General features: G+C 63.1%; 47 protein-coding genes, 3 tRNA genes and 2 rRNA genes (2 of these 52 cut by a window edge). 29 read left to right on the forward strand and 23 right to left on the reverse strand.

The genetic code is table 11. From position 1 onward, the window contains the following. The 4 genes from RBA95_RS08315 to RBA95_RS08330 all read left to right on the forward strand — a co-directional run. A 23S ribosomal RNA gene (locus RBA95_RS08315) occupies positions 1–1287 on the forward strand (it extends 1500 nt beyond the left edge of the window). 83 nt (positions 1288–1370) lie between these two features. Next, positions 1371–1485: ribosomal RNA gene (gene rrf, locus RBA95_RS08320) — 5S ribosomal RNA — on the forward strand. 121 nt (positions 1486–1606) lie between these two features. Further along, positions 1607–1683 (forward strand) — tRNA-Met (locus RBA95_RS08325). 336 nt (positions 1684–2019) lie between these two features. Then, positions 2020–3357: a DEAD/DEAH box helicase gene (locus tag RBA95_RS08330; RefSeq protein ID WP_306016392.1), complete on the forward strand. Its 1338-nt coding sequence runs from the start codon at positions 2020–2022 to the stop codon at positions 3355–3357. A gap of 32 nt (positions 3358–3389) precedes the next feature. On the opposite strand, the gene RBA95_RS08335 is transcribed toward RBA95_RS08330, so the two are convergent. Together RBA95_RS08335 and RBA95_RS08340 are read right to left on the reverse strand one after the other, a co-directional pair. Next, positions 3390–4331 (reverse strand): pirin family protein, encoded by a 942-nt coding sequence (locus RBA95_RS08335; protein WP_306016393.1) that lies wholly within the window; start codon positions 4329–4331, stop codon positions 3390–3392. 23 nt (positions 4332–4354) lie between these two features. After that, positions 4355–5293, reverse strand: coding sequence for an FkbM family methyltransferase (locus RBA95_RS08340; RefSeq protein WP_306016394.1), 939 nt, complete (start codon positions 5291–5293; stop codon positions 4355–4357). A gap of 105 nt (positions 5294–5398) precedes the next feature. On the opposite strand from RBA95_RS08340, the gene RBA95_RS08345 reads away from it, so the two are divergent. The 3 genes from RBA95_RS08345 (at position 5399) to RBA95_RS08355 (ending at position 8282) form a co-directional block, all read left to right on the forward strand. Further along, complete coding sequence (locus tag RBA95_RS08345) at positions 5399–6844, forward strand: M20/M25/M40 family metallo-hydrolase (RefSeq protein WP_306016395.1); 1446 nt, start codon at positions 5399–5401, stop codon at positions 6842–6844. A 112-nt stretch (positions 6845–6956) separates the two neighbouring features. Next, positions 6957–7571: an FMN-dependent NADH-azoreductase gene (locus tag RBA95_RS08350; protein ID WP_306016396.1), complete on the forward strand. Its 615-nt coding sequence runs from the start codon at positions 6957–6959 to the stop codon at positions 7569–7571. A 99-nt stretch (positions 7572–7670) separates the two neighbouring features. Next, positions 7671–8282 carry an FMN-dependent NADH-azoreductase gene (locus RBA95_RS08355; RefSeq protein ID WP_306016397.1) on the forward strand — a complete coding sequence of 204 codons (612 nt, stop codon included), beginning with the start codon at positions 7671–7673 and terminating at the stop codon, positions 8280–8282. 27 nt (positions 8283–8309) lie between these two features. On the opposite strand, the gene RBA95_RS08360 is transcribed toward RBA95_RS08355, so the two are convergent. Continuing rightward, positions 8310–9098: a hypothetical protein gene (locus RBA95_RS08360; RefSeq protein WP_306016398.1), complete on the reverse strand. Its 789-nt coding sequence runs from the start codon at positions 9096–9098 to the stop codon at positions 8310–8312. A gap of 71 nt (positions 9099–9169) precedes the next feature. Further along, positions 9170–10213 carry a hypothetical protein gene (locus RBA95_RS08365; protein WP_306016399.1) on the reverse strand — a complete coding sequence of 348 codons (1044 nt, stop codon included), beginning with the start codon at positions 10211–10213 and terminating at the stop codon, positions 9170–9172. A gap of 233 nt (positions 10214–10446) precedes the next feature. On the opposite strand from RBA95_RS08365, the gene RBA95_RS08370 reads away from it, so the two are divergent. Beyond that, the gene (locus RBA95_RS08370) at positions 10447–12171 is read left to right on the forward strand and encodes an amidase (RefSeq protein ID WP_306016400.1); all 1725 of its coding nucleotides are present in this window, start codon (positions 10447–10449) and stop codon (positions 12169–12171) included. Positions 12172–12197: 26 nt separating this feature from the next. Further along, positions 12198–12827 carry a glutathione S-transferase family protein gene (locus RBA95_RS08375; RefSeq protein ID WP_306016401.1) on the forward strand — a complete coding sequence of 210 codons (630 nt, stop codon included), beginning with the start codon at positions 12198–12200 and terminating at the stop codon, positions 12825–12827. Here RBA95_RS08375 and RBA95_RS08380 read toward each other — a convergent pair. From RBA95_RS08380 to RBA95_RS08395, 4 genes are all read right to left on the reverse strand, one after another. Then, entirely contained in the window at positions 12818–13456 is a 639-nt protein-coding gene (locus tag RBA95_RS08380) for a class I SAM-dependent methyltransferase (RefSeq protein WP_306016402.1), read from the reverse strand. The genes RBA95_RS08375 and RBA95_RS08380 overlap by 10 nt on opposite strands. Beyond that, complete coding sequence (locus tag RBA95_RS08385; protein ID WP_306016403.1) at positions 13453–15513, reverse strand: S9 family peptidase; 2061 nt, start codon at positions 15511–15513, stop codon at positions 13453–13455. Before RBA95_RS08385 ends, RBA95_RS08380 begins: the two co-directional genes overlap by 4 nt. Positions 15514–15578: 65 nt before the next feature. Beyond that, the gene (locus tag RBA95_RS08390; RefSeq protein ID WP_306016404.1) at positions 15579–16748 is read right to left on the reverse strand and encodes a hypothetical protein; all 1170 of its coding nucleotides are present in this window, start codon (positions 16746–16748) and stop codon (positions 15579–15581) included. 108 nt (positions 16749–16856) lie between these two features. Then, positions 16857–17075: a hypothetical protein gene (locus RBA95_RS08395; RefSeq protein WP_306016405.1), complete on the reverse strand. Its 219-nt coding sequence runs from the start codon at positions 17073–17075 to the stop codon at positions 16857–16859. Between RBA95_RS08395 and RBA95_RS08400 the strand changes: the two genes are divergently transcribed. Together RBA95_RS08400 and RBA95_RS08405 are read left to right on the forward strand one after the other, a co-directional pair. Further along, positions 17074–19626, forward strand: coding sequence for a TonB-dependent receptor (locus RBA95_RS08400; RefSeq protein WP_306016406.1), 2553 nt, complete (start codon positions 17074–17076; stop codon positions 19624–19626). The genes RBA95_RS08395 and RBA95_RS08400 overlap by 2 nt on opposite strands. A 395-nt stretch (positions 19627–20021) precedes the next feature. Next, positions 20022–22568: a TonB-dependent receptor gene (locus RBA95_RS08405; protein WP_306016407.1), complete on the forward strand. Its 2547-nt coding sequence runs from the start codon at positions 20022–20024 to the stop codon at positions 22566–22568. A 151-nt stretch (positions 22569–22719) separates the two neighbouring features. Here the strand turns inward: RBA95_RS08405 and aceB are convergent, their stop codons facing one another. From aceB to aceA, 3 genes are all read right to left on the reverse strand, one after another. Next, positions 22720–24318, reverse strand: coding sequence for a malate synthase A (gene aceB, locus RBA95_RS08410; protein WP_306016408.1), 1599 nt, complete (start codon positions 24316–24318; stop codon positions 22720–22722). A gap of 15 nt (positions 24319–24333) precedes the next feature. After that, positions 24334–24819: a ribonuclease E activity regulator RraA gene (rraA, locus tag RBA95_RS08415; RefSeq protein WP_306016409.1), complete on the reverse strand. Its 486-nt coding sequence runs from the start codon at positions 24817–24819 to the stop codon at positions 24334–24336. Between the two features lie 152 nt (positions 24820–24971). Next, positions 24972–26267 (reverse strand): isocitrate lyase, encoded by a 1296-nt coding sequence (gene aceA, locus RBA95_RS08420; RefSeq protein WP_306016410.1) that lies wholly within the window; start codon positions 26265–26267, stop codon positions 24972–24974. 145 nt (positions 26268–26412) lie between these two features. On the opposite strand from aceA, the gene RBA95_RS08425 reads away from it, so the two are divergent. The 3 genes from RBA95_RS08425 to RBA95_RS08435 all read left to right on the forward strand — a co-directional run bounded on the left by RBA95_RS08425 (position 26413) and on the right by RBA95_RS08435 (position 29594). Beyond that, positions 26413–27816, forward strand: coding sequence for a short-chain fatty acyl-CoA regulator family protein (locus RBA95_RS08425; protein WP_306016411.1), 1404 nt, complete (start codon positions 26413–26415; stop codon positions 27814–27816). Between the two features lie 135 nt (positions 27817–27951). Next, on the forward strand, positions 27952–29034 hold the full coding sequence (locus RBA95_RS08430; RefSeq protein WP_306016412.1) for a hypothetical protein: 1083 nt from the start codon (positions 27952–27954) through the stop codon (positions 29032–29034). After that, entirely contained in the window at positions 29034–29594 is a 561-nt protein-coding gene (locus RBA95_RS08435; protein WP_306016413.1) for a helix-hairpin-helix domain-containing protein, read from the forward strand. The genes RBA95_RS08430 and RBA95_RS08435 overlap by 1 nt, the downstream gene beginning before the upstream one ends. Here RBA95_RS08435 and meaB read toward each other — a convergent pair whose 3' ends face one another. The 8 genes from meaB to RBA95_RS08475 form a co-directional block, all read right to left on the reverse strand. Next, positions 29595–30572 carry a methylmalonyl Co-A mutase-associated GTPase MeaB gene (gene meaB, locus RBA95_RS08440; protein WP_306016414.1) on the reverse strand — a complete coding sequence of 326 codons (978 nt, stop codon included), beginning with the start codon at positions 30570–30572 and terminating at the stop codon, positions 29595–29597. 60 nt (positions 30573–30632) lie between these two features. Continuing rightward, positions 30633–31178: a hypothetical protein gene (locus tag RBA95_RS08445; protein ID WP_306016415.1), complete on the reverse strand. Its 546-nt coding sequence runs from the start codon at positions 31176–31178 to the stop codon at positions 30633–30635. A gap of 41 nt (positions 31179–31219) precedes the next feature. Continuing rightward, positions 31220–31735 (reverse strand): hypothetical protein, encoded by a 516-nt coding sequence (locus tag RBA95_RS08450; protein WP_306016416.1) that lies wholly within the window; start codon positions 31733–31735, stop codon positions 31220–31222. A gap of 135 nt (positions 31736–31870) precedes the next feature. Next, on the reverse strand, positions 31871–32302 hold the full coding sequence (locus RBA95_RS08455) for a peptidase S1 (RefSeq protein WP_306016417.1): 432 nt from the start codon (positions 32300–32302) through the stop codon (positions 31871–31873). Positions 32303–32538: 236 nt separating this feature from the next. Continuing rightward, positions 32539–32823 (reverse strand): GIY-YIG nuclease family protein, encoded by a 285-nt coding sequence (locus tag RBA95_RS08460; protein WP_306016418.1) that lies wholly within the window; start codon positions 32821–32823, stop codon positions 32539–32541. 224 nt (positions 32824–33047) lie between these two features. After that, the gene (locus RBA95_RS08465; protein WP_009800528.1) at positions 33048–33368 is read right to left on the reverse strand and encodes a heavy metal-binding domain-containing protein; all 321 of its coding nucleotides are present in this window, start codon (positions 33366–33368) and stop codon (positions 33048–33050) included. Between the two features lie 523 nt (positions 33369–33891). Beyond that, positions 33892–36021 (reverse strand): methylmalonyl-CoA mutase, encoded by a 2130-nt coding sequence (gene scpA / locus RBA95_RS08470; protein ID WP_306016419.1) that lies wholly within the window; start codon positions 36019–36021, stop codon positions 33892–33894. Continuing rightward, positions 36018–37985, reverse strand: a complete 1968-nt coding sequence (locus RBA95_RS08475) for a methylmalonyl-CoA mutase family protein (protein WP_306016420.1) — start codon at positions 37983–37985, stop codon at positions 36018–36020. Before RBA95_RS08475 ends, scpA begins: the two co-directional genes overlap by 4 nt. A gap of 142 nt (positions 37986–38127) precedes the next feature. Here RBA95_RS08475 and RBA95_RS08480 point away from each other — a divergent pair, with 142 nt between their 5' ends. Next, positions 38128–38949, forward strand: a complete 822-nt coding sequence (locus RBA95_RS08480) for a DUF2793 domain-containing protein (RefSeq protein ID WP_306016421.1) — start codon at positions 38128–38130, stop codon at positions 38947–38949. A gap of 10 nt (positions 38950–38959) precedes the next feature. On the opposite strand, the gene RBA95_RS08485 is transcribed toward RBA95_RS08480, so the two are convergent. Further along, positions 38960–39970 (reverse strand): alpha/beta fold hydrolase, encoded by a 1011-nt coding sequence (locus RBA95_RS08485; protein ID WP_306016422.1) that lies wholly within the window; start codon positions 39968–39970, stop codon positions 38960–38962. A gap of 261 nt (positions 39971–40231) precedes the next feature. On the opposite strand from RBA95_RS08485, the gene RBA95_RS08490 reads away from it, so the two are divergent. Further along, positions 40232–40636, forward strand: a complete 405-nt coding sequence (locus tag RBA95_RS08490; protein WP_306016423.1) for a response regulator — start codon at positions 40232–40234, stop codon at positions 40634–40636. On the opposite strand, the gene RBA95_RS08495 is transcribed toward RBA95_RS08490, so the two are convergent. Both RBA95_RS08495 and RBA95_RS08500 read right to left on the reverse strand, forming a co-directional pair. Next, positions 40633–42018, reverse strand: coding sequence for an ATP-binding protein (locus tag RBA95_RS08495; protein WP_306016424.1), 1386 nt, complete (start codon positions 42016–42018; stop codon positions 40633–40635). The genes RBA95_RS08490 and RBA95_RS08495 overlap by 4 nt on opposite strands. A gap of 136 nt (positions 42019–42154) precedes the next feature. Beyond that, positions 42155–42229: transfer RNA gene (locus RBA95_RS08500), tRNA-Thr, on the reverse strand. Positions 42230–42345: 116 nt separating this feature from the next. On the opposite strand from RBA95_RS08500, the gene RBA95_RS08505 reads away from it, so the two are divergent. The 9 genes from RBA95_RS08505 to RBA95_RS08545 all read left to right on the forward strand — a co-directional run bounded on the left by RBA95_RS08505 (position 42346) and on the right by RBA95_RS08545 (position 47511). Next, complete coding sequence (locus RBA95_RS08505; protein ID WP_306016425.1) at positions 42346–42495, forward strand: hypothetical protein; 150 nt, start codon at positions 42346–42348, stop codon at positions 42493–42495. A 149-nt stretch (positions 42496–42644) separates the two neighbouring features. Next, positions 42645–43922: a UDP-N-acetylglucosamine 1-carboxyvinyltransferase gene (murA, locus tag RBA95_RS08510; protein ID WP_306016426.1), complete on the forward strand. Its 1278-nt coding sequence runs from the start codon at positions 42645–42647 to the stop codon at positions 43920–43922. After that, positions 43923–44369: a DUF2948 family protein gene (locus tag RBA95_RS08515; protein ID WP_306016427.1), complete on the forward strand. Its 447-nt coding sequence runs from the start codon at positions 43923–43925 to the stop codon at positions 44367–44369. Between the two features lie 28 nt (positions 44370–44397). Beyond that, positions 44398–44871: a UPF0262 family protein gene (locus tag RBA95_RS08520; RefSeq protein WP_306016428.1), complete on the forward strand. Its 474-nt coding sequence runs from the start codon at positions 44398–44400 to the stop codon at positions 44869–44871. A 1-nt stretch (position 44872) separates the two neighbouring features. Then, the gene (locus RBA95_RS08525; protein WP_306016429.1) at positions 44873–45295 is read left to right on the forward strand and encodes a low molecular weight phosphatase family protein; all 423 of its coding nucleotides are present in this window, start codon (positions 44873–44875) and stop codon (positions 45293–45295) included. Positions 45296–45451: 156 nt separating this feature from the next. Then, entirely contained in the window at positions 45452–45670 is a 219-nt protein-coding gene (gene infA, locus RBA95_RS08530; RefSeq protein ID WP_009800516.1) for a translation initiation factor IF-1, read from the forward strand. A 7-nt stretch (positions 45671–45677) separates the two neighbouring features. Next, entirely contained in the window at positions 45678–46262 is a 585-nt protein-coding gene (locus tag RBA95_RS08535; protein ID WP_306016430.1) for a nucleoside triphosphate pyrophosphatase, read from the forward strand. Beyond that, positions 46259–47323, forward strand: a complete 1065-nt coding sequence (locus RBA95_RS08540; RefSeq protein ID WP_306016431.1) for a ribonuclease E/G — start codon at positions 46259–46261, stop codon at positions 47321–47323. The genes RBA95_RS08535 and RBA95_RS08540 overlap by 4 nt, the downstream gene beginning before the upstream one ends. Then, positions 47320–47511 (forward strand): DNA gyrase inhibitor YacG, encoded by a 192-nt coding sequence (locus RBA95_RS08545; protein ID WP_306016432.1) that lies wholly within the window; start codon positions 47320–47322, stop codon positions 47509–47511. The genes RBA95_RS08540 and RBA95_RS08545 overlap by 4 nt, the downstream gene beginning before the upstream one ends. A 37-nt stretch (positions 47512–47548) precedes the next feature. Here RBA95_RS08545 and RBA95_RS08550 read toward each other — a convergent pair whose 3' ends face one another. Beyond that, positions 47549–50185 carry a TonB-dependent receptor domain-containing protein gene (locus RBA95_RS08550; RefSeq protein WP_306016433.1) on the reverse strand — a complete coding sequence of 879 codons (2637 nt, stop codon included), beginning with the start codon at positions 50183–50185 and terminating at the stop codon, positions 47549–47551. A 202-nt stretch (positions 50186–50387) separates the two neighbouring features. Here RBA95_RS08550 and RBA95_RS08555 point away from each other — a divergent pair. The 4 genes from RBA95_RS08555 to RBA95_RS08570 form a co-directional block, all read left to right on the forward strand. Next, positions 50388–50463, forward strand: a tRNA-Phe gene (locus RBA95_RS08555). A gap of 207 nt (positions 50464–50670) precedes the next feature. After that, positions 50671–51084 (forward strand): protease inhibitor I9 family protein, encoded by a 414-nt coding sequence (locus RBA95_RS08560; RefSeq protein ID WP_306016434.1) that lies wholly within the window; start codon positions 50671–50673, stop codon positions 51082–51084. Positions 51085–51096: 12 nt separating this feature from the next. Continuing rightward, positions 51097–54723, forward strand: coding sequence for a S8 family serine peptidase (locus tag RBA95_RS08565; protein ID WP_306016435.1), 3627 nt, complete (start codon positions 51097–51099; stop codon positions 54721–54723). A gap of 162 nt (positions 54724–54885) precedes the next feature. Further along, a protein-coding gene (locus tag RBA95_RS08570; RefSeq protein ID WP_306016436.1) for a S8 family serine peptidase crosses the window boundary here: on the forward strand, positions 54886–57671 show its 5' portion. It continues 859 nt past the right edge of the window; only the first 2786 of its 3645 coding nucleotides appear in the window; its start codon is at positions 54886–54888; the stop codon falls past the right edge of the window.

The raw sequence follows: 57671 nt of genomic DNA on the forward strand, positions 1-57671 counted from the left end.
CTGGAAATAGCTCCCGCATTAGACCGTACCCCAAACCGACACAGGTGGACTGGTAGAGCATACCAAGGCGCTTGAGAGAACTCTGTTGAAGGAACTCGGCAAATTACTCCCGTAAGTTCGCGAGAAGGGAGCCTGGCTGCGGGCAACCGTTGTCCAGGGGCACAGACCAGGGGGTGGCGACTGTTTATTAAAAACACAGGGCTCTGCGAAGTCGCAAGACGACGTATAGGGTCTGACGCCTGCCCGGTGCCGGAAGGTTAAAAGGAGGAGTGAGAGCTCCGAATTGAAGCCCCGGTAAACGGCGGCCGTAACTATAACGGTCCTAAGGTAGCGAAATTCCTTGTCGGGTAAGTTCCGACCTGCACGAATGGCGTAACGACTTCCCCACTGTCTCCAACAGAGACTCAGCGAAATTGAATTCTCCGTGAAGATGCGGAGTTCCCGCGGTCAGACGGAAAGACCCCGTGCACCTTTACTACAGCTTCGCAGTGGCGTTAGTGGCGATATGTGTAGGATAGGCGGGAGGCTTTGAAACCGGAGCGCCAGTTCCGGTGGAGCCATCCTTGAAATACCGCCCTTATCCTCATTGACGTCTAACCGCGGTCCATGAACCTGGATCCGGGACCCTGCGTGGCGGGTAGTTTGACTGGGGCGGTCGCCTCCCAAAGAGTAACGGAGGCGCGCGAAGGTTGGCTCAGAGCGGTCGGAAATCGCTCGTTGAGTGCAATGGCATAAGCCAGCCTGACTGTGAGACTGACAGGTCGAACAGAGTCGAAAGACGGCCATAGTGATCCGGTGGTCCCGCGTGGAAGGGCCATCGCTCAACGGATAAAAGGTACGCCGGGGATAACAGGCTGATGATGCCCAAGAGTCCATATCGACGGCATTGTTTGGCACCTCGATGTCGGCTCATCGCATCCTGGGGCTGGAGCAGGTCCCAAGGGTTTGGCTGTTCGCCAATTAAAGCGGTACGTGAGCTGGGTTTAGAACGTCGTGAGACAGTTCGGTCCCTATCTGCCGTGGGTGTTGGATACTTGAGAGGAGCTGTCCCTAGTACGAGAGGACCGGGATGGACGCACCTCTGGTGGACCTGTTGTTGCGCCAGCAGCATAGCAGGGTAGCTAAGTGCGGAAAGGATAACCGCTGAAAGCATCTAAGCGGGAAGCCCCCCTCAAAACCAGGTATCCCTATCAGAGCCGTGGAAGACCACCACGTTGATAGGCTGGAAGTGGAAGCGCAGCAATGCGTGAAGCGGACCAGTACTAATTGCTCGATCGGCTTGATCCAACAATGCTCATGGGCGGCGATCGCTTCGTCCCATGAAGCCCACACAGTCAGCTTGTCTCTACAAAATGCATCGGTCGCGCCGACCGGGTGGTTATAGCGAAGGCTCCACACCCGTTCCCATCCCGAACACGGCCGTTAAGACCTTCTGCGCCAATGGTACTATGTCCTAAGGCATGGGAGAGTAGGTCGCCGCCCGGTCCGCTCGATCGATGCATCATCTTCTCCGTTTATATCGTCAATGAGACTGACGTCGTCAGACACAGCGCGACGTTTGCTTCTGCAGCCAGTTTGTTGTTTAACAAGACTGATGCAGCCCTGATGCGGGGTGGAGCAGCCCGGTAGCTCGTCAGGCTCATAACCTGAAGGTCGTAGGTTCAAATCCTACCCCCGCACCCAATACTAAAAAGCCCCGAGCCATCTGGCCGGGGCTTTTTGCTGTTCGGGATCTGCGCCAAGCGTCGCGCATTCAGTTCCTCTTTGGAATAAACCAAGTCACAGCCGCCCTGTGCGCTTGCCTTTTGGCGCGATTGAGCGCAAGGAAGCGCTACGCATGCACGCGCCCCGAAATCCGGGTTGCGCGGCGACGGATCAGCCGGAGCGAGACCCGCTCCCGTGAACAGGTCCGGGCGTGGGCGATGATCGCCCTTGTACGGCGGCTGAACGATCCAGTTGTCTCATTCTTGACTATGCAAGCGCCCGGAGGTCGTCCGTGAGCGCTCCACTGAGGTTATCTTGACCAAATTTACCGACTTCGGTCTCAACACATCCATTCTGCAAGCCATTACCGAGCAAGGGTATGAAACCCCGACGCCGATCCAGGCGCGCGCGATTCCCGCCGTGCTCAAGGGCGGCGACCTGATCGGACTGGCGCAAACCGGCACCGGCAAGACCGCAGCCTTCGTGCTGCCGCTGGTCCATCAGCTGCTGGCCGAGAACAAGCAGGCGCCGGGCCGGTCCTGCCGGGCGCTCATTCTGGCGCCGACCCGCGAGCTGGCCGCCCAGATCGAAGAGCAGGTGAAGGCCTATACCGTTCACACCAAGCTCACGAGCACCGTGGTGTTCGGCGGCGTGAAGGCCGGACCGCAGATCAAGGCGCTCGCCCGCGGCGTCGATATTCTCGTCGCCACGCCAGGCCGTCTGCTCGACCATCTGGGCGAGCGCAAGGCGCGGCTCGACCTGACCCGGTTCGTGGTGCTTGATGAAGCGGACCAGATGCTCGATCTGGGCTTCATTCCGGCGATCCGGAAATTGCTGCGCCTGGTGGGCAATGAACGTCAGACCCTGATGTTCTCGGCGACCATGGCGCCGCAGATCCGCCAGCTCGCCGATGACTTCCTCAAGCATCCCGAAACCGTGGCCGTGACCCCGCCGTCCAAGCCGGTGGACCGGATCGACCAGAAGGTGCTCTACACCGATCCGGCTGACAAACCGCAAGCGCTGATCGACCTGATGGCGCCCGAAGCGGGCAAGCGCGCCATCATCTTCACTCGTACCAAATATGGCGCGGACCGGGTCGCCAAGCGTCTGGTGAAATATGGCCACAAGGCCAATGCGATCCATGGCGACAAGAGCCAGAACCAGCGCATCCGCGCGCTCGACGCGTTCAAGACTGGCGAAGCGCCTGTGCTGGTGGCGACCGACATCGCCGCGCGCGGGATCGATGTGGACGGCGTGGACCTGGTGGTCAATTACGAGCTGCCGAACGTGGCCGAGAACTATGTGCACCGGATTGGCCGGACGGCCCGTGCGGGCGCCAGCGGCCGGGCCGTGGCGCTGTGTGCGCCGGATGAACGCGTCATGCTCAAGGATATCGAGAAGAAGATGGGGGTCCATATCCCCGGTCTGAATGACGCGCCGCCCATGCCGAAGGCCGAAGCCGCCAAGTCCAAGCGTCGCCGTCGCGGCGGCCGCCGCGGCCAGGGCGAAGGAGGCGGTCAGCCGTCCCAGCCGCGCAACGCCCAGTCTCGCGACGGTCAGACGTCTGGCGGTGACGGCGGCAAGCCGCGTCGCAATCGCCGCAGCGGTGGCGGTCAACGTCGCTCGGGCGGCGCCCCGCGCGCCGCGGAATAGGCCGGCTCATTGGGGTAAACCTGTAAGCCCGCCTAGCTGGTCGGATGATCTTCGGTGCAGGCGGGTGGTTCGCCCGGTTCGGGATCGCCGGGCAGGGGGATGTATTCGTTTTCATCCACGGGCATGTGAAAGGGCGTGTCCTTGAAATCCGCCGCGATTGAGGCGCGCCAGTCCGCCTTGGCCTGCTCGATGCGTTCGCGGCTGGTGGCGACGAAATTCCACTCCATGTAGCGCTGACCGAGCGGCTCGCCGCCCAGCAGCATCAGGCGGGCATCCTCGCTGACGGTGACGCGCCCGGTGGCCTCGCCGGGCGTGTAGATCGCCATGTGACCGCCCGTGATGGTCTCGCCCCCCGTGATGATGGTTCCGCTCACAACGTGGATGGCCAGCTCCGGGTGACCCTCCGGCAAATCGAACGCGGATCCGGCCTTGGCTTCGATATGGGCGTAGACGATGGGGGAATAGACCTTCACCGGTGAGGTATGCCCATAGGCCTCCCCCAGGATCAGTCGGAACTGCGCGCCGCCCTGCTCGAAAGCGGGCAGGGCGGCCTTGCCGTGATGGTGGAACTCGGCGTCGATTTCCTGGCAATCCTCGGGCAGGGCGACCCAGACCTGGATGCCATGCATGAACAGGCCCTTGGCGCGGGCGGCCTCTCCGGTGCGCTCGGAATGGGTGACGCCCTTGCCGGCGGTCATCCAGTTCACATCGCCGGGATAGACGGTCTGGTGCACGCCCAGGCAGTCGCGGTGATCCATCTCGCCATCAAACAGATAGGTGACCGTCGCCAGGCCGATATGCGGGTGCGGACGCACATCAATACCTTCGCCCGGTTCGAACTGCGCCGGTCCCATCTGATCGTAGAAGACGAAGGGGCCGACATGTCGGCGTTGCGCCACCGGCAGAATGCGCGCGACGGAGAACCCGCCCAGATCCCGGCTCTTGCCTTCGAGAATACGTTCCAGCGAGCTCATGGGCGTGTCCTTGTATCGAGCGCTCAGCGCGTCTTGAGATCCAGTATGACATTCATGCGGGTGCTCTGGCGCACCTCATAGCCCTTGCGCATGGCGAGGGCGGCGGCGTCTTGCGTGTTCCGGCCATCGGCCATGTCCGAGCGCTCGAGGATCAGAAGGTCCGGCCAGCGATCCTTGTCCGCTTTGGCGAAGAAATGGGACAGGATGGCGGCTTCGCCCCCTTCCACATCCACCTTCATGGCGTGCGCCTTCTTGAGCTTGAGCTCATCCATCAGGGTCAGAAGCGTGGTGACGCGCACGGCCTCGCCCTGAGACCCGCCCAGCCGCGCCTGGCCGTGATTGCCCGAGATCATGCGCATCACCTCCTCGCCTTCGTAATCGGCGAGGGCGACGCCGGCCATCTCGATCTGGCCCAGCCCGTTCTGCCGGGCGTTGAAGCTGAGACGGCGGCGCATTTCACGCTGGGGTTCAACGGCGATGACGCGAGATTTCTCGCCGCCGGCCTTGGCGGCGACCAGCGAATAGGCGCCCGCATTCGCGCCCACATCCATGAAGGTCTTGCCGGGCCCCATCAGCGCGCGCAGCGCGTCCAGCTCTGCCGGGTCGAAGCATTGCGGCGTCATGAAAAGCCGCTTTTCCGACAGATTGTCCGTGGGGTGCAGACGCAGTTTCAGACCCAGAGCCTCCACATCGGCGACGCCGGCGTTGACGCCGGTCAGCGCCAGCGGGCGCGCAGCGCCGGCCAGGCGCAAGCCTGTGCGTGAGGCGGGCAGGGCCCGGCCAATGGCCAGACCGATCTTGCTGACAAGACCCGGCGCATACGCGCCATAGCCTGGCGCGGGCGGTTCATGGGCGATGGGCCCGCCGCGCGCCCGGGAAAGCCTGTCCGGGCCCGGCGGGATCGACAGGGTTTCGTCAGTTTCAAGCGAAGCTTGGTCGGGTTTGGGAGCCGTCTCAGTCATGAGAGGACTTATAAACGGTTTTGACCGGACCCGCATACCATCACATCAGGTTTCCACTTTTGCGGCGGCGCCTATAAGGTCACGGCAAATCGGAGGAGGAGAGACATGATGTTGCGCACTGTCATGGTTGCAGCACTGGCGTCGACGGCGGGATGGGCACAGGCCCAGACCGACGTGTTTGAAATTGATGCTGAAAGCCGCGAGATCGCCCAGAGCCTGGGGCAGGCCGCCCTGGACAGCGATCTGGCCTATGAGATCACGGAATCACTGACGGTCGAGGTCGGGCCTCGTCTCGCCGGCACGCCTCAGGAAGCGCGGGCGCGCACCTGGGCGGTGGACATGCTCGAGCGCCTCGATTTCGAGAATGTCCGCGTCGAAGAATTCGAACTCGATCTGTGGACCCGGGGCCGGTCCATCTATGAGGAAGTGGCGATCACCGCGCCTTACCCGCAGGAGCTGTACGCCATCTCCCTGGGCGGCGCGGCGGCCACGCCTGAAGGCGGGCTGGAAGCGGAAGTGGTGTTCTTTGACAGCTATGACGCCTTCCTGACCTCTGATGCGTCAGAGACGGCGCTTGAAGGCAAGCTCGTCTTCATCAATGACCGCATGGTCGCCAGCCGCACCGGTGAAGGGTATGGCTGGGCCAATCGCAAGCGGCGTGACGGCTGGGTGCTGGCCGAGGACCGGGGCGCCTCCGGTCTGCTGATCCGCTCTGTGGGCACCAGCACGAACCGGTTCGCCCATACCGGCATGATGAGCTTCCCCGATGGCCGACAGCCGGAAATCCCTGTGCTGGCGGTTTCGGCGCCGGATGCCGACCAGATCGAGCGTCTGCATGAAATGGACGAGACGATCCGCATCGGCATGCGCACCTATGCCGGCTGGCGCGGCCAGTCGATGAGCGGCAATGTCATTGCGGAGATCGAAGGCTCGGAAGCCCCCGACGAGATCGTCATCATCGGCGCGCACCTGGATAGCTGGGATACGGCGACCGGAGCGCTCGACGACGGCGCCGGGGTGGGCATCGTCACCGCGGCGGCCAAGCTGATCGCTGATAGCGGGCATCGCCCGCGCCGCACCATCCGGGTGGTGTTGTTCGGCGCCGAGGAAGTCGGGCTTGTCGGCGCGCGCGCCTATGCCAATGCCCGCATGGAAGACGGCACGATCGGCGATCACATCATCGGCTCTGAATCCGATTTCGGCGCGCGGGAAGTCTGGCGCATGCGCTCGAATGTGGGCGAGCATGCGCTGCCGGAGATCGCCGCGATTCACCGCGAGCTTCAGGCGCTGGGCATTGTGCCGGGCGACAATCAAGGCGGCGGCGGCCCCGACATGATCCCGCTGGCCTATATGGGCGTGCCCATGGTGCGGCTGGAGCAGAATGGCGAAGACTATTTCGAGTTCCACCACACCCCCAATGACACGTTCGACAAGATCGTGCCCGAGGAAATGGCGCAGAACGTGGCGGCCTGGACGATGATGGTCTGGCTGCTGGCGGACAGCGAGACGGATTTCCGTCCGCAGCCGCAGCAATCGGAAGCCAGCCAGTAGTTTCCGTTCCGGAAGCAATAAGCTTCCAGAACGCCGTCTACACACAGAAACCGGGCGTAGGCATATCTCCTGACAGATCACGCGGCGACGCCGCAGAATGATGGAGATGAACATGTCTGCGCCCAATATCCTTCGCATCAATTCCAGTGCCCGGACGGACGGGTCGGTCAGCCGCGAATTGTCGGATCTGCTGACCCAGGCTCTGGCGGGCGACAGCGGTCAGGTGGTGGTGCGCGATCTGGCTGCGCAACCCGTGCCGCAGGTGAACGTGGACTGGGTCGGCGCCAATTTCACCGACCCGGCTGAACGCTCTGACGGCCAGCGCGAAACCCTGAAGGGCTCTGATGAGCTGATCGCCGAGCTGCATGCCGCCGATCACATCGTCATCGGGGTGGCGATGTACAATTTCTCCATCCCGTCCTCGCTCAAGGCCTGGATCGACAATGTCGCCCGGGCGCGGGAAACCTTCAAATACACCGAAGACGGTCCCGAGGGCCTGCTCACCGGAAAGACGGTCTGGCTGGTCATGGCTTCGGGGGGCGCGCGTCTGGATTCCGACGCCGACTTCGCCACGCCGTATCTGCGCTTCATCCTGGGCTTTCTGGGAATCACCGATGTGCGCGTGATCAACGGCATGGGCTGGCCCTTCCTGGAAGACGCCGACAAGGATGCGGTGCGCGACATGGCCCGGACCGCGACGACGGACACCCTGCTGGCGGCGGAATAGCCCGGTCGCTCACACAAATGTGGTGAGCGTTTGATTGGCGCTTGCGAGGCGCGGATCGCATCTCTGGTTGACCATTTCCGGACAGCCTTTGGAGATTTCATGACCGCGCCTCGCATCCTGACCCTGTATTCCAGTGGTCGCACCACCCAGTCCGCCAGCCGCGAGCTGGCGGACCGTTTGTCTCACGCCCTGGCGGGCGAGGCGGGCGCCGTCCTCACACGGGATCTGGTGGCGAAGCCGTTGCCGTTCGTGGACGAAACCTTTGTGGATGCGGCCTTCACGCCGCCCGCGTCTCGCACTCAGGCGCAGGTGGATGCCTTGCGCATCTCAACCGAGGTGATGGACGAGCTGATGGGCGTGGATCACGTCGTCATCGCGTCTCCCATGTACAATTACTCCATCCCGGCCGCGCTCAAGGCCTGGATCGACATGGCGGCTCGCGCGAACGAGACCTTTCGATATGTCTTTGATGACGGCGATCCTTATGTGGAAGGCCTGGTGAAGAACAAGACCGTCTGGATCGTCATGCCCACGGGCGGAACGGCGCTGGGGTCCGACATCGATTTCGCCACCGACTATCTCAAATATGTGCTGGGCTTCATGGGTATGAAGGATGTGCGCTTCATCGACGCCGCCGGCTGGCGCGAGTTTGACGAGGCGCGCAAGAACCAGTTGCGTGATGACGTTTCCGCACTGGCCGCCAGCGCCTGACGCTGATGAAGAGACGGGGCGGGCGGTCTAGAGCGCCCGCCATTCCTCTCGCACGCCGAGCTGGCGAAAGACTTCCGACCAATAAGCCTGAAGGATGTCTCGTTGCTCGGCGCTCCAGCCCCGGCGCTCGATCAGGTAGATCTCGATCCGCACCCCCGCGAGCACATCGCCATATTCCTGTTCCACCAATGCCGCGACGCGCGCGGGCGGGGGCAGTCGGTTCGCCAGATCCGATCGCGCCCGGCCATAAACGCTGAACAGGCGTGAGTTCTGCAACATGTCGGAGACCATCACGACGGTGCGGCGCGGCGTGGTCGGATCGAAATCCTCTTCCAGCGCCAGGTCCGCCAAAGCCTCGATGATGGGGCTCGCCGGGCTTTCCTTGGGTTCTACAAGGTCGGCGAGGGCGCTTTGCAGGGGGCCTTCAAAGAGCGCCTGATAGCGCGCTTCGACGCGGGCGGGATTACGGTAGAGCGGATTGATCTGGTCGCCGCGGCCCGGATTGCACAGCGAGAAGCTGTTGGTGTTGATCAGCTCGCCGCGCGCATCAAGCTCGTATAGCGACAGGCGCTCGCCAATATCGAGCCGGTCGCGACTGTCCAGCACCAGGGTTTCGATGCGCTGGGCCTGTTCGGGGGAGTACAGATCGGTCTTGTCGATCACCAGCGCCATGTGAGCGGGTTGCTCTCCGCTCAGACACAGCGTGTTGGGATCGTATTCGGGCGGTTGCAGCACTAGCGCGGCGTAGCTGATGGCGCCGAGCACACCGGCGACGATCAGAATATTGATGATGCCAAGAACATCCTTGCTGCGCATATGTCTGACGCCCCCTCTGCCAGCCGCTCGCGGATCGCATCATGGGGCGCCGCCCGGCTTATGGCTAGACGTTATCGGCCCGGAAAGGGCGGTTTGTCTGCGCCGGCTTCGTCACTGTTTTCTGACAGATCGGTGTCCGGCGCTTGCTCATACAGCTGGATGGAGCGTGAATTGTCCGCTGCGAAGAACTTGTCGATCTTGCGCTTGAGCGCAATCGCTTCACGCCGTGTCGGCGCGCTCAGGCTGGCCTCGATATCATCGGGATCCTGGGCGTGTTCGCGGTGGGTGTGCGGCAATTGCTTGAGCACCGCGGACAGGTGCGCGGCCGCATTGATGGCGCGGCGCTGGGCGGTGCCATAGCCGATCAGGCGGTCGTCAAACGTCGCGCCCTTGAAGGCGGCGATGGCGGCGAAAGTAATGCCCAGGCCGAACAACAGCAGGCCTTCCAGCGTCTGGATGCCGGTAAGGCTGAGCGCCGAGCTGACCGGCGCCAGGATCGCGCCAGTGGGTTCGGCCAGATCGCCGAGCGCCAGGGTCGCCGCGTTCAGCTCCAGCAGGTCGCGATAAAGCGCGGCGGTGTAGTTCAGGAATACGATGAAGCCGACCGCGACGGGCGTGCCGAGAATGGCCGCGGCAAACGAGAAGGGCCGGTCAGGGTTCTGCAACAGGCGCAAACCCAGAAAGCCGATCAGGAAGAAGGCGGTGATCACATTGGTGAACGCCACGGTGATGGCCTGGATCCAGCCGCCCAGAAGCCCGAGATCGGAGCTTTTGGAGAAGAAGTAGGCGTTGATCAGCCCCTCTACCAAAACCATGCCGGCCAGGATGGAGAAGTGCATGATGTGGCTGTCGGGATAGGTGGCGGACCGGTTGATCCACTTGTCGCGCGGCAGGGCCTCTTCAAACATGCGGCCGCGGGTCTGGCGGAAATGCAGATAGGCGTCAAACGAGGCCGAGGCGCGGTAATACGCATCCGTCAGACGATCAAACATCTGATGGGTCTTGCGGTCGATTTCCGTATCCATGATGTCGTCCGAATCCTCTGAACGCCCCCGGTTCAGTCCGAGGAGGTTGTTCGAGATCGGCCGATCTTGGGTCTCTATCGCATCACGCATGGTCCGGCCCCTTGGTTTGGAATTCACAACGCCCAAGCATTAACCATGTTCCGATAATCGAGCGTAAGTTAGGCGAAATCAATTGAAACGAGGCGAAAGCAAGGCGAATTGAGGCTTTTTCAAGCGTGCGCTTCGGCCTAGTTTCTCGCTCGAACGAGTCAGGCGCTCAGTGCGCCGTTAACATACATGAACAATCCGGCGCTGAACCGGAGCTGAACGTTCGAGGGGAAATCATGTCCGGATCTCGCAATACACGCCGCACCGTGCTCGGGCTTCTGGCCGGGGCGGGAGTGGGCGGCATTGCCGCCTCCGCTGCCGGAGCCCGTCAGCAGACGCCGGTCACCTCCGACACGCTGACCGGCGCCGAGCGCCTGGCCGGGGTCAGCTATACGCCGTCCGAGCGCGAGCAGATGCTGAACGGCATTGATGCCTGGCTCTCACGCGCGGAGCGTTTGCGCGCCGTTGAGAAACCCAATGAGCTGGCGCCTGCGCTGACCTTCGATCCGCGCCTGCCGGGCCAGACCTATCGTGCGCAAGACAATTTCGTCTCTGGGCTCCCCATTAATGCGGGGCCCAAACCCTCCGATCCGGCGGACATCGCCTATGCGGCGAGCTGGAAGCAGTCCGCCTGGATGGCGCAGGGTGCGCTGACCAGCGTCGAACTGACCGAGATCTATCTTGATCGCATTGCCCGTCATGGTGATGCATTGGAGTGCTATGTCACTGTCACCGCCGATCTGGCGCGGCGTCAGGCGCGTCAGATGGACGCCGAACGCGCTCGTGGTCAGGTGCGCGGCCCGCTTCACGGCATTCCGTATGCGCTCAAGGACATCATTGATGTCGCCGATATCCGGGCCACCTGGGGCGCGGCAATCTATCAGGACCGCGTGGCCGAACAGACCGCCGTGGTCGCCCAGCGTCTTGAAGAGGCGGGCGCCGTGCTTCTGGGCAAGGCGACCTCAGGCGCGCTGGCGTATGGCGATATCTGGTTTGACGGCGTGACCCGCAATCCGTTCAACCCCAATGAGGGCAGCTCTGGCAGCTCCGCCGGTCCCGCGTCGGCCACCGCGGCGGCGCTGTGCAGCTTCTCCATCGGCACTGAAACGCTGGGCTCCATCGTTTCACCGTCGCATCGCTGCGGTACGACCGGCTTGCGGCCGACCTTCGGCCGCGTGGCGCGCACCGGCGCCATGGCGCTATGCTGGTCGCTCGACAAGATCGGGCCCATTGTCCGCTCCACGCCTGACGCGGCTCTGGTGCTCGGCGTGATCAATGGCGGGGATGCGGGGGATGCGTCTTCGTTCGATCACGGTTTCGAAGCGGATTTCTCCCGCGATCTGTCCGGTCTGCGCTTGGGCTACAACCCGGCCTGGTTCGAAGAGGCGGCCGATCCTGATCGCGCGGCGCTCGACGCCGCCCGCGCGCTGGGGGTGGAGCTGGTGCCTGTGGAGTTTGACGAGCAGCCCTGGGACGCCATGCTGATCCAGCTGGAATGCGAGGCGGCCGCGGCGTTCGAGACCATGACGCTCGAGGATCTCGATGATCAGTTGCGCTGGCAGGTGGATGCCGCCTGGCCGAACACCTTCCGCCGGGCCCGCTTCGCCAGCGCGATCGACATGGTCAATGCCGACCGTCTGCGTCGCAAGGCCATGACCATGATGGCGGAGACCTTTGAGGGCATCGACGCCATGATCGGTCCGAACTTCGCCGGCGGCATGCTGCTGATCACCAACTATACCGGTCATCCCCAGCTCGCCTTCCGCTCGGGCTTTGTCGATCAGCCCACGCGGACGATCTTCGGCGCGCCGGCGGATGAGAGCGGGGATACCTTCTCTGTGCCCTATGCAACCTCGCTCTGGGCGCCCTTGTTTGACGAAGGCGTGATCCTGGCGCTGGGGGCGCAGATTGAAGCGCGCCTGGGCGTGGCTGATACTCGTCCGCAAGCGTTCGCCGAGTAACGCCTCATCCATCGGGAGGACCGTCCATGAAATTCTATGATTGCGCCACTGCGCCCAGCCCGCGCCGCGCCCGCATGGTGATTGCGGAAAAGCGGATCGATGTGGAGACCATCGAGGTCGATCTGCGATCGGGCCAGCAGTTCAGCGAGGACTTCATGGCGGTCAATCCGGGCTGCACCGTGCCGGTGCTGGTCACCGATGACGGGGACAGCCTGTGCGAGAACGCCTCCATCGTGCGCTATCTCGAAGCGCTCTATCCCGATCCGCCGCTTCTGGGGACACGCCCGATTGACCAGGCGCGCGTCGCCGAATGGGTATGGCGGGCCGAGTTTGAAGGTCTGATCAGCGTCATGGAGGTGTTGCGCAATACCTCAAAGGCCATGAAGGACCGGGCGCTGCCTGGTCCCGACCCGGTGCCGCAGATCCCGGAACTGGCCGAGCGCGGCATGGCGCGCGGTCAGCGTTTCTTCAAGACGATGGACAAGCGGCTCAAGGACACGCCTTGGCTGGCGGGGGATGCGTTCAGCTTCGCCGATATCAGTGCGTTCGTCTTCGTCGAATTTGCGGCCTGGGTGAAGATGGTTCCGGGCGAGCAGCTGGAAGCGCTGGCGAAATGGCGAGACGCCTGCAAGGCGCGGCCCAGCGGTCAGGTCTGACGTTTTCGGGTCAGCCAGATACCGGCGCCGCCACACGTCTCATCATTGAAGCGGCGCTCGACAAGTTCGAGCCCGGCCCCGTCCAGCGCGGTTTCAAAGTGCGCCGGGGCGAGGCTGGCGTGAAACAATCGGTCGCCGAACATGTCGCCCCAGGCGACGCCGTCGCCATCCCCGCTGGTGAACATGAAGGGTGCGCCAGGCGCCAACGCAGGTCCGATGCGCGCGATGAGTTGCGCCTGATCAAGGCCAGGCAAATGAAAACTCGAATGCCAGGCGATGGCGCCGCCATAGGGGCCGGAAAGCGCCAGGGTGCGCATGTCGCCGACGCGCCAGGTCTGATCCGGCCATTGCGCCCGGCACAGGGCGATCATGGCTTCGGCGATATCCACGCCCTCCACCTGTCGCCCTTGTTCGATCAGGTGGGCGGCGATGGGATAGCCCGATCCGCAGCCCAGATCGAGAATCCGTCCGTCCGGCTTCGCCAAAGCAAGAAAGCGGGCCATCCAGCCCGCTTCCATGAAGGTCTTCGCCGAGCGTCTGCGGGCGTCAAAGGACGTAGCATGACGCTCATAAATGTCCGCGATGGCGGCGGCGCCGCGCGCCTCCGCCTCGGGGTTGCGATCGGTCATTCCGCCTCCGCATTCGCCGGATCGTATTGCTCGAACCAGGCGAGGACATGACCGGCTTTCTGTAACAGCCGCGAGGGCCGGCTGTCGGCGATGCCGTGATAGGCGCCCGGAATGCGCACCAGGCGGCTTTCAATGCCGCGGATCTGCAGGGCGTTGTAATACTGCTCGGCCTCGAACACCGGCGTACGGCGGTCTTCACCGCCCACAAAGACCAGCGACGGGGTTTCCACATTGCCCACCAGCGAGAGCGGGCTGCGACGCCAGTATTCTTCAGGCGCGTCCCAGGGCGTTTCACCGAACCAGTAGCGATAGATGCTCGGGCCGATATCGGCAGCCAGGGTGAAGCTGGTCCAGTTGATCACCGGCTTGCCCACCGCCGCAGCGGCGAAGCGGTCGGTCACGCCAATCAGCTGGGCGGTCAGAACGCCGCCACCGGAGCCGCCGGTGACGAACAGGCGCTCTTCGTCCACGAAGCCGCGCGCCACAAGGGCGTCCACGCCGGACAGGAGGTCATCCACATCCTCCCCGGGATAGTTCTTGTCGATCTCGTTGGAGAACGCTTCGCCATAAGAGGTCGAGCCGCGCGGATTGGTGTAGAGCACGACATAGCCGGCGGCGGCGTAAAGCTGGACCTCGCCGGAGAATTGCGGGCCATAGGCCGTGTGCGGACCGCCATGGATTTCAAGGATCATCGGATAGGACCGGTTCGGATCAAAACCGGGCGGATAGGCGATCCAGCCCTCGATTTCCTGGCCATCCGCCGAGCTCTCCCAGGTGAAGCGCTCCACTTCAGCGAGCTCGCGCAGGCCCAGCACATCGGCGTTCACATCGGTCAGTTGGCGCGCCAGCCCCCGGCGTGAGCCCACGCCCACATTGGCGAGATCCTGGGCGCTGGCGACAGTCGCCGCCCAACGGTCATTGCCTGATACCGAGAAGGAGCCCGAGGTATAGGGGCGGCCAAAGGTCGTTCCGCCCAGATCGTCATTGATGCGGTCCAGCCCACCATTGAGGCCGGCATAGCCCAGAACGGTGTGGCCGCGATCATCAAAGCTGACAAACAGGCCGCGTCCGCGCTCGTCCCAGAACGCCTGGTTGATGCCGCGATCGAGATCGGCGAGCAGTTCGCGCGGCTCGCCGCCTGACAACGCCACGACCTTGAGATCCGTGTCCACATTGGAGTCTTCACGGCGCGGGGTGGACAGATAGGCCAGCATTTCGCCATCAGGCGACAGGCGCGGGCTGGATTCGCCCCCCGGATAATCGGTGATCTGCACCGGCTCGGACGCGTCCAGCGCAATGGCGTAGATGTCCGCCTCACGGAAGTCGAACCCGTCCGCTTCCCGGCCGCCCAGTGAATAATACAGACGCTGGGAACCCGGCCCCCAGCTCAGCCCGGAAATGGAGCCGTCTGTCACCTGGGTCAGCTGGCGAGGCGCGCCGCCATCCGCCGGGGCGACAAACACCTGGGTGAAGCCCGCAGGCAATTCGCCAGCGCCGTCAAATTCATAGCGCGTGGTTTCATCCACCAGCGCCGGTTCCGCCCAGTCCGCGCCGCGCGGTTTCGCCGGCATGCCGATATCGACCTGCGGCTCGGCGGAGGGCATGAACATGGTGAAAGCGATCCAGCGACCGTCCGGAGACCAGCTCAGATTGCCGGCGCCCCCGGGCAATTGCGCCAGAGTGGCGCTGCGTCCGCTATCGACCCAGACCTTGCGCAGCTGGCTTTCGCCATTCTCATTGGCCACGAACACAATCTGACTGGAATCCGGCGACCATCGCGGCGAGGAGTAGTCGCCAGCGCCCGTCACCAGGGGCCGGTTCGCCCCGCCATCATAGGGCACGGTCCAGATGGCGGACCGGGTCTGGTCGGTCATGATGTCATTGGAGCGGCGCTGATAGGCGACCCATCGCCCGTCCGGGCTGATCTGCGGGTCATTCGCCATTTCGAGGCTGAAGATGTCGACCGCCTGCAAGGGGCCGCCTTCGGCCTGTGTGGAGGCGAGGGCGCTGGGGCTGGCCAGCGCCACGGCGAGCGAAGCTAAAAGGGTCCGGTTCATCAATTACGCTCCAAGTCTCTGATCCGGCAGCGTAGGACTCTGAACGGCTTAAGGGCAAGGCCGGTTTAGCGCGCGTTGTTGAGAAGTCGCGCCCGGGACAGCCTGTAGGGCGGCGCAGGATGGGGAAGCTGGCCCACCACGCGACCGGCGATCAGGTTGGCCTGTGTCTGGGAGGCGGAGCGGAAGCTTTCCCAGGTTTCGACGCGATTGAAATAGACCCGGCTGCCCGCGCGTTGGGCGCTGGCCATGAAACGGGCGATATCCTGCCGATCCGTTTCTGTCAGGCGCGCCGGAAAATCGGCCCCAATGGCGTCGACGCCGGAATGCTCGTATCGGCTCCAGTATGGCCAGTCGGTCCGCACATGCACAAAGAGCTTGCCGGTCTGGGCGTGCAGAATGCGCAAGGTCTCATCGAGCACCATCGAGGGCGCGTCCGCCGGGGCGTCCTTGATCTGCACCCAGATGAGCTGACGCAGCTTGGCGGGAAGCGCGGCGAGCGCCGTGACATAGCGCGAGCGTGTCCGTGGGTTGCTGAGCGAGGTATATCCGGCCGGCACGATCAGTGCGCACCGTATGCCCGTACGCACCAGTTCATCGAGCGTGTCCGATGCATCCTCCAGGACCGCCAGGTCCACCGCGCACCGAGCGTCGGGCTTGAGGTCGTTGAGCATCAGATCGGTATTGCGCGACTGGAAGGGCTGATCGATCTCGGCGCTGACAACGCGGACGAAATAGCTCGCCACGGCTTCGCGTTTCTGGTCCCAAACCGGCTGATAGAACAGCGAAAACGCCTTCTTTTCATCTGCTTCGGTCTGGACCGTGCGTGCTTCGCGTGGTTCATCCACGTCCGCCGAGGCGAGGGTGGCGGCGAATTCCTCCACGCTCAATTGCTCGGAAGTCGCTTCAACACCCAGCTGGTTGATGAAGTCCTCGCCGAGAAAGAACTCCTCCAGCTCCGCCCGCACCGTGTTCGTGAGGCGCTGAGCCTGAAGGCCTGACAAGGCCTTGAAGATAACCAGATAGCCGCTTTCGCACTGGATGATCAGATCGTCCTCGGCGATATGGCGTTCCATGATCGAGCGCGAGGCGATGAAGGCCCGCTCGCGCAGCTCGGGCCAGCGATGGCCCGCGGCCTCACGCACGCGATCCATGTTCACGAACTGATAGCGGCTGACATCAATCTGCTCTGCGCTCGCCAGATGGCGCTTGAGCTGGATCATCACGTCGTCATTCACGCGGGCATCTCTCTTTCCGATCTGGCGTGAGCATAGTCGGCAAGGCGTTGTCAGAGCGTAACCTTAATCGCGATTGCTGCGGTTTCGAATGTCGCGCTTCAGATCTCTTCAAAAGGGCGTGACTTGCTGCGCTGTGTTGCTGCGCCGCACCGGTAATAAAATATTCAAATAAAATGATCTTTTTATTCCATTCTCCTTTGAATATCGCGTATGCAGCATCTTTATATTGCGTCGCAAATCGGTCATGGTCCGCGCCTTCGGCCATGCGCTGAACGACAGATACAAGCAGCCTGAAACAAGGTTGCGCCATTCAGGGAGAGTTTTCATGGCATCATCCTTCAAGCGGATCGCCTTGCTTGCCGCCGCGTCCAGTCTGACGCTCGGCGCAGCATCTCAAGCACAAGTCTTCGAACAGGTCGGCGGCGGCGAACGCCGCACGGTCGATGTGATCACCGTGACCGCGCAGCAGCGCGAAGAGAGCGCGCAGGACGTGCCGATCTCCATCGGCGCTTATGACACCCAGGCGCTGCAGAACGCCGGCGTGCGCGACATCAAGGACCTGCAGGCGATTGCGCCGGGCCTGGTCGTCACCTCGACCCAGTCCGAGACCATCACCACCGCGCGTATTCGCGGCATCGGCACCGTGGGCGACAATTTCGGTCTGGAAAGCTCGGTCGGCATCTACATCGACGGTGTGTTCCGTGCGCGCAACGGTGTGGGCTTCAATGATCTGGGCGAGCTGGAGCGCATTGAAGTGCTGCGTGGCCCGCAGGGCACCCTGTTTGGCAAGAACACCTCCGCTGGCGTTCTGAACATCGTCACCGTTGGCCCTGAGTTCGAACCGGGCGGCGCTGTTGAAGCCACGTTCGGCGATTACGGCTATTCGCGCGTCAGCGGTCATCTGACCGGTCCGATTGTCGAAGATGTTCTGGCTGGCCGCATTTTCGCGGTTGAGGGACATCGCAACGGCTACTCGGATCTGTATGTCGAGGACGACAATGGTCAATTGAACAAGGTTGATTCCGAGACCCAGGACTATTGGTCTGTGCGCGGTCAGCTGGAGTGGACCCCGAGCGCGACGGTGTCGGGGCGCCTGATCGCCGATTACACCGAACGCGACGAGTTGTGCTGCTCCGCCACGGCCTGGAACTACACCCCGGCCGGTGTCGGCCTGGTCAATTCTGTCGGCGGGCAGGTGCTGTTCCCGGAAGATCCGGATCTGCGCGTCGCTTTCTCGAACCGTGAATATGACCAGCTGGTCCAGGACTGGGGCTTGTCCGCAGAGTTCGATATCGAAATGCCGATCGGCACTCTGACGACGGTCACCTCCTATCGCACATGGGCGAATGAGCGCAGCCAGGATATCGACTACACCAGCGCTGATCTCGCTTATCGCGACAAGGCGAACAATTATACCGACATCGAGCGTCTGTCCCAGGAAGTGCGTCTGAACGGCCAATGGGGCGATCTGGACTGGCTCGTCGGCGCCTTTTACTCGCACGAGGACCTGGTGCTGGGCGACGGCATCCGCGTCGGCGAAGACTGGGAAGCCTTCCTCGGTCGCTCCCTGACGGCTGGCAGCGTGCCGCCGCTGGGAACCCCGGCCGGCGTCAGCGTCGTGCTGTCCCAGCTGACGGGCGGTCTGATCAACATTCCGCCGGGCATGGCCTATCTGGATGGCCAGGGTGTGAACCAGGACGTCTATAATCAGACCGCGGACAGCTGGGCCGTGTTCACCCACAACTCCTATCAGATCACCGACAATCTCGCCGTGACTGCAGGCCTGCGCTACACCCGCGAGAACAAGGACGTGTACGCTACCTTCGACACCAATCAGCCGCTGGCTTGTGCGGCGGTCGAGCAGGCGTTCGGCTTTGATCCGATCAATGGCTTCATCGCGGCGGCGTCGGCCCAGGGCCTGCCGGCTGCAACGATCTCCAGCGGCGCGACGGCGATCGGCAGCATCTGCTTGCCCTATCACCGCTCTGGTCTGGATGCGAACGGCTATGATAACGAGCGCACCGACGAGGAAGTGTCCGGCACGATCCGTCTGACCTATGATCTGACCGACGACGCCATGATCTATGGCGGTTACTCGCGCGGCTTCAAGGCCGGCGGTTTCAACCTGGATCGCCAGCTGAACGGCCCGATCGGTCCGGATGGCTACACCAATTCGGACAACTCCTTCGCGCCGGAAACGGTCGATTCCTACGAGGTCGGCTTCAAGTCCCAGCTGTTCGGCAATGTCGTGCAGCTGAACGGTTCGGCCTTCTACCAGCAGGTGGGGGACTTCCAGCTCAACACCTTCAACGGCATCGCCTTCGTGGTGGAGAGCATTGAAGAGGCGGAAACCTATGGCGTGGAACTGGATTTCTACTACGCCACGCCCATTGATGGTCTCGATGTGACTGCCGGTTACGCCTACACCAACACCGAGTACACCGAGGTGAACACGGGCGATCCGCTGGTGGACGCGCTGCAGGGGCAGGACTTCTCGCTGGTGCCGGATCAGACCTTCACCACCCAGCTGATCTACACCCGTCCGGTGTTTGACAATCTGGTGGCGAACGCCAGCCTCGATGCGCGCTGGGCGTCCGAATACAACACCGGTTCCGATCTTGACCCGGAGAAAGTCCAGGACGCCTTCACCACAGTGAATGCTCGCATTGGCCTGGGCCGCGAAGATGGCCTGTGGTCGGTTGAGCTGTGGGGCCGCAACCTGACTGACGAAACTTATGCCCAGGTCGCGATCGACGCCTTTGCTCAGGGTCGCCGCGGCGGTGCTGGCACGTCGCTCGATCCGCGCGGCACCGCCAGCTATGCCGCCTTCCTGGGCGCGCCGCGCACCTGGGGCGTGACGCTGCGCACCGAGTGGTAAGTCTGAACTTTTCAGCTTAGCTGCACTTGCGAAAGGCCGCTTCCTCCGGGAGGCGGCCTTTTCTTTTAGGGCTTTATCCGATTCTCAATCGTGAATTTACGAGGGCGCGTTAGCGAGTGCAGCGCGTCTTTTCTTGGAATCGCGAAATTCCATTGTGCGTTTGCAGCATAGATTGACGTGCGCGTAATCGTGACAGCTTCGCAACAGTTGTATATCAAAATTCAGGAAAACAGCGGTTTTGGGCATTCTGAGAATGCTTAAGCGCTATTGGGTGCTTTACGCGCTCGCAAAATAAGTCACCTTTGTATGGACATTAGTCAGCGATGCATGGGGCGGTGCCCCGACAATGGTCACCGGGAAAATCCGGGAACGCTGAGTAGGGAGGAGACTAGTTCATGATGTCGACATTCACGCGCACCGCTTTTCTGGCGGCTGCATCCACGCTCGCAATTGGCGCTGCGGCTCAGGCCCAGGTGTTTGAACAGGTCGGAGGCGGAGATCGCCGTACGGTCGATACGATCACCGTGACGGCCCAGCAGCGTGAGGAAAGCTCGCAGGATGTGCCGCTTTCGATTGGCGCCTATGACACGGACGCGCTGGAAAATGCTGGCGTGTCCGATATCAAGGACCTGATCTCCATCGCGCCGGGCCTCATGGTGACCTCGACCCAGTCCGAGACCATCACCACCGCGCGTATTCGCGGCATCGGCACCGTGGGTGACAACTTCGGTCTGGAAAGTTCGGTCGGCGTGTATATCGACGGCGTCTTCCGCTCCCGGAACGGTGTTGGCTTCGGTGATCTTGGTGAAATCGATCGCATCGAGGTCCTGCGCGGTCCGCAAGGCACGCTGTTTGGCAAGAACACCTCCGCCGGCGTTCTCAATGTCGTGACGGCGTCTCCCGAATTTGAATATGGCGGAGCGCTTGAAGCCACTGTGGGCGATTACGGCTATAACCGGTTTACCGGCTCGCTCACCGGACCGCTGATCGAAGACGTGCTTGCCTTCCGCCTGTTCGCCGCCAAGGGCGAGCGTGACGGCTTCCAGCAGCTGATTCTGGATGACGGAAACGGTCCGGCTGAGGTGACCGAATCCGAGACGCAGGACTATTACACCATCCGCGCTCAGGCGCTCTGGACGCCCAGCGAAACGGTCGAAGGGCGTGTAATCATGGATTACTCGACCCGTGAGGAGTTGTGCTGCTCTGCTGTGCAATGGGATTATGCGGCCACTCCGGCGGCGTTCGTCAACGCCGTTGGCGGTCAGGTCCTGCAACCGGCCAATCCGGAAGCTCGCGTCGCCTACGCCAACCGTGAATACGAACAGAATATCGATGATCGCGGCATTTCCGCAGAATTCGACATCGAAATGCCGATCGGCACGCTGACCAGCGTGACCGCCTGGCGTGAGTGGAGCAACAGCCGCACCCAGGACATCGACTATTCCACCGCTGACATTGCTTATCGTGCAGACGGCAACTTTACCGACCTGACCCGTTTCTCCCAGGAAGTCCGCCTGACGGGCATCTGGGGCGATCTGGACTGGCTGGTCGGCGGCTTCCTGTCTCACGAAGAGCTCGAGCTGGGTGACGCCATCCGCTATGGCGATGATTGGGAAGGGTATCTGGGACGCCTTCTGACGGCGGGCTCCGTGCCGCCGCTGGGCACGCCGGCCGGCGTGACCGCCGTCCTGTCACAGATCGCACCTTTGGCCCCGGTTGCTGCGGCCATCGGGGTTCCGGGCGCGCAGGGCTTCATGCCCGTTCCGCCGCCGGGCGCAGCGATTCCCGCAGGCACCGGCACGGCTCAGGACCTGTATGACCAGACTGCCGAGAGCTGGGCGATCTTCACCCACAACACCTATCGCCTGACCGACAATCTCGCGCTTACGGCGGGTCTGCGTTACACGCACGAGACCAAGAACGTGTTCGCCACGTTCGACACCAACAGCCCGGCGGCTTGCGGTGCGCTGGAAACGGCGTTTGGTCCTGATCCGGTATCGGGTCTTGTGGCGGCCGCATCGGCGGCTGGTCTGCCCGCCAGCTCGATTTCGGGCCTGGCGACTGCAGCGGGCAATATCTGTCTGCCCTATGGACGGACGGCGCTCGACCAGACCGGCTATGACCGCGAACGCACCGACGAGCAGATCTCGGGCACCATCCGCCTGACCTATGATTTCAACGACGATATCATGGGCTATGCCGGCTATTCGCGTGGCTTCAAGGCGGGCGGTTTCAACCTTGACCGCTCGTTCAACGGTCCGCTGGATGGCGCGCTGGGTTACACCGATGTGGACTCCGGCTTCGCCCCTGAAATCATTGACGCCTATGAAATCGGCTTCAAATCCCAGCTGTTCGGCAATGTCCTGCAGCTGAATGCGAACGCCTTCTATCAGGAAGTCGAGGATTTCCAGCTCAACACCTTCACCGGCATCTCCTTCGTGGTGAACTCCATCGAGAGTGTTGAAAGCTATGGCGTCGAGATCGACTTCGCTTACGCCACGCCGATTGATGGTCTCGATATCACCGGTGGTTATGCGTATGTGAACGCCGAATATGGCAACGAGGCCTCAACCGCGCCGAACCTGCGCGGCAAGCAGATCTCGCTGTCCCCGGAAAACTTCCTGACCGCTCAGGTCATCTATGAGCGTCCGCTCTTTGGTGAAGTCTGGGGTCTGGCGAGCCTCGATGCCCGCTATGTCAGCGATTACAACACCGGCTCGGATCTGGATCCGGAGAAGCTGCAGGAATCCTTCACGCTTCTCAACGCGCGCGTCGGCCTGAACCATGCCGATGGCCGCTGGTCCATCGAGGCCTGGGGCCGCAACCTGACTGACGAGGCCTATGCCCAAGTGGCGTTCGACCAGTTCGCTCAGTCCGGTGGTTTCGGCGCCTTCATGGGCGCTCCGAGAACCTGGGGTGTTACTTTGCGCACCGAGTGGTAATATACAAAAAACTGATTGGCGAACGGACCAGTCAGGGAGGACGGCAAGGGCCGGAGCATTTGCTCCGGCCCTTGTCTTTTCAGGGTGTTGTCATCCGCGCGAACAAAAAGGGCGGCCCGAAGGCCGCCCTTTTCATCAGAATCGCCTGCGCCTAGCGCGACTGGATCTTGCCGTAGGCGGGCAGGGTGAGGAATTCCTCGAAGGTCTCGCTCAGCGCCAGTTCGGTCAGGATGTCGGCGGCTTCGGAGAAGCGTCCGCCGGCCCAGGCGTTATCGCCCACTTCCGCCTTGATCGCGTCCGCAGCCTTGGTGATGACGGCCTTCACGCGGTCCGCATCGATCAGCTGGCCATCCTCGGTCTTTGCGCCATGGGTGCGCCATTGCCAAAGCTGGGCGCGGGAGATTTCGGCGGTGGCTGCGTCTTCCATCAGATTGTGGATCGGCGCCGCGCCGCGGCCCTGAAGCCAGCTGGCGATATAGCGGATGGCCACATCGGCATTGCCGTAAAGGCCCGCCTCGGTGATCGTGCCGTCATTGGCCGAGGTCAGGATGTCCCGGTCTTCCTTGGGCTCGGGTGTCTTGTCGAGCTGGTTGGGGCCTGGCATGACCTTGTCGAAGGCCTCGATGGCCACGGGCACCAGCGCGGGGTGCGCGACCCAGGCGCCGTCATGGCCGATGCTGGCTTCGCGGGTCTTGTCCGCCTTCACCTTCTCGACCGCCGCTTCGTTGGCCGCATCATCGCCCTTGACCGGAATGAAGGCGGACATGCCGCCCATGGCGTGCGCGCCACGACGGTGGCACACCGCGATCACGCGCTCGGCATAGGCCGCCATGAAGGGGGCGGTCATCGTCACCTGGGCGCGGTCGGGCAGCACCTTGGAGCCATCGGTCTTCTGGCGCTTGATGAAGCTGAAGATGTAGTCCCAGCGGCCCGCGTTGAACGCAGTGATGTTCTCGCGCAGCTCATAGAGCATCTCATCGAGCTCGAAGGTCGCGGGCAGGGTCTCGATCAGCACGGTGATGCGCACCGTGCCGCGTTCCAGGCCGAGCGCCTCTTCGCAATGACGGATGACCAGCGACCACAGGCGCGCCTCAAAGCGCGTCTCGAGCTTGGGAATGTAGAAATAGGGGCCCGAGCCGTTCTTCGCCGTGCTGGCGTGGTTGTGGAAGAGGTAAAGGACGAAATCGAAGAAGCCGCCGGACACCGGGGCGCCGTCGACGGTGACATGGGCTTCGTCCAGGTGCAGGCCGCGGGCGCGCGCGATCAGGGTCGCGGGCGCCTCGCTGAGTTTGTAGGACTTGCCGGATTTCTCATCGGTGAAGTCGATGGTGCGCGCATTGGCGTCGCGCAGATTGATCTGGCCATTGATCATGTTTTCCCAGGACGGGGTCGAGGCGTCCTCGAAATCGGCCATGAAGCATTTCGCGCCGGAATTGAGCGCGTTGATGACCATCTTGCGATCCACCGGGCCGGTGATCTCCACGCGGCGGTCCTGAAGGTCGGCGGGCGCCGGGGGCACGGTCCATTCGCCATTGCGGATGGCCTGGGTTTCCTTTGGGAAGTCCAGCACCTCTTCGCCGCTGTCCAGGCGCGCCTGACGATCGAGGCGCTCTTGCAGAAGGCGCAGGCGTTCACCGTCAAAACGGCGATGCACATCGGCCAGAAGGCTCAGGGCTTCGGAAGAGAGAATCTCGTCAAAGCCGGGCTTCATCGGGCCGTGAATCACAAGGCCTTCGGGGGCGTCGCTCATGGGGCGCTCCTTTGTTCAGGTTTGCAGGTGCAGCGGCTCGGCGGAGACGATCACACCGTCCCGGTCCGCATAGATCCAGTCGCCGCGGCGCAAGACAGCGCCTGCGAGCGACACCGGAACGCCGCGGACGCCAAGGTCACGCTTTTCGGTTTTCATCGGGATCAGGGCCAGGGCGAGCACGCCCAGAGCCTCCGCTTCCAGTTCCGCCACATCGCGCACGGCGCCATTGACGATGACGCCGGACCAGCCGTTCTTGGCGGCCTTGCCGGCGAGGTCTCCGCCCAGAAGCGATCGCTTGAGCGATCCGCCGCCGTCAACGACAAGCACGCGCCCGGATCCGGGTTCGGACACCGCCTCGCGCACCCGCGAATTGTCTTCATGGGTGCGGATGGTCTCGACCTGTCCGTAAAAGGCCTGTTCTCCGCCATACGATTTCAGAACGGGTTCGAGCACTTGAACCTGCTCGGCAAACGCGTCGCACAAATCGCAAACGGGGGTCATGAAGGCCTCCTGGTCGGTCGGGTCGGAACAGGCGGGAAAACAGGGACTGGAAACGCTTGAGAGCGCCGGGCGGACATCCAGCGGTCCGCCACAGCGCCCTCAGTCAGGGCTCGCGTGTCCACCAACGCAAGCCCTGAGTTCGGCAGGGCGGATTACTCCGCCGCGTCGGTCTTGAACTGGTCGGTCTCGGTGGACGCGCCCATGGCGGTGGTCGAAGCCTGGCCGCCCGACAGGGTCATGTTCACGAGATCGAAATAGCCGGTGCCCACTTCGCGCTGGTGACGGGTGGCCGTGTAGCCATCCTTCTCGGCGGCGAACTCGGCCTGTTGCAGTTCGGAATAGGCGCCCATGCCGCGATCGCGGTAGCCCGAGGCCAGCTGGAACATGCCGTGGTTGAGCTGGTGGAAGCCCGCCAGCGTCACGAACTGGAACTTGTAGCCCATCGCGCCCAGCTCACGCTGGTAGGTTTCGATGGTGGCCTTGTCCAGATTGGCTTCCCAGTTGAAGGACGGCGAGCAGTTGTACGCCATCATCTTGCCCGGATAGGCTTTCTGGACCGCCTCGGCGAAGCGCTTGGCTTCTTCAAGGTTCGGCTTGGAGGTCTCCCACCACAGAAGGTCGGCCACTTTGGCGTAGGCGAGGCCGCGCTTGATGCAGTGATCAACGCCCTTGCCTGGCTTGAGGCGATAGAAGCCTTCCGCGGTGCGGCCGGCGTCAAAGTCGATGAATTCGTGGTCGCGCTCGTCAACGTCAGAGTTGATGAGGGTCGCCGATTCCGCATCGGTGCGGGCCACGGTCAGGGTCGGAACGCCCATGACGTCGGCGGCCAGACGCGCGGCGTTGAGGTTGCGCTCGTGCTGGCTGGTCGGGATCAGAACCTTGCCGCCCAGATGGCCGCATTTCTTTTCCGCCGCAACCTGGTCTTCGAAGTGAACGCCGGCGGCGCCCGCCTCGATGAAGGCGCGCATGATTTCATAGCAGTTCAGCGTGCCGCCGAAGCCGGCTTCCGCGTCGGCCACGATGGGCGCGAACCAGTCACGCTCGGCCTCGCCTTTTTCAGCGACCTCGATCTGGTCGGCGCGCTGAAGGGTGCGGTTGATCTTCTTGGCCAGTTCAGGCGCCGAGTTCGCCGGATACAGCGACTGGTCCGGATACATGGCGCCGGCGGTGTTGGCGTCGGCTGCGACCTGCCAGCCGGACAGGTAGATGGCTTTCAGGCCGGCGCGCACCATTTGCATGGCCTGATTGCCGGACAGGGCGCCCAGGGCATTGATATAGGGCTCGGAGTTGATCAGATCCCACAGCTTGGCCGCGCCACGCTCGGCGAGGGTGTGCTGGATCTGCACCGAACCGCGCAGCTTGAGAACGTCTTCGGGGGTGTAGTTGCGCTCGATGCCGTCAAAGCGGCCTTTGGCGGCGGCGGGAACCAGATCATAGAACGTGGTCATCGGGGTTGCCCCTTTAATTGCAAACTTTGTTGTCAATGACCTTACAACGCAGCTGCAGCGAAGCTAGCACCCCATTGCATAAAAAGAGGATACGAGGTATACGACACACACTTGTCAGTCTGTATGGGTGTAAATTGATTTACAAATGAGTGCGTCCCAGGAAAAGCTCTTCGCCGGTGCTCGCCTGCGCCGCTTGAGAAAGGAACTGGGCCAGACCCAGGCCCAGTTCGCGGAGAGTCTGAATGTCTCGCCCAGCTATCTGAACCTTCTGGAGCGCAATCAGCGTCCGGTGACCGCGCGCGTGCTGCTGGCCCTGGCGGAAGCCTTCGATGTGGATGTGCGGGCGTTTGCGGCGGAAAGCGACCGACAATTGCTCGCCGATCTCAAGGAAGCGGCCGCCGATCCCGTTCTCAAGAGCACGGATATGGATGCACGCGACGTGCAGGAGCTGGCGGACGCGCATCCCCGCGCCGCGGAAGCGCTGGCCAAGTTGCATCAGGCCTATCGCGAAAGTAACGCCGCCGCCGCTGATCTCGCCTTGCGCGCCACGGGAGAGGAGGGCGGGGCAATTCTGAGCCCGCTCGAAGAGGTGCGTGACGCGCTCGACGCCGCGTCCAATTATTTCCCGGCCATTGAGGATGCGTGCGACCGGTTTCGAGCGGGCCTGGATGACAATCTGGATCTGGGCGCCGCCTTGACGGCGCGTTTGAAATCCTCTCATGGCGCTGCCGTGCGCACCTATGATGACGCGGTCATGGGCGGCGCCTTGCGGCGCTTTGACTTTCATGCCCGGAAGCTCCTGCTCTCAGATCTGCTGGAGCCGTCGGGGCGGGTGTTCCATCTGGCGGTCACCCTGGTCAATCTGGAGCTGGGCGATGTGCTGGACCAGGAAGCCCATCGCGCGCCGGGGCTGAGTGATGATGCGCGCACCATGCTGCGCTCCACGCTCGCCAGCTATGCGGCGGCGGCGCTGATGATGCCGTATCAGCCCTTCTTCGAGGCGGCGGAGCGGTCGAAATACGATATCGACGCCTTGCGCCGCAAATTCGAGGTCAGCTTCGAGCAGGTCTGCCACCGGCTCACCACCTTGCACCGTCCGGGTGCGCGCGGCGTGCCCTTCTTCATGATCCGCACCGATCAGGCGGGGAATGTCACCAAGCGCTTTGGCGGCGGGGTGCTGGCGTTCGCCCGTTCAGGCGGCGGATGCGCGCGCTGGCGGCTGTTTGACGTGTTCCGCGCGCCTGAACAGCTGCACGTGCAGGGGTTGGAGCTGACGGACGGCAGCCGCTTCATCTCGATCGCGCGGGCGGTCACGCGCCCGCTGGCGGATGGCTCGGCGGCGCTGAATGCGGTCGCGGTGGGGTGCGAAGTCAGTGCGCTTGACCGGATTGGCTATGATCCGGGCGAGCGCTTTACGCCGATCGGCCTGTCCTGCCGTCTGTGCGATCGTAATGACTGTCCGGTGCGGGCTTTTCCGCCCATGCAACGCAGCTTGCGCGCGGACCCGCATCTGCGCGGCGCGGCGCCGTTCAGCTTCGGTGATGATTAGTCAGTGCGCATAAAAGCGCCATGATCCTTTGGATCTATGGAACTGATTGTGCAACTGCGCAGTTTCCAGTTCGACCGTTTCATTCGATTGCGTATGATGAGGCGGAGAAATTCGCCGATTCACGGGATCAGGGCCATGCTGTCTCCACGCCGAAAAGCCGCACTCCTTGCTGGCGCCGTCTTCCTGGTGCTGGGCGGTGTCGCCATTCATGCCAGCCCCATGTCCGCCAGCGTGCTGGAACAGCGGCTGCAGGATTCGGCCGATGACGCGCTGTATGCGTTGCGCGCGGATGAATGGGCTCGTGTCGAGATGAACGGCCAGAGCGCGACGCTGAACGGCCTGGCGCCGTCACGACAGGCGCGCCAGAGCGCGCTTCAGGCGGTGACAACGGCGAGCTGGGCCGGCGGTGTCGTCGCGGGCGGCATTACCGAAGTGATTGACCAGACCCGTTTGCCCGGTGAAGCGGAAAGCTTCGCCCTGCGACTGGACCTGACGGGGGGCCGCATCCGGCTGGACGGTTTGATCCCGGACGCTGAAACGGGTGAGCGCCTTGAAGCGCAGGCTCGCGATGTCAGCTCCGGCCGGGTGGATGCCGAGTTCCGGCTCGCGCCCGGCGCGGCGCCGGCGGGTTGGGAGCCCATGGTGATCGAGACCATCCGCGCGCTGGGTGAGCTGGACGCCGGAGCCGGGCTTGTGACCCGTGACCGGGCCGCCCTGACCGGCCTCGCTCCGAGCTCTGCAGCCGCACGGGATGTGCGCCGCATGTTTGAAACCGCGCCCGAAGGCTTTACCGCGGCGGCGCTGGTTCGGGCCGATGGCGAGAGTTACGAGAGCCGCCTGTCCGATCCGCGCCTGTGCGAGCTTCTGATCAAGGGCGCGCTGGGGCGGCGGCCGATCGCCTTTGCCCCCGGACGCAGCATACTGACCGGTGAAAGCCGGGCGGCCCTGCGTCGGGCGGGCGAGGTGTATGCCGCCTGTCTTGAGGCGGGCGAGCTCATTATCGCCGTCCGCGCCGACGAGCCCGGTGATGACGGCGCCAGCCTGGCCCTGATGCGGGGCGAGGCGGCTGCGGGCGCCATGGCTGAAGCCGGCGTGGAGCGGTCTCACTTTCTGGCTCAGGCCGCGCCGCTGGGCGCTCCCGAAGCCATCCAATTCACCTTGACGCCGGTCTCTGTCCCAGATCTTGCGACGACCGAAAATGAAGAGGAACAAGGCTGATGATGTGGCTGATCTGGAATATGTGGATCCTGTTGCTGCTGGCCTTCATTGGCGGCGTCGTGACCGGCTGGATCCTGCACGGAAAATCTGATGACGCGCCCAAGGCCGCGCCGAAAGGGCTGCTGGAGCCGGCGCAGGACGGACCGCATTCTCACGCGACGACGACGCTGGATCTCGATGCGGACACGCCTGAAGCCGAGCCCGCGGCGCCCAAGAAGCGGGCCGCGGACCTGTTGCAGGAAGCGGCGCCGGACCTCGTCACGCCCGCGAAAGCGCCCGAAAAGGCCAAGACCGCCAAGGCTGAGGCCGAGCCGACTGCGAACGAGGAACCGCTCGCCGAACCGGAAACCGAAACGCCGCCCGTCAGTGATGACCTGACCGAGATCAAGGGGCTGGGCCCGAAAGCGGCCGCCAAGCTGTCAGAGCTGGGCGTCACCTCGCTGGCCCAGATCGCCAACTGGACCGAGGCGGATGTGGCGCGCATGGACGAGGCCATCAATGGCCGCGGCCGCATTCAGCGTGATGAGTGGGTCAAGCAGGCGAAAGACCTGTCCAGGTAATCAGGACTGGTTGGGGCGATTGGCCCGCCACAGCCGCTCGGCGGCTTCACTGGCGGGCAGGCGTCCATCAGATACGGCGCGTTCGAGCTCCGGCGCCAGTTTCTGGATGTCCGGATCGGCGTGAAAGCTCTGCAGCACACGCTCTTCCACCATGGACCACAACCAGCGCACCTGTTGACCCGAGCGCTTCTGGTCCAGGGCGCCGGCGCTCTCCAGCGCTTTGCGGTGCTTTTTCACCGTGTCCCACAGGCTCTCGATCCCGTCTCCGGTCAGGCCCGAGCCGCGCAGCACCGCCGGGTTCCAGTGCGGGCTGACCGGCGCGAACAGGTGCAGCGCCGCTTCCAGATCGCGCTGGGCGCGACGGGCGCGGGTCTCGTTTTCGCCATCGGCCTTGTTCACGAACAGGATCTCGGCCAGCTCCAGCAGACCCTTCTTGATGCCTTGCAGCTCATCTCCGGCGCCGGGCAGCATCAAGGCGACAAACACGTCCACCATGTCCGCCACCACAGTTTCGGACTGGCCGACGCCCACGGTCTCCACGATCACCACATCATATCCGGCGGCTTCACACAGCAGCATGGATTCGCGGGTCTTGCGCGCGACCCCGCCCAGCGATCCGGCGCTGGGGGAGGGACGAATGAAGGCGTTGCGATCCACCGCCAGCGCGCCCATCCGGGTCTTGTCGCCCAGGATGGAGCCCTTGGTGCGGGAGGAAGACGGGTCGACCGCCAGAACCGCGACCTTGCGCCCCTGTTCGGTGAGGTGGCCGCCCAGACGCTCGATCAGGGTGGACTTGCCCACGCCCGGCACGCCGGTCAGCCCGATGCGCCAGGCCTGACCCGTCCGGTCCATGACCGCGGTCAGCAGCTCGCGCGCCTGAGCCTGATGCTCGGCGCGGGTGGATTCCACAAGGGTGATGCCGCGGGCGAGCGCGGCGCGATCCCCCTCGACCAGCTTGTCAGCGAGCGCGTCTGTCATGAGACTGTTCAAACGCGAGCCGGGGCGCGGGGCAAGCCCAATTGTCGCCCGCTCGCGCGATCAGGGGTAAGAGCCGATGATCACGGCCGGATCATAGGCGCCGCCCGGGCGGTGTCCGCGTCCGGCCTGGATATCGAGAATGGCGGTGGTCTGGCCTTGCGGGCCCTCGCGGAAGATCCAGTTGCGCACAATGCCCATGGGACCGGTGTGCTCCACCTCCTCGATATAGGAGGGCGTGATCTCTCCGGTCCGGCTGACGGGACGGTACCCGTCCGCATGGCGTGTGCTGTCGTCATAGGTGACGCGGAACCAGTCATATCCGGCATTGGCCGTCACCTCGGCGGCATGGCGCAAGGCGAACTGTTCGATCAGCAACTGGTCCGTATTGGCGTTGCCCGTATACCAGACGCGCCATTGCTGGGGACCGACCTGCAGCGCGTCATACCCCATGCCGCTGATGCTGGCGCTTGAGGGGCCATAGGCGCTGAGCGTCGGGCTGTTGAAGGCTGAGGAGGGCGTTGTCACGCCGCATCCGGTCAGCCAAACCAGCGCCAGGGATCCGATAAGCTGGTGCGCGCGCATGCCCGCCTCACTGCTGAAAGCCATGACGGAAATTTCGCCCTGTTCGCGGGGCTTCGCAAGTCGGGCTAGAGCGTGCTCGCCGCGTAGGCGCCCGCCGGATTGGCCATGCGGGCGGCGTCATAGGCGCCTTCGGGACGGGGCTCGCCACGTCCGGCGATGATTTCCAGGCTCACTTCGGTGCGGGTCCGGCCCGCGCCGGGATTGATCGCAATGCCGACACCCACGCTGGAGCCGCGAAAGCCGCCCGAGCCGAAGGTCTGGCCCAGTGAACCGCCCACCCGCACCGGACGTTCGTTCTCATCGCCCTCCGTGTCGACCTGACGATGCACGACGGTGAACCAGTCAAAGCCGTTGGTGATGGCGAGCTCGCCCGCCCGGCGCAGGGCCAGGCGCTCAACGGCGTCTTCATCCTGGCGGTCGCTGCCCAGATAGCGCACACGCCAGCGATCATTCTCGACCCGATAGTCGGAATAACCGGTTCCGCTCGAATAAGTGCTGGCGGGACCGTAAACTGGGCCGGGCGCAGATGCGCAGGCCGCCAGGCTGAAAGCAGTCAGACCGAGAAGAAGCACGCGACGCATGATGGGGCCTCCTAAATCGCTGTCTTCAGACTAACCCGAAAGCCATGGCGAAACAGGGGCAGCAACCTGATTGCGGTCAAAAAAGAAAAGCGGCGCCCATCGAGCGCCGCTTTCCAGTCCGGATTTGACCGGGACTTAGTATTCGGTGACGTACAGGGTTGCCGGCGCCGTGGAGCCGGAATAGACGCCGACCCAGACGTCGTACTGACCGGCCTGGTTGAAGACGAGCGCCGGGTTCAGGCCGTTCACATCGTCAGAGCAGTACCATTGGCCGTCCGGACCGTTCACCACCAGCGTGGTGTCAGAGTTGGAATTCGCGCCAATGGTCATGCGGCCGCCGCCCCACATCAGGCGCGCGTCCGGTGCGTTGGCGATGGAGCCCGCGCAGCCGACGCTGGAGGCGTTGAGCGAACCGCCAGCCGTGATCTGCAGTTCGGCCGGATCCGGCAGGAAACCCGCATTCAGAGAATGGGTGCCGTAGGTCGGGTTCAGGGACCAGTCCTGAGCGACAGAAGCGGTGGTGGCGATTGCGGCGATGGCAACGGCGGCGAGAATGGTCTTTTTCATGGCGTCCCCCAAAAGGTGCGTGCGTCTGGCGCCCATCGCCAGCCCGGCGCCGCCGCCCTGTCATGCAAGTGGGCGGCGAATGCCTGCGGACCATGCACCTCTAAACATGAACGCAAGGTGAGCATGCGCTGCGATCACGGTTAAAATCGCGGCTCCCAGAATGGGTTGGGGGCGGGGGTGTGTCCCTCACACGATGTCATCCCCCGCTTTATGCGGGGGACCCATGCCGGTCGTTATCAGAGCGAAAGACGGTTCCAGAGATCCACCCATTCGGGGTTCTCGTCCTCGATCAGATTGATCTTCCACTGGCGTGGATAAGCCTTGATGCGCTTTTCGCGTCGAATGGCGTGTTCAACGCTGTCATGGGGCTCGAACCAGACCAGCCGTTTGACGCCATGGCGTTCGGTAAACCCCTCAGCCAGCCCTTCACGGTGCTCATAGGCGCGTCGCATCAGATCGTTGGTGACGCCGCAATAGAGCGTCCCGTGCTTCTGACTGGCCATGAGGTAGACGAAGTACATGGCTCCAGCATGGCTGCCGATGAGGGCTGCGGCAATGTCACGGCATGGATCCCCCGCATAAAGCGGGGGATGACAGTCTTGGTTGTGTAGATGCGTAGGAATGAGGTCGGTACTCGACAGAAGCCATCTGATGACGAGCTTTTATCTCATTCCATGTCATCCCCCGCTTTATGCGGGGGACCCATGCCGGTCGGGTGAAGCAGTCAGAACACTTCAGAAAGCGATCAGCCCAGCACGACCGCCGTCCCGGACGCGGACACCATCAGCATGGAGCCTTGCTCGCCGATCACTTCGTAATCGAGATCGACGCCCACAACCGCGTTCGCCCCAAGCTTGCGGGCTTCGTCTTCCAGTTCGGACAGGGCGATCTGGCGCGCCTCGCGCAGGGATTTTTCGTACGAGCCCGACCGGCCGCCGACAATGTCGCGAATGCCCGCGAACAGATCGCGAAACAAGTGCGCGCCCAGAATGGCCTCGCCGGTGACGACGCCCTTGTAGTCGTGGATATGGCGGCCTTCGACAGACGGGGTGGTGGTGACGATCATGGGGAGGCTCCTTCGCTTAAAGTCTTTGGGGCCAAGCGTGGAGCCTCACACCATGGATGTCACCTTACGGTCCTGTCAGGCGGTTGATGATGCGCGATAGCCTGTTCGGCAGATTGAGTATCCTAGGAACGAAGCAACTGGCACAATTGCAATGCCTGTCCAGATGAGACTAGGGCTCAAGAGGCCGATAAGTAACGCAGACACTGCCCCTCCGATGGTGCCTAGATAAGCGCCATCTATTGGTCGTCTTCTTGTGAGAAAGTGTCCAAGAATTGCTGTGATAATAATTACTGGTGCTCCAAAATAAACACTCATTATAAGGCACCCGAGGAAGAAATAAAAATACTCGTTCGGATAACCTGAGAGTGAGAATGCTGTTTCACCAGAAAGGCTGGAGTAGGCAGGAGATAAAATAAGTAACAGAATCCCAACGAAGAGGCCCCCTATTAGAGGAGCCGCGATTATGACCAAGATCAACTCTGGCCATTTAGCTACGCGGCGCATGTCACTCGTCTCCACAGCCTTAGCTCTCCAAGAGCTTGATCAGCTCCACCGCCGAATCCGCGATCACCGTGCCGGGCGGGTAGACCGCGGCGGCGCCCATGTCCTTGAGGGTGGGGACGTCTTCGGGCGGAATGACGCCGCCGACGATGATGGTGATGTCGGGGCGGCCCATTTCGGCGAGCTGTTTCTTCAACTCGGGCACCAGGGTCAGGTGACCGGCGGCCAGGGATGACGCGGCGACCACGTGGACGTCGTTTTCCACCGCCTGACGCGCGGCTTCTTCGGGCGTCTGGAAGAGCGGACCGATATCCACGTCCCAGCCCAGATCGGCGAAGGCGGAGGCGACGACCTTCTGGCCGCGATCATGGCCGTCCTGGCCCATTTTCGCGATCAGGATACGCGGGCGGCGCCCTTCGTTTTCGGCAAAGGCGTCAGAGGCTTGGAGCGCCTTCTTGACCTTTGCGTCATCTCCTGAGGCTTTCAAGAACACCCCCTGAACCGATTTGATTTCCGCCTTGTGGCGGCCGAACACCTTTTCCATGGCGTCCGAGATTTCCCCGACCGTCGCCTTGGCGCGCGCGGCTTTCACCGACAGCTCGAGAAGATTGCCGCCGCGGTCTGCAGCATTGGTCAACGCTTCGAGCGCGCTTTCCACCGCCTTGGGGTCACGCTCCTTGCGAAGCGTCTCGAGCTTGGCGAGCTGCTCGTTGCGGACCTTGGAGTTGTCCACCTTCAGAACAGGAATGTCTTCAGGCTCGTTGAGGCGGAACTTGTTCACGCCGACAATGGTCTGCAGGCCGGAATCGATCTTGGCCTGGGTCTTGGCGGCGGCTTCCTCGATGCGCAGCTTGGGCAGGCCTTCCTCGATGGCTTTGGCCATGCCGCCCAGCGCATCCACCTCGGCGATGTGATCGAGCGCGCGCGCGGCCAGATCATGGGTCAGGCGCTCGACATAATAGCTGCCGCCCCACGGATCGATCGCGTCGGTGAGATGCGCCTCGGATTCCAGAACCAGCTGGGTGTTGCGGGCGATGCGGGCGGAGAAGTCCGTCGGCAGGGCCAGCGCTTCGTCCAGCGAGTTAGTGTGCAGCGACTGGGTATGGCCATCGACCGCCGCCATCGCCTCGACCGCCGTGCGGCCCACATTGTTGAACACGTCCTGAGCGGTCAGGGACCAGCCCGAGGTCTGGCTGTGGGTGCGCAAGGCGAGGGATTTGGCGTTCTTCGGGTTGAACCGCGCCTTGACGAGGCTGGCCCAGATCAGGCGCGCGGCGCGCATCTTCGCCACTTCCATGAAGTAGTTCATGGACACGCCCCAGAAGAAGCTCAGGCGCGGTGCGAAGGCGTCCACATCGAGCCCCGCCTCGACGCCCGAGCGGATGTATTCCAGCCCGTCGGCGATGGTGTAGGCCAGCTCGAGATCCGCGGGAGCGCCCGCCTCCTGCATGTGATAGCCGGAGATCGAGATCGAGTTGAAGCGCGGCATCTCGCTGGCGGTGAAGGCGAAGATGTCGGAGATGATCCGCATGGAAGGGCGCGGCGGATAGATATAGGTGTTGCGCACCATGAACTCTTTCAGGATGTCGTTCTGGATCGTTCCTGAAAGCTGTTTGTGCGGGACGCCCTGTTCCTCGGCGGCGACGATGTAGAGCGCCAGAACCGGCAGCACGGCGCCGTTCATGGTCATCGACACGCTCATCTGATCGAGCGGAATGCCGTCAAAGAGCTGGCGCATGTCCAGAATGGAGTCGATGGCGACGCCCGCCATGCCCACATCCCCGATCACGCGCGGATTGTCGCTGTCATAGCCGCGGTGGGTGGCCAGATCGAACGCCACCGACAGACCCTTCTGACCGGCCTTGAGATTGCGCCGATAGAAGGCGTTGGATTCCGCCGCCGTCGAGAAGCCCGCATATTGCCGGATCGTCCAGGGGCGCTGGACGAACATGGTGGGATAGGGGCCCCGGTGATAGGGCGCGGCGCCCGGATAGCCGTCGATGAAATCGAGCCCGTCCACATCCGCCGCCGTATAGGCGGGCTGGATGGGCAGCTCCTCAGCGGTCACGAACGGCGTTCGCTGGGGTTTGGGGCCCGGCTGGATGTCGGGCTGCCCCAGACCGATCTGCGTGAAGTCGGGATGCTTGCTCATGCGCTCACTCCCAGAACTGTATGGGCGCGTTCGCCATCTTCGAGACTGTGGCTGCGCATATGGATGAAATGATCAACGCCGGGGATGGCGCCGGGCTTGCCGGCGATCCAGACCTCTTTGGCGCCGGCCTGCCTGAGCGCTTCAGCCAGCTCCTCGGCCAGGTCCGAATAGGCGTCATCGGTGCCGCAGATCACGGCGAGTTTCGAGCCGGACTTGGCGAAGGCCGCGGCGCAGGCGTCGATATCGGCGTATTCGTTCGCCTGATCGGTTTCAACGCCGGACACCGCCAAGCGGTTGGAGGCGAAGCTGGCGCGGGCATTGAAGTCCGCCAGCGCGCCCAGCGTGGCGAGGAAAGCCTTGGGCGCCGCGCCAGCCTTTTTCGCGTGGGCGTCCGCCGCATCGCGCAAGGCTTCAAAGGGTTCAGCCAAACGCATATAGCGCAGCGGCGCCCAGTCCTGTTCGGGCAGGTCCAGCACGCGAATGGCGTGTCCGGCGCGAGCCGCGTCGAGCTTGTCGGTGAAGGGCTGGGGCTCGAGCGTGGGCGCATCGAGCTTGGGCGGCGTGTAATCACGCTGGCCCGCCTCGACAGGGCGTTCCTCGAGATTGGCGAACTGGGTCACGCCGATCAGCGCTTCGCGACCCTCGGCATACTGCGCCACATTGGCGTCACGCGTCTTGGCGACTTCGTTCTGCAGCCAGCCCGCCTTGACGGTTTCAAACAGACCGCCGCGCCGTTCGATCTGCTGGAACAGGTCCCAACCCGCCTGCGCCAGGCGATGGCCCAGGGTTTCATGCAGATAGCTGCCGCCCGCCGGGTCGGCCGTGGCGCCCAGATGGCTCTCTTCCATCAGCATGATCTGCAGATTGCGGCCCAGACGCCGGGCGAAGGGCGTCGCCGTGCCCAGCGGTTCGTTGAACGGACGGATGGTGATGGAATCCGCACCGCCCGCCGCCGCGCCCAGACCGGCGCAGGCGTTGCGAATGAGATTGTTCCACGCATCCCGCGCGGTCAGCATGCGCGATGAGGTGATGGCGCAGATGCGCATGCCCTGCGCTTCGGGCGAACAGCCAAAGGCGTCCGCCACCCGCGCCCAGACCCGCCGGGCGGCGCGCAGCTTGGCGATGGTCAGGTGGACGTCCGCATCGGCGGCGAAGCTGAATTCCAGCGCACTGGCGGCCTGATCCGGCGTCAGGCCGTGATCGATAAAGGCGCGCATATAGCTCGCCCCGCCGGCGCAGGCGAAGGCGAGTTCTTGCGCCGCCGATCCGCCCGCCTCGTGCGGGGCGTTGGCGGTGATCGAAACGACCTTGATGTTGGGCGCATGCTCGGCGCACCAGGCAGCCGCTTCGGCCGTCCTCTGCAGACGCACGGGCAGCTTGGCGGCCCCGCCGCCCGCCAGCGATTTCTGACCAATCGGAGACAGGCCCAGACCGCCCTTGAGCGTTTTCAGGTCCAGCCCCTGATCCTGCATGTAGGCCAGCGCGAGGGCGGCGTATTGCGGCGCCATGCGCGAGGGTTGCAGATGCACCGGCGCCAGATCGAGCATGACCCCGTCGAGCACGGTTTTCAGCTCATCCAGCGTGCGCACGGCGACGCCATTGGCGCCGGTCGGGTCAAGCGCCAGGGCGATCTCGCTGACGCCCCCGGACAGGTCGGTGCGCAGGGCTTCATTGGCCGCCTTGGGATCGGGATCGTCGATGATCTGGCGGATGCCCCAGGGCAGGTAAGGATCACGCTCCGCCGTCAGCCCGCGCAGATAGGGCGCTGCGCCGGGCGCGGGCAGGGGGCCGACCTTTTCAAGGTCCGAGCGGGTGAAGAGGGGGCCGCGCGCAACGCCATCGAGCGTCTTGCGCACCAGCCGGTCCAGCGGGGCGCCTTTGAGGGCGGTTTCAGCCATGGTGCGCCATTGCGCGTCACCGATGACGTCAAATCCCTCGGCCAGGGAGCGGATAGAGTCAGTCATGCGCAGTGGGTACACCGCCCGCGCAAAATAGAAAACCCGCCCTTTCGTCGGTTTCGCCAGTGCGGAAGTCCGGTTGCGTTATCCGCCCCTGCAACCGGGCGCCTCAGGCTCCTCGTCCCGATGAGAGAGGAGAGGAAATCTTATGGCTGAGCGTACGCCCCGACTGGACCTGCCCTGGCTGATGCCGGCCCAGGCCCAGAAGCATGTGACGGTCAATGAAGCGCTCGCCCGGCTCGACATACTGGTGCAGGCCGCCGTGCTGAGCCGCGTTCTGGGCGCTCAGCCGGACACGCCATCCGAAGGTGAGGGCTATATCCTCCCTTCCAGCGTAACGGGCGCGGACTGGGCTGGGGCGCCGGAAGGCGTGCTGATAGTGTTTCATGAAGGCGTCTGGACGGCCATACCCCCCTGGCCGGGGATGAGCGTCTATGTGCGCGATGAAGCCTGCACTCTGATTCATGATGGCGTCAGCTGGCGACAGGCCTCCGATCAGATCCGGCAGTTGCAGGGTCTTGAGCAGCTGGGCGTGGGCGCCAGTGCGGATTCCCATAACCGGCTAACGGTGAAGTCGCCCGGCGTGCTGTTGTCCGCTGAAGACGGCGGGTCCGGCGATATGCGGTTGGTTCTGAACAAGGCCGCCCTTGCGAACACTACCAGCCTGGTCTTTCAGTCCGGTTGGTCCGGGCGCGCCGAGTTCGGCCTGGCCGGTGAGGACGCTTTCTCGGTCAAGGTCTCAGAGGATGGCGCCTCCTGGCTAGAGGCGATACGGGTCAATCCTGTGGAGGGGCTGGTCACCCTGACCGGGCTTTGCGTGCAATCGGACCGTCTTCAGGTCTCGGGCTCGCACACGCCGGCAAGCGCCACAGCGGCGGGGCAGGCGGGCCAGATGTGCTGGGACGGGGGCTATCTTTATGTGTGCGTTGCGACCGATCAATGGCGCCGCGCCGCGTTAGAGAGCTGGTAGCGCAGTGGAATCAGCGATCGGCGGCCAGCGCTTCAAACAGGGTGCGCACCTGGCGATGCACGGGTGCGGTCATGATGTGTCCCGAGCGTTCCACCCAGTGCAGGTGCGAATCCGGCGCGGCCTGCGCCAGGCGATAGGCTGCGCGCCCCGGGCACACCAGATCATAGCGGCTCTGAATGATATGGACGGGCATGGTCAGCGTCTGCGCATTCGCCAGAAGTTGGCCCGGTTCCAGAAAGCAATCATGGCTGAAATACCAGGCTTCCAGAAGCGAATGCCCCGTCAGCCAGTCGCGGCCCTTTTCGGCGAAGTCATCGCGAATGTCTTCGGGAGATTTGTCGAGCCAGGCGATCGTTTCTTCATACTCGCTCCAGCGATACAGCATGGAACGGCGCAAGGTTTCCAGCGGGGTGTCAGGATCATCAAGGCCTTCCAGCAAGGGGCGGCCTTGCGCCAGTTCTTCGCGCATGCGCTCCAGCGCCCATTGCCGGAAGGCGGGCGGGCGCCGGAAGGCCTCGGGCGTATCCGCCATCAGACGGTCCTGCGCATCGGGCCACAACCCGCCTGCGCCGGCGCAATCATGGAACCAGTCCATCTCTTCGCGCTCGCCCAGTAGCACGCCTTCGACCACCAGGGTTTCGACACGATCAGGGTAGGCTTGTGCATAGGCCAGTCCGAGCGTGGAGCCCCAGGACGGACCGAACAGCGTCCAGCGCTCAACGCCCAGGGTTTCGCGAAGACGTTCGAGATCGTCGATCTGGGCCGCGAGCGTGTTGGTCTCGAGCTCGAACAGCGGCTCGGAGCGTCCGCAGCCGCGCTGATCGTACAGAACGATGTTCCATTTGCTCGGGTTAAAATAGCGCCTGTGGCGCGCGCTGGCGCCAGAGCCTGGCCCCCCGTGAATGAAGATCACTGTGGGCGCATCGGCGTTCCCGGAGCATTCGTAGAAAATGCGATACCCCTCCGCGGAGAAAAAATTCGCGCTGGCATAAGGCTCGAGCGCCGGGAACAGGGGTGTCATCAAGGGCATTCAGCCAGACCTGCGCGAGACGGAGAGATGAGGGTGAAAGACAAGATTCTTTAACTGCTTACGAGGGTAGGGGGTGTCAGGCGGTTCGCCAAGGCATGAATGCCGAAGCGGTTGTTACGAGCGTCTGGATGTGTTCTGACTTGTCGTTAACTACACCCTTGAATTGTCTTGGCGGTGCGCGGTCACCTTCTCTAAAGTAATATGTGCGTTCAAATATATGTCTGAACAAGAACGGGACCAGGTGACCTCATCATGACGCAGTCCATTCTGTTTGTGGAAGACGATGCGACCGATCGCATGTTCCTGAAGCTCAGTCTTGATGACAGTGATCTCGATGTTGATGCTCAGTATTGTGAGGACGGACTGAAAGCGCTCGAGTTTCTCAAGTCACACGAGGCGCCTGATCTCATCGTCACCGATCTTTCGATGCCGGGTATGGACGGCGTGGAGCTCACACGCACCCTGAAGTCCGACGAGACGTTCAGCAGCATTCCGGTACTGATGCTGTCCACTTCCAACAGCAAAACGGACGTTCGGCGCTTCTACAGCAAGGCGGGCAACGCCTATATCCGCAAGCCGGACTCGCCAGAGGGTTATGAGCAGGTGCTCGGCGAGATTTCCCGCTTCTGGTTCAATGTCGCAGAGCGGGGCGTCTAGGCGTCCGGAATATCCGGTTGGGCGAGCGGCAGAGTGAAGCGGATGCTCGTGCCCTGCTGATTGCTCGAGGCGATCCCGATCGTTCCACCATGAGCCGCGATGATGGTCTGACACAAGGCCAGGCCCAGGCCCTGCCCAGAGTTCTGGGTCTTTTGTGCGCCGTTCTTCCCGCGCACCAGGGGCTGGAACAACTCGCCGGCGATCTCTGGCGGAATGCCGACCCCGTTATCCTCGACATAGACGGCCAGCATGCTGTCGCTTTTGGTGGCGTGAACCCGGATCTCGAGCGCGGTGTCGGGTTTGGCGTATTTCAGCGCATTGGTCAGAAGGTTGATCGCGACTTGCCGGATCAGATCGCGATCACAATAGGCTTCGCCGAGCGTGTCTATGTGAATGCGGCGCGGCGCCTTGCGATACAGAAGGGCGATCTCGTCCACGGCCTGTTGGAAGATTGCGCTGATATCCTCCAGAGCGGTTTCCGGCGGTTGATCCTTGAGCTGGGCCAGATTGAGAAAGCTCTCGACGAGCGTGTTGGCGCGCCCAAGGCTGTCGCGTGCCTGGTTCAGATAGGCGCCGCGGTCCTCATCCGAACCGGAGCGCTCCAGCAAGTGAAGCAGCATGGTGGTTTGCCGCAAGGGCGCCTTGAGGTCATGCGCCACCATGGAAGTGAAGTTTTCCAGGGCGGCATTGCTTTCGTGCATGCGCTCCAGCGTCAGCGATTGGGCTTTCAGTGATGCGTCGAGATTGGCGATCTGCGCGCGGGTCTGCCGCGCGGTCTTGAACCGGTTTCTGTACATGCGGGCGGACATGACAATGATAAAGCCCAGCATGAGCGCCTGAAGCGACGGGGTCAGAATGCTTTGCGTGGCGCTCAATCGGCCCAGCCGGTCCATGCTCGTGTGCATGACGGCGTCCAGTTGGTCATCCAGTGCGGCGAGTTGATCGAGCGCTGGGTTGTCATCCACGCGCACACGATCATCCAGCTGTTCTATCGACATACCTTCCGACCAACCGCGTCGGACCGTTTCAAGCCGGTCGGAATAGGCGGTTATCGTGTCGCGAACCGAGCTCAGATCCAGTTCCAGACCGAGCTCCGCATTATAAGCCTCCAGGCGCTGCAACCGGATATCCAGCGCATGGGCATTGGCGCGCGCCTCATCCCTGTAGGCGTCATCGCCGCGAATGACATAATTCTTGAAATTATGGATCAGGCCACCGAACCCCAGCTCGTCATAAAGTCGAGCCGTCTCATCACGGGTTGCTGACACCGTCTGCAAAAGCGCGGCTTGTTCCTGTCGCACTTCGCGACTGATCCAGATGTCGATGGCGGTGATCGTGATCAGCCCGGCCAGCGCCGCTGAGAAGACCCAATATCGATGCATGCTTCCCCCGGGCCACATCGAACGTACGGAGTCAGCCTGACCCCGCCTGTCATCGATTCACCCCAAGAGTGTAGGGCAAACGCAGGTGCGCTCAAGGCGTGCGGGGCTGTGGGTTAAGTCATCGGAAAAGAGGGGATGGTGCCGCTAGAGTGAATTGAACACTCGACCTCTCCCTTACCAAGGGAACGCTCTACCCCTGAGCTATAGCGGCGTCCGGTGTGCGAAAGCATGCTCTCGCGTCGTCGGAGCCGGGCTTATAGCGCTTGATTCTTCTCGCGCCAAGACCGGGCTTGACCTCTTTTGCAGATATAAGGCAGTTGATTTCACATGAGCACCCAAGATCGCAAGCCCGCCAAAGACAAAACGCCCCAATCCGAGCGTGAACAGCGCCTGGCCCAGGCCCTGCGCGCCAATCTGCGACGTCGCAAGGCGGCGGCCCGCAAGGATGAGGCGCCCGGCGCCGATGGGGACGGATAGGCCGCGCGCCTTGCGCCTGAGGATTTGCGCCTACAAATCATGGCCTCTGTGACGCCCTCATTTCGTCATCGTGCGAATGCCCTTACATACGGGCGCTGATGGGTGGGGCGCTGGGCGTCGGCGCGCGCCAAATGGACCATGAGGGCAGTATGGACAGCATTCTTATTCGCGGCGGATCGCGCCTGGTCGGAGAGATCGAGATTTCGGGCGCGAAGAATTCCGCGCTCAAGCTCATGGCGGCGTGTCTGCTGACGGACGGTCCGCTGGAGCTGTCGCGCATGCCGCGCCTGGCGGATACGCGCTTTCTGGGCCATCTGCTCGCACGGCTCGGCGTAACGGTCGAAGAGCGCGCCGGCGCGAAGCTGTTCATGCACGCGGACAATCTGGGCGAGCCGTTCGCGCCTTATGATCTCGTTCGGAAGATGCGCGCGAGTTTCAACGTGTTGGGCCCCCTCATCGCCCGGGTTGGCCACGCCAAGGTGTCCCTGCCTGGCGGGTGCGCCATCGGGGCGCGGCCTGTGGACCTGCACCTTCAGGCGCTTGAAGCGCTGGGCGCCGAGATCGAACTGTCCGAAGGCTATGTGAACGCCAAGGCCCCGGCGGACGGTCTGAAAGGCGCGCGCATCACCTTTCCCATGGTGTCTGTGGGCGCAACAGAGCACGCCATGCTCGCCGCTGTACTGGCCAAGGGCCAGACCGTGCTTGAAAATTGCGCGCGCGAGCCGGAAATCGCGGATCTGGCCGGATGCCTGAACGCCATGGGCGCGAAGGTGGAAGGAGCGGGCAGCCCCACCATCACCATTGAGGGCGTGGACAAGCTCGATGGGGCGAATTGGGCGGTTGTGCCCGACCGGATCGAGACGGGCACCTACGCCATGGCGGCGGCCGCCGTGGCGGGCAGCGATGTCCTGCTCAAGGACGCCATCTTCGATCATAACGGCGCGCTGTGGTCGCTGCTGCGCAAGGCTGGTGTCGAGGTGGAAGCGGAAGCGGGCGGCGTGCGCGTCAGACGTGCGGGCGCGCTCAAGGCCGTGGACATGCAGACAGCGCCGTTCCCGGGCTTTCCCACGGACCTGCAGGCCCAGTTCATGGCGCTGATGAGCCTGGCGGAGGGCGCATCGGTGATCCGTGAAACCATTTTCGAGAACCGTTTCATGCATGCGCCCGAGCTGTCACGTCTGGGCGCGCGTATCGATGTGCGAGGCAACGAGGCGGTGGTGCGCGGTCCGTGCGCCCTGAAGGGCGCACCGGTCATGGCGACCGACCTGCGCGCATCGGTCAGCCTTGTCATCGCCGGTCTGGCTGCGGAAGGTGAGACCATGGTCAACCGAATCTACCATCTCGATCGCGGCTTTGAGCGCCTGGAGGACAAGCTGTCCGCCTGTGGCGCCGATGTGCGCCGCGTTGTTGAAACTGCGGAGGGCTGAATGGCCGGATACACGCCCATGCGACTTCTGGCGCAATCGCCGGACGATCTGGCGGTGCTGTCGGCGGCGTTGCAGGACGCTGTCGGGCTGCTGGGGGATTTCCAGTTCGAACCCAGGGCCCGGCAATTCACCCTGGCGCTGAACCGCTTTCGCTGGGAGGGCCCGAGCAAGGGGCATGGCGAACGTGTGCGCGCCGCCTTGCAGGTGGGGTCGGTGCTCAAGGCGCAGTCCAAACGCCTCAAGCAGGGCCATGAGGACGGGGTGATCAGCCTGCTGACCCTGGCGTTCGAGCCCGGAGAGGCGCCGGGCGGCGTGCTCAGCTTCACCTTTTCAGGTGGCGGGGAGCTCCGTCTTGAGGTGGAATGCATCGACATGGCGTTTGCAGACGTGTCCGAGCCCTGGCGGGCGGCGGCGCGACCGAGCCATCCTGAAGACGACGAGGCATGACCCCGGTGCGGGTCGACAGGAGTTCCCTATGACCGATCAGCGACTGGTCGCGGTCGAGCTTGACCAACTGACCATCGGCAAGGCCGATGAGGCCGTGGAGCATGAGCGCCGCGTGGCCATTGCTGATCTTCTGGACTCCAATACCTTCGTGCCCGCCGATTCCGAGTCCGGACCGTATGCGTTGCGCCTGGCGATCGAGGACCAGCGCCTTGTCTTCGACATCAAGCGCGAAAACGGCGAGCCGGTGCGCATGTTCGTGTTCTCGCTGGGGCCGCTGCGCCGCATCATCAAGGACTATTTCCTGATGTGCGAGAGCTATTACGCGGCTGTGCGCGACGCCCCGCTGGGGCAGATCGAGGCGATCGATATGGGCCGTCGCGGCGTCCACAATGAAGGCTCGGAGCTGTTGCGCGAGCGCCTGAACGGGAAAATCGAAGTGGATTTTGACACGGCGCGCCGCCTGTTCACCCTGATCTGCGCGCTTCATCGGCGGGGCGCCTGAGATGGCCGCGCCCTCCGTCGTCTTCGTCTGCGGCCGCAATGCGGTGCGCTCTCCCATGGCCGAAGCGTTCTGGAAGCATCGCTTCGGGGCGGACTGCCTGGCGCGTTCATGTGGGGTGGAGCCGGCGCCCTGGCCGGATGGCTTCATGATCTCGGTGATGAATGAAACCGGGATCGATCTGTCCAATTTTGAATGCCGCGATCTGGCTGACACTGCCGATGACCCGGTCGAGCTGGTGGTGTGTCTGGCGGCGGACGCCGACCCGTCCGCCAGCGCGTTCGCCGAAGCGCGCGATGCGGAATACCTGCTCTGGGCGATTCCCGATCCGGCCGAAGAGGAGGGCGGTCGGGAGACGCGTCTTGAGGCCTATCGGGCTGCGCGCGACGCCATAAAAGCGCGCATTTCGGCCTATAATCCGGACTAGTCCTTACAACCACGCTCGACGATCGGGGCGATCACGCTTATATAGCGCCCCGACACCACCCGACGCTGACATGAGTCTTCATGTGCGAAGCGTACGGGATTTTTGCGTTTTGACGCCTATGCGTCTGAATTTACGCCATTGATCAAGAGGAGCTGCATGGCGAAGGAAGAACTGCTGGAGTTTCCCGGCGAAGTCGTGGAACTGCTGCCCAACGCGACCTTCAAGGTCAAACTGGAAAATGATCACGAAATCATCGCGCACACTGCGGGCAAGATGCGCAAGAACCGCATCCGCGTGCTGGCTGGCGACAAGGTTCTGGTCGAGATGACGCCTTACGACCTGACCAAGGGGCGCATCACCTATCGCTTCAAGTAAGGTGAGCGTGTCGCCGAACGCTGCGCGCGCGCCCTTTGTCCTGGCGAGCGCGTCGCCGCGCCGCCGCGACCTTCTGACCGGAATCGGCGCACCGCCCGATCAGATCGCCCCGACCGATATTGACGAGACCGAGCGCCCCGGCGAATTGCCGCGGGATCTGGCGCATCGTCTCGCGATCGACAAGCTGGCGGCTGCGGATCATCCGGGCTGTTATGTCCTGGCCAGCGATACGGTGGTGGGCGTCGGACGTCGCATTCTGCCCAAAACCGAGGATCGCGACACGGCTGATGCGTGTTTGCGCCTTTTGAGCGGCCGCAATCACCGGGTCTTCACCGGGGTCGCCGTGCGCGCGCCGGACGGGCGTGAAGCCAGCCGGGTCGTGGAAACGCGTGTCGCATTCAAACGCCTGAGCGAAGATGAGATCACCGCCTATCTTGATAGCGGTGAATGGGACGGCAAGGCCGGCGGCTATGGCATTCAGGGCCGGGCCGGCTCTTATATCAGCAAGCTGATCGGCTCTTACACCGGCGTTATGGGATTGCCGGTCTATGAGGCGCGTCAATTGCTGGTCGGACTGGGATATGTGTTTTGAGAATCGTCGCTGCTGATCATGTGGGGGAAACCCGGGCCGCTGTTCTGGATGGCGACCGCGCCATCGAGCTGCATGTGGAGCGCTGGTCTGAACGCGGCAGGCGCGCCTGGCGCGGCGAGGTCTATCGCGCCCGGGTCACCAAGGTCGACAATTCGATCAATGGCGCCTTCTGTGACATTGGCCGCGGTCCGGCGGGCTTTCTACCCTTCGGCAAGGCGGGTCGTCCGGACGGCCTGCATGAAGGCGCCGCAATCGGCGTCCAGATTGCGCGTGAAGAGTTCCAGGAAAAGGGCCCCACGCTCGCCCTGTTCGAGGTGGAGCCGGGTGATGCGCCGGAGATCGTCGTGTCCGCGCCGCCGATCGCGGAACGCCTGTCCATGATGTACGAGGCCCCGGTGCGCACGCCCAAAGAGGCCGAGATCGATCTCGACGCGCTCTTTGACGAGGCGTTGGAGCCGCGGGTCGCTCTGCCGGGCGGCGGACGCCTGATCATCGAGCCGGTGACGGCCATGACGGTCATCGACGTGGACGCGGCCGGTCGGCAATCGCAGGGCGGGGCGCCCAAAATGGCGCTGGATCTGAACAAGACGGCGGCGCGGGAAGCGGCGCGTCAGATCCGCTTGCGCGGCATTGGCGGCGTAGTGGCCATCGACTTTCTGCCGCTCAAGAAAAAACAGGACCAGAGCCAGCTCGACCAGACGCTGAAAGGCGCGTTCAAGCGCGACCCGGCCAAGATCGATGTCGCTCCGACGAGCCGGTTCGCCATCGTCCAGCTGGCCCGCCAGCGTCTGGGCCGCGCGCTCCACGAAATCTCCTGGGAGCGCTTTGGCGTGGAGAGCGTGGAGACCCGCGCCCTGGCGGCGTTGCGTCGGCTTGAGGCGGAAGGCAAGGCCAAGCGCGGCGGGCGTCTGGCGCTGCTCGCCGGCGCCGACATTCACGCCTGGCTTGAAAAAGACGCCATCGGATGGTCCAAGGCGATGAAATCGCGTCTGGGCGACCGGTTCGAACTGGTGCTGGATGAAGCCCGCGGCGCGCGCGAGTTCGAGGTGCGTCCGTTATGAGCAAGACCAAGCCCGGTTGCCCCATCTGCAACAAGCCGGTCGACTCCAAATACAAACCCTTCTGCTCGGGCCGCTGCGCGGACGCCGATCTGGGGCGCTGGTTTTCGGGCGCCTACGCCGTGCCGGGCGAGCCTGTGCCCCCCGAAGCCCTGCCGCCGGAAGCGCGCGGCGAAGAAGACGACTCCTGACAAAAAAAGCCCCGCAGCCTGGCTGCGGGGCTTTTCTTTAGCGTTGGACGCTGATCCGGGCGTAGAGCACCCGACCGCGGGCGTCATGCACCTTGGTGTCATAGCCCAGCGGGGTGTTCACCTCGGGCGCTTGCTCGTCAAACAGGTTGAGCGCGCCGACGCTGGCGGTCAGAAGATGACCGCGCACGCCGCCGGTCCAGCCCGCCTGAAGGTCATAGGCGGTCCAGCTGTCGATTTCGGCGCCGCCGTTTTCATCATCATCATAGGATGAGATGTGGCGCGCCTGGGCGTTCACGCTCCACGGCCCGTTCATCCAGCCCGCCCGCAGGCTCGCGCGCCATTGCGGCAGTGAGCGTGCGAAATTGGTGAAATTGCGGTTGCCCGCCGCTTCGATCTCGGTGTTCAGCACCGGATCGAACAGGGTGAACTCGTCGATATAGACCGCCTCGAGACCGCCATTGAGCGTGCCGAACCGGCCCAGATCCACACCGTCATGGCTCAGCGCCACATCCACGCCCTGGGCTTCCACGCTCGGGGCGTTGACGAAGTTGGCGCGCACCAGCACCACATCGCCGGTCTGGGACAGCTCGACGCGCGGATCATTGTAGACCCCGTCATCGGCGAAGTCGGCGGCGAGGATGGCATTGGCGCTCTCCTCGATGATCAGGTCCTCGACCTCAAGCCGCCAGGCGTCCACGCGCGCCGTCCATGGGCCCTGGCGCCAGCTGGCGCCCAGCGAGATGCTGTCAGAGGTTTCCGGGGCGAGATCCTGCGCGCCCACCGTGCGTACGGGGCGGAACAGGCTCTGATTGCCCAGAGTGAGCGATTGCAGCGTCGTCGTGGCGCTGACTTGCTGGTGCAGCGACGGCGCGCGGAACGATTGCGCCCAGCTGGCGGACAGGGTCAGCGCGTCGGTTACATCCACGGCGAGAGCCGCCTTGGGATCGGTCGAGGAGAAATCCTCCAGATCCTCATGGCGGGCGGCGAGGGTCAGACGAGCGCGCTCATGCAGGGGAATGACGCTTTCGGCGTACAGACTCGCCACATCGCGCTCGCCGGCATAGTCCGGGCCGCCGACGATGAACAGGAAGGCGTCATTGTTGAAGGTTTCGCCGTGATTGACCTCCAGGCTTTCATTGCGCAGCTGAGCGCCCAGGGTCAGGGAGACGTCACCGGCGGGCAGGGCGAACACGGACGCCGTGGTCAGGCTGGCGTCCAGGCTGGTCAGCTCTGAGGTCGAGGTGCGCACATCCTTGCCCAGCATCCAGTCCAGAACGGCGGGATCATTGTAGCGCGGATCGCTGGAGTCGGTGACGAGCCCGCCCGAGCCGAACGGATTGAACCAGTAACAACCGGCGCTCTGATCGCCGGCGCTGGCGCCCGGCTGGCAGTTGGCCCCACCGAAACCGTTGAGCGCGGCGCTCAGACGATCGCCGATATGATCGGTGATGTCGGCTTCCAGCTCATTGCGGGAATAGGCGAGCACGCCGTCCGCCGTCCAGTCCCGGCCAAAGGCGGTAAAGTCATGGGAGAGCCCGGCGTCGAGCCGCAGCGTGTCATGGTCGAAGCTGCGACGCGCCGCCCCGGCGGAGACGCCGCGCGGACGCCCGTTCCAGATGACATCCTGTCCGAAATAATTGCCTGGATTGGCCGCCGGAATGGTCGGGAAGCTCAGCGCAGGCAGGGAGGGGGAGTTGCCCCGCGTCAGCTGGGAATCGGCCCAGGCCGCCCGCACGGTCAGGCGCGTATCGCCGAAATCACCGGTCACGGCGCCATATGCGTTCAGTCGGGTTTCATCGGGGATCAGTGAGAAGAACTGACCATAATCGAGCCGGCAATAGCCCGGCGTCCCAAGAGCCGTGTCCGCGCCCAGCACCAGCGGCTGGCCGCCGCCGGCTTCGCAATCGCGGTCAATGATGATCTGGGAACCACCCGGCGTTGAGACCGAATAGGCGCCTGGCTGGCCCAGGGCGGACAGGCCGGTGCCGGGAATGAAATCGGTCTCAAACCCTTCCACGCCGTCCATGTCGCGATAGCTGATCGCCCCCATGACATTGAAGGCGCCAAAGGACTGCCCCGCCCGTGCTGACAGGATCGAGGTGAAGCCGGCGCCGTCGAATCCATCGGGGCCGCGGGCTTCGAGCTCGACTTGCACGCCCTCGAACCGGTCGTCGGTGATGACGTTCACGACGCCCGCAATGGCGTCCGAGCCATGCAGCGGTGAGGCGCCGTCCTTCAGGATTTCAACGCGCGAGATGGCGATGTCGGGCACAAGCGCGTTCATGTCCACAAAGCTGGCCCCGTCATCAGACGCGACCGAGGTCGGCGCCTGACGCACGCCATTGACCAGCACCAGCGTCGCGCCCAGGCCAAGGCCGCGCAGATTGACGCTGGAGGTGCCCGAGGTGTCGTTCTGGGTGCCCGGATCGTCGTTGAATTCAGAGCCGACAATGGCCGGGCTGAACGCCAGCGCGTCGCCCAGATCGGAGAGGCCGCTGGCGTCCAGCTGATCAGCACTCAGCGTCACCACCGGCCGGTCGCCGGTCTGCGCGCCGGGCGCGCGACCCGCAGTGATGGTGATCACATCTTCCTGGGAGGTCTGGGCGAACGCCAGACCGCCGTCACCCAGCATGGCCAGTAGAGCCAGGGCGCTGACGCAGACTTTGGAGTGCATTGCGGTCCTCGGAGGTTGGGGAGGTTTTGAAAATATTACGCAGGAGCGGTTAGCAGGCCTGTGTATAAACCCGCAAGTGGGAAGGCAGACCGGACAAATCGCATACGGACTGCACAAGACTGATTTGAGGGCATGGACAGCCCCCGCGTGCTTGCCTATAAACCGCGTCCTCAGCGGCGCACGCCTCATGGCGCGCTGCGGCGCCCGGGTAGCTCAGTTGGTAGAGCAGCGGATTGAAAATCCGCGTGTCGGTGGTTCGAATCCGCCCCCGGGCACCATTTATCCCCATCATGATCGTCATTGATTTCAGTCGGGTCAGCGTGCGCTGACGCGCTGATAGGCTGCGTTGTCCGCTTTGCGATGCGGGCCGCAGGGCGGCGGATTGATGACGCCTGTCGATCTCTGGACGCTTTTAAGGAATACTCTACTTCATGGGTTGAGACTGAGCGCTGGCTTGGCAGGGGCGCCGGAGCGTGGAGAGATCGATGCAATCGCACAGATCATCAAGATCAGGGCTGACGGCTCTGATTGCGTGTGCGCTCATGGGCTCTGTGGTCGCCTGTTCGCCCACGGCCGGTTCGTCCGTGATCGAAGCCTCGGACTCTGAACGCGTGGATCGCAGCAATTACATCGTGACCCTGATGCGGACCGGGGCGGCGCCCCAGACGGCCGAAGCGGCGGCCGAGGCCCGCAGGGAGCTGGAGGCCGAGCGCGATGAGGCCCTTCAGGCGGTGTTCGGCGCCCAAGGGCCCAGGCCCGGCGCCAGCTTCGTCTCCGCCTACGCCTTTGAAATTCGATTGACGGCGGAAGAGGCGGCCCGGCTGGCGCGCCATTCAGCTGTTGTTCACGTGCAAGCTGACCAGTTGCATCGTCCCATGGGCGCAGGCCCGGCAGGTTAAATCGAGATCGGTATGAGCAAAACGCAGACCCTTCTGGCCGTCCTTCTGGGGGCGGGTTCCATTCTGGTTTCCTCTGGCGCGCTGCACGCGCAGCAGGGTGGATTGGAGCCATCGCAAATCGCCTTGACGGGACCCGTTTCCGACCGCGCCCTGGCGCAGCTGGGGCGAGGCGAGCGGACCTCGGTCATCGTGATCCTTGATGTGTCGGTCGACGAAATGATCGCCGCCGCCGAAGATGACCCGGAGGGCGATTATCTCAAGGCGCGGATTGCGGATATGCGCCGTGCGGTGGTGCGTGAGGCGTTTCCCTCCGCTCTGGTGGCTCAGCGAGACGGTGCAGATCCGTCTATCGGATATGAAGCCTTTGATTTCACGCCAGGCTTTGTGGTGAACGCCAATGCCGCTGAGATTGCTGCCATGCGGCGCACGCCCGGTGTGGCCAACGTTTTTGAAAATGCCCTTTACCGTCCCATGACGGACAGCTCCATCACCCAGGTCGGGGCGCGCGCCCTCTGGGGGCAGGGCGTGACGGGCGCTGGGGTTTCTGTGGCGGTTCTGGACACCGGGGTCGAGAATGATCACCCCATGATCGGACCGGCGATTACGGCCAGCGCCTGCTTCAACACGACCAGCGAGGGTGTTTCTTCCTCGCTCTGTCCGAACGGAACAGATGAGCAGACGTCTCTGACATCCGCCGAAGCTGGCGATTCCTGCGTTGAGGACAATATCGACAGCGTCAACGGCACCGACGGCTGCTTTCATGGCACCCATGTCGCGTCGACCGTTGCCGGGCGCGTTCTGAACCTGACCAGTGGTCGCCAGATTTCCGGTGTCGCGCGGGCGGCTGATATCGTGGCGGTCAATGTCTTCAGTCGTTTCGAGCCTGAAGAGTGCGTGGACGAGGATGAAACGCCGGATGGTGCGTGTGTGCGCTCTCCGCGCAGCGACCAGATTGAAGCGCTGGACTGGCTGTATCTGAACCGGGCTACGCTGAACCTGGCGGCTGTGAACATGAGCCTGGGCGGCTCTGAAGCCAATGCCGAGCCATGCCAGAACTTTGCTTATGACCGCACCATGAGCGCTCTGACGCAGGCCGGGATCGCTGTCGTGGTGGCGGCCGGCAATGACGGCTTTGCGAACGGGCTGAGCTCGCCCGCCTGCATTGAAAGCGCGATCTCCGTCGGCGCGGTCGATGACAATGATGTCGTGGCTGAATTCTCCAACGATGCCGATTATCTCGACCTTCTGGCGCCGGGTGTCGAAATCCTGGCGGCTTACGGCTCCGAGCAGATCACGCCGGGCGCCGAGTGTCAGAACGGCGCGGACGCCAATTCTGAAGGCTGGTGCTACTATTTCATCAACTCTGACGGCACTTCCATGGCGGCGCCCCATGTGGCGGGCGCTTTCGCCTTGCTACGTCAGGCCTTTCCAAGCGCCAGCGTGGCCGACATGCTCACAGCGCTGAAGGTGACGGGCGAACCGGTCATGGACGCCTTCACCGACCGTGTGCACGCCCGTATCCAGATCGACGCGGCTCATGACTTCCTGAACACCGGTTCCGGCGTCGTGCGCTCTGTGTCCCTGGATTCCCTGACGCGTTATGACACACGCAATACATCGAGCGATGTGGCGTCCTTTCCCGGTACGACCCGGGGCTTGTCCAACGACAGTGGTCAGTCGCGGACGATCCGACTTGTCAGCAAGCCTGAATGGCTGAGCGTGGACTTCCGCGACAATGGCGGAAACTCGGTGTCTTCAACCGCATTGACGTTCGACGATACAGGCGAGCTGCGCCTGAGCATCAATGGTCAGGGGCTTGCTGACGGGTTCAATCCGGGAGAGCTGGTGCTTTCGGTTGATGGCGCGTCGACGCGGATTCGGCTGAAAGTCAGCGCTCATCTGACGACGCCCCTGGATCCGAGCATCGCAACCGTGCGGTTCGGCCCCTTTGAGTGGGTGGGCGATGTGGACCAGTCTGCGGGCAGCATCTTCCGCATTGTGGGACTGGACACCGCCATGCCGAGCGCGATTTCCGCCGATATCGAGCGCTGGGGCGACCGGGATGGTCAGTCGGTTTCCAACGCGTCCATCGCTTGCGATTTCACGATCCGGCCAAACCGCTATTCGGGCAATGAATACATCATTGGCGCAGCCGATTTCGCCGATTGTCCGCGGTTTGACCGCGGTGACCTGTATCTGGATGTGCGTGTTCAGCAAGCCGACGCCGCGCAGCTGAGCATGCGACGTTTCCTGTTCAATTCATCAGGCGGGCTGACGGATGCAGCCTTTGATCCTTCGGCGGGAACGGGCGTGTCTCAATCGATGGCCGCGCGTGTCGCCGCGATTGCAGGCGCCGCGGACGAGGTGTCGCCCGAACAGCTCGCCAGTCAGGCCGATCCGCAGCTCGCAGGGGACACGCCGCAAGCGCTGGCCCAGGCGCAATTCGGTCCCTTTGAGTGGACGTATGACGCCAATGGCGCCTTGCGCAGCGAGTTCCGTCTCGGCCCGATCCTTCAGGGCGATGAGCTTAATGTCGATGTGGCGATCGCCAACGCGTCCGAGCCTGGATATGACGGGGCGTTTTCCGATTGCGCCCTGACGATCCGGTCCAGCCGACGCAGTGACAATGACTTCCAGATCCTGCCCGAGGACCTTGCCGATTGCGGCGCGTTCGGACGGGCGGACCTGACCTTCCGGGTTACAGCGGAGTCGGCGCGCATCAACGCTACTGATGGTGATGTGACGGGCATGCGCATGCAGCGCTTTATCCGCCAGGCCAACGGAGCGTTGACCGATTATCATGTGGATGCGGCCTCGGATGGCGGCGTTCAGCCGTCCAATCTCGGCACCGGGCAGGGACAGGTGATTGTGGGCCCGTTTGAATGGACGGGCGACAGCACGGCCGCGACGTCCAACCAGTTCCGGATCGCAGGCGTCTCTAACGGCGCTGTCACCTCCATTGCGGTGGCTGTCGCAAACGCGGCGGCGGGCGATTATTCAGGCGGGTTCGCCGACTGTGCCCTGACCTTGCGTCCACAGCGCGCTGGCGCGAATGACTACCTCATTCTGAAAGAGGACCTCGCCGATTGCGGCGCATTCGGCCGGGCCGATCTGACCTTCCGGATTCGTGCAGCCCTCACTGATATTCCAGGCCGGATCAAGGTGCGCCGGCTGGCGTTCGGGGCCCAGGGCGACATAACCGATTTCGGTTTTGACGCCGTGGCCGGCGCTGGCCAGACGCCGAGTGCGATCTCGGGCGGCCGCGAGGAAGTCGTGTTCGGTCCCTTTGAATGGGTGGGCGATGCGCAGGCCGGAACCCAGGCCGTCTTCCGGATCACGGGGATTGATGGCGGACTTCCCGAGACCATTGATGTGGCGATCGCCAATGCCACAGCCGGAAGTGGTCTGTTCACCGGCGCGTATACGGACTGCTCCATTACGCTCCGGCCGTCACGTGCAGGAGACAATGAGTATGTCATCGGCGCTGCGGACTTCACCGATTGCGGTAATTTCGGACGCGGCGATCTGAGCTTCCGGATCCGCGCCGACGCGGCCATCCTGCAAGACACAGTGCGCATGCGCCGCTTTGCCGTGACGCGAACCGGCGGCTTGACCGATTTCGGGTTCGACAACGATTAGAGCCTGCGATCCGCCTGACAAAACATAACGCCCTTCGCCTCGAGGCGGAGGGCGTTTGTGTGTTGGAATAATTTATTAACCCTTCGATTTTCCCCCCGAACGCGTATGGTGCTCCAGAATGCACCGTGAAGGTGTCTGATCGCGCCTTCACGGGGGGGAATAATGCGCGTTTCTACGTTACTGTTCATCGCGACAATGTTGGGCAGCCAGCTCCTGGGAGCGGCGAACGCCAGTCAGTCCGAGTCTGTTCCTGCCGACTTGGAAAGCGCCATGTCCGCTCCGCTGAGCGAGCGGGCCCTGAATAGCGCGCGTTCCGGCGAGCGCATCGGTGTGATCGTGATGCTTCACGATGATCCGTATCAACGTGACCTGCGAAGCGTGCCCGATATACGCGGAGAGGCGGCTTTAGCGAGTTTTGAGGCGCGTATTGAGCAAATCATAAGCGAAGCGACGGAACCTCAGAGGTTCCTGTCATCCACCGAAAGCGAACAATCAAATTCTGCGTCACACTATGCACAGTTTCCCTTGAGTGCTGGTTTTGCTTTGAGAGCCACACCTGCACAGATTGTGAATCTGGCAAGCCACCCCGATGTCTCGTACGTGTTCGAGGATGCCTTGAACGCACCACAACTGGATCAAACCACGCATAGAATTGGGGCGTGGCAGGCTTGGGGGCAGGGGTTCGAAGGACGGAGCAGCACAGTCGCCGTGCTCGATACGGGTGTGGACGCCTATCACGTCATGTTCCGGGATGCGATCAAAGCCAGCGCCTGCTTCAGTTCGGCTGTTGCAGGCGAAAGTGCATCCCTGTGCGAGAACGGCGAGGCCCGTCAAACCTCTTTGACCTCTGCGACCCTTGCTTTGCCTTGCCTGGACAAGGCAGCCGACCCTGAGAACGGTACGGAGGGGTGCTTTCATGGCACTCATGTCGCCAGCATAGCGGTCGGACGCAGCTTTCGTGAGCACTCCAGGGTTCAGGGCGTCGCCCCCGAGGCGAAGCTGGTCGCCGTGCAAGTGTTCTCCCGGTTCAATGAAGAGGTGTGCGCGGATTATTATCCTGGGCGTGAGGGCGAGTGCGTGCTCAGCCCGATCAGTCGTCAGATCGAAGCCCTGGAATGGCTTTATTCCGTGAAAGACGAGCTCGGTCTCACTGCTATCAATATGAGTTTGGGCGGTGGAGAGTTCGCTCAGCCCTGCATGGACGATCCCCGGCGCAGCATCATCCAGTCATTGGCGCAGGCCGGCGTTTTCACGGTTGTCGCAAGCGGGAATGACAGCTTCTCAAATGCGCTATCAGCGCCGGCCTGCATTCCGGAAGTCCTCTCTGTAGGCTCGACCGGTTCAGGCATGACACCGAGCGGTTTCTCCAATCATTCAGAGTATCTGGACTTCTATGCACCGGGGGATGCGATCACGGCTGCGGCCTTCACTGAGGCGCCCTCAGAGTCGGGAGAGTGTGCGTCTTCAACCGTCGGAGCCTATGTCGGTACCTATCCGGATATCCGCTACCTTTGCTCCCGTCTCTTGCATATGAGCGGCACGTCCATGGCCGCACCGCATCTGACGGGGGCGTTAGCGATTATTCGGGACGCCGTGCCTGAGGCTTCGTTTGATGAAATTCTGGACGCCTTGCGGTTTACGGCTCGGCGTCCGCCACGAGCCCTTGAGCATGTCCCGGCGGGCGAGATTTCCATCAACAAGGCGATTTCCTATCTGCAGGAAGGCGGCGTGATTGTCGGCGGGGTGATCCTGATCCGTCCGAGGACCTATGTCGCGCGAAATGCGTCGCATGAAAGAGACAGTTTCAATACTGAGACCTACAGGTTCTACGAAAACTATTACAGCAGCCGATCGCTGCATGTTCTGAGCCACCCTGAATGGGTCAGTATTTCTGATGCATCGTATCCTCGGGCCGAGCATTCCGATACATTTTTTCTGGACTTGGAGAGGCCTTTGGACCTCGTGTTTTCAGTCAACATCCAGGAGGAATTGGCGGATGGCCTGACCGGTGTGGTGCGGTTGAGTCCGGAGCATTCCGATGAGGTGATCGAAATTCCGGTGTCTTTGAATATTGATGGCGAGCTGGACCGGATTCGAAAGGTTGTGACGGCAGGTCCCTGGAGCATGGTCGGGGATTCCGAAAATCCCGAGTCCAGCATCTTCCGGATCGTGGGACTGGATCGCTCCATGCCCCACCGGATCAATGTTGCAATCGCCGGGGCGGCCTCAGGTGACTATCAGTATGCCTTTACCGATTGCTCTCTGCCCATCCGACCCGAGCGCTATTCCGGGTCGGAGTATCTGATTATCCGCAGCGATCTCGGGGTGTGCGGTGAATTTGGTCGGGCGACACTACGCTTCCAGATATTGGCGGACCCTGAGGATGTGGACGCCGGACTGAGAATGCGCCGCTTTTTTCTGGACCGGGAGGGGGCTCTGACGGATGCCGGCTATGACCGGTTCAACAATATACAGGTGAGTGAGAGCCAGATCCGTGAGGCTGTACCTGCTTCGCTTGAGGCCACGGTGGATCAACCACAGAGCTTTGAAGACAGCCGCATTCTTGAATGGATCGGGAGTTCTTCCGTCGGCGCGATCACAGAGTATTTCGTTTATCAGGGATTGGCGGTCGATACGCGCGTTCAATACGTTCTTGTGGGCTTTTATTTCGAATCCCAACCGGGCCAATCTCCAAGTGGGTATAGACAGTGCGAATTGCCTTACATTCCGGAACGGCGACGGGGCGGGGAGTATGTTGTACGGGTTTCGGATCTAGAGGCGTATTGCGATTTTAGGGGACGAGCCGATATTTCTCTGAGCTTTGTCCTTGGGAGTGAAACTAGCCAGAGTCTTTCCCCAACTCGGGTCAGCCGGATCGTCCAGTCTCCTGATGGCGGCATCACCGATTTTTACAACTTTCGGTACGCCGGTATAGACAATCCCGCCGT

The sequence above is a fragment of the Oceanicaulis sp. MMSF_3324 genome, from assembly GCF_030733545.1.
Taxonomy (GTDB): domain Bacteria; phylum Pseudomonadota; class Alphaproteobacteria; order Caulobacterales; family Maricaulaceae; genus Oceanicaulis.

What these genes read in the sequence shown, in the direction of transcription:
- RBA95_RS08505 (WP_306016425.1), top strand. Translation starts at nt 42,346, where the DNA reads ATGAGCACCCAAGATCGCAAGCCCGCCAAAGACAAAACGCCCCAATCC.
- RBA95_RS08345 (WP_306016395.1), top strand. Translation starts at nt 5,399, where the DNA reads ATGATGTTGCGCACTGTCATGGTTGCAGCACTGGCGTCGACGGCGGGA.
- RBA95_RS08475 (WP_306016420.1), bottom strand. Translation starts at nt 37,985, where the DNA reads ATGACTGACTCTATCCGCTCCCTGGCCGAGGGATTTGACGTCATCGGT.
- RBA95_RS08430 (WP_306016412.1), top strand. Translation starts at nt 27,952, where the DNA reads ATGCTGTCTCCACGCCGAAAAGCCGCACTCCTTGCTGGCGCCGTCTTC.
- RBA95_RS08465 (WP_009800528.1), bottom strand. Translation starts at nt 33,368, where the DNA reads ATGATCGTCACCACCACCCCGTCTGTCGAAGGCCGCCATATCCACGAC.
- RBA95_RS08340 (WP_306016394.1), bottom strand. Translation starts at nt 5,293, where the DNA reads ATGACTGAGACGGCTCCCAAACCCGACCAAGCTTCGCTTGAAACTGAC.
- meaB (WP_306016414.1), bottom strand. Translation starts at nt 30,572, where the DNA reads ATGACAGACGCGCTCGCTGACAAGCTGGTCGAGGGGGATCGCGCCGCG.
- infA (WP_009800516.1), top strand. Translation starts at nt 45,452, where the DNA reads ATGGCGAAGGAAGAACTGCTGGAGTTTCCCGGCGAAGTCGTGGAACTG.
- RBA95_RS08335 (WP_306016393.1), bottom strand. Translation starts at nt 4,331, where the DNA reads ATGAGCTCGCTGGAACGTATTCTCGAAGGCAAGAGCCGGGATCTGGGC.
- RBA95_RS08365 (WP_306016399.1), bottom strand. Translation starts at nt 10,213, where the DNA reads ATGCGTGATGCGATAGAGACCCAAGATCGGCCGATCTCGAACAACCTC.
- RBA95_RS08560 (WP_306016434.1), top strand. Translation starts at nt 50,671, where the DNA reads ATGCAATCGCACAGATCATCAAGATCAGGGCTGACGGCTCTGATTGCG.
- RBA95_RS08450 (WP_306016416.1), bottom strand. Translation starts at nt 31,735, where the DNA reads ATGCGTCGCGTGCTTCTTCTCGGTCTGACTGCTTTCAGCCTGGCGGCC.
- RBA95_RS08550 (WP_306016433.1), bottom strand. Translation starts at nt 50,185, where the DNA reads ATGCACTCCAAAGTCTGCGTCAGCGCCCTGGCTCTACTGGCCATGCTG.
- RBA95_RS08435 (WP_306016413.1), top strand. Translation starts at nt 29,034, where the DNA reads ATGATGTGGCTGATCTGGAATATGTGGATCCTGTTGCTGCTGGCCTTC.
- RBA95_RS08355 (WP_306016397.1), top strand. Translation starts at nt 7,671, where the DNA reads ATGACCGCGCCTCGCATCCTGACCCTGTATTCCAGTGGTCGCACCACC.
- RBA95_RS08525 (WP_306016429.1), top strand. Translation starts at nt 44,873, where the DNA reads ATGGCCGCGCCCTCCGTCGTCTTCGTCTGCGGCCGCAATGCGGTGCGC.
- RBA95_RS08405 (WP_306016407.1), top strand. Translation starts at nt 20,022, where the DNA reads ATGATGTCGACATTCACGCGCACCGCTTTTCTGGCGGCTGCATCCACG.
- RBA95_RS08445 (WP_306016415.1), bottom strand. Translation starts at nt 31,178, where the DNA reads ATGGCTTTCAGCAGTGAGGCGGGCATGCGCGCGCACCAGCTTATCGGA.
- RBA95_RS08350 (WP_306016396.1), top strand. Translation starts at nt 6,957, where the DNA reads ATGTCTGCGCCCAATATCCTTCGCATCAATTCCAGTGCCCGGACGGAC.
- RBA95_RS08380 (WP_306016402.1), bottom strand. Translation starts at nt 13,456, where the DNA reads ATGACCGATCGCAACCCCGAGGCGGAGGCGCGCGGCGCCGCCGCCATC.
- RBA95_RS08515 (WP_306016427.1), top strand. Translation starts at nt 43,923, where the DNA reads ATGGCCGGATACACGCCCATGCGACTTCTGGCGCAATCGCCGGACGAT.
- RBA95_RS08565 (WP_306016435.1), top strand. Translation starts at nt 51,097, where the DNA reads ATGAGCAAAACGCAGACCCTTCTGGCCGTCCTTCTGGGGGCGGGTTCC.
- RBA95_RS08480 (WP_306016421.1), top strand. Translation starts at nt 38,128, where the DNA reads ATGGCTGAGCGTACGCCCCGACTGGACCTGCCCTGGCTGATGCCGGCC.
- RBA95_RS08400 (WP_306016406.1), top strand. Translation starts at nt 17,074, where the DNA reads ATGGCATCATCCTTCAAGCGGATCGCCTTGCTTGCCGCCGCGTCCAGT.
- RBA95_RS08490 (WP_306016423.1), top strand. Translation starts at nt 40,232, where the DNA reads ATGACGCAGTCCATTCTGTTTGTGGAAGACGATGCGACCGATCGCATG.
- scpA (WP_306016419.1), bottom strand. Translation starts at nt 36,021, where the DNA reads ATGAGCAAGCATCCCGACTTCACGCAGATCGGTCTGGGGCAGCCCGAC.
- RBA95_RS08545 (WP_306016432.1), top strand. Translation starts at nt 47,320, where the DNA reads ATGAGCAAGACCAAGCCCGGTTGCCCCATCTGCAACAAGCCGGTCGAC.
- RBA95_RS08360 (WP_306016398.1), bottom strand. Translation starts at nt 9,098, where the DNA reads ATGCGCAGCAAGGATGTTCTTGGCATCATCAATATTCTGATCGTCGCC.
- RBA95_RS08395 (WP_306016405.1), bottom strand. Translation starts at nt 17,075, where the DNA reads ATGAAAACTCTCCCTGAATGGCGCAACCTTGTTTCAGGCTGCTTGTAT.
- aceA (WP_306016410.1), bottom strand. Translation starts at nt 26,267, where the DNA reads ATGACCACGTTCTATGATCTGGTTCCCGCCGCCGCCAAAGGCCGCTTT.
- RBA95_RS08385 (WP_306016403.1), bottom strand. Translation starts at nt 15,513, where the DNA reads ATGAACCGGACCCTTTTAGCTTCGCTCGCCGTGGCGCTGGCCAGCCCC.
- RBA95_RS08460 (WP_306016418.1), bottom strand. Translation starts at nt 32,823, where the DNA reads ATGTACTTCGTCTACCTCATGGCCAGTCAGAAGCACGGGACGCTCTAT.
- aceB (WP_306016408.1), bottom strand. Translation starts at nt 24,318, where the DNA reads ATGAGCGACGCCCCCGAAGGCCTTGTGATTCACGGCCCGATGAAGCCC.
- rraA (WP_306016409.1), bottom strand. Translation starts at nt 24,819, where the DNA reads ATGACCCCCGTTTGCGATTTGTGCGACGCGTTTGCCGAGCAGGTTCAA.
- RBA95_RS08425 (WP_306016411.1), top strand. Translation starts at nt 26,413, where the DNA reads ATGAGTGCGTCCCAGGAAAAGCTCTTCGCCGGTGCTCGCCTGCGCCGC.
- RBA95_RS08375 (WP_306016401.1), top strand. Translation starts at nt 12,198, where the DNA reads ATGAAATTCTATGATTGCGCCACTGCGCCCAGCCCGCGCCGCGCCCGC.
- RBA95_RS08495 (WP_306016424.1), bottom strand. Translation starts at nt 42,018, where the DNA reads ATGCATCGATATTGGGTCTTCTCAGCGGCGCTGGCCGGGCTGATCACG.
- RBA95_RS08485 (WP_306016422.1), bottom strand. Translation starts at nt 39,970, where the DNA reads ATGACACCCCTGTTCCCGGCGCTCGAGCCTTATGCCAGCGCGAATTTT.
- RBA95_RS08520 (WP_306016428.1), top strand. Translation starts at nt 44,398, where the DNA reads ATGACCGATCAGCGACTGGTCGCGGTCGAGCTTGACCAACTGACCATC.
- murA (WP_306016426.1), top strand. Translation starts at nt 42,645, where the DNA reads ATGGACAGCATTCTTATTCGCGGCGGATCGCGCCTGGTCGGAGAGATC.
- RBA95_RS08455 (WP_306016417.1), bottom strand. Translation starts at nt 32,302, where the DNA reads ATGAAAAAGACCATTCTCGCCGCCGTTGCCATCGCCGCAATCGCCACC.
- RBA95_RS08370 (WP_306016400.1), top strand. Translation starts at nt 10,447, where the DNA reads ATGTCCGGATCTCGCAATACACGCCGCACCGTGCTCGGGCTTCTGGCC.